The organism is Intrasporangium sp. (genome assembly GCF_030452765.1).
Classification (GTDB): Bacteria; Actinomycetota; Actinomycetes; order Actinomycetales; family Dermatophilaceae; genus Intrasporangium_A.
Window position 1 is genome coordinate 1 of sequence record NZ_JAKDLO010000011.1, and the last position, 45,274, is coordinate 45,274.

The window sequence follows — 45,274 nt, forward strand, 5'->3', positions numbered from 1 at the left end:
TGCTCGGGGAGAGGATCTCGACGGAAAGAACGGGAGTGGTGGGCAGGTTCTTGTCGGTGCTGCCAGACACCAGCGTTGGAAGCGCCCATCTGTTCGCGTCCCTCTGCCAGACTTCGGACACGCGAGCCGACCGGCTCGCAGCCGCTGAACCCCGAGGAGGACGCCGTGACGCAGACTCCGGCTGCGGTGTCAGCCGACGAGCGGGCGCGTCTTGAGGCTGAGGCGGCGCGTCTGGTGGCTGTCGCCAAGGGCTCCGCGGACCCGGGTGGCGGCTTCGGCTGGCTCGACGAGGCGGCCCGGCTGGTGCCGGGTCGTCCTGTCGAGACGTGGGTCACCTGCCGGATGACGCATGTGTTCGCGTTGGCGGCCCTGCACGGGGACGTCTCGGCGCCCGAGTTCGTCGACCGTGGCGTGGCAGCGCTGACCTCGCTGCTGCGAGACCCGCGGCACGGCGGGTGGTTCTCCACGGCCGGCCCGGACGGTCGGGTCAAGGAGGGCTACGCCCACGCCTTCGTCGTGCTCGCCGCGGCCTCGGCCACCGGTGCCGGCCACCCGGACGGGCCGGGGCTGCTCGAGCAGGCCCTGGGCGTGGTGCTGGAGCGTTTCTGGGACGAGCAGCAGGGCCTGGTCGCCGACGTGTGGGACGCCGACTGGACGGTGCTGGACCCCTACCGGGGGGTCAACGCGAACATGCATACCGTGGAGGCGTTCCTGGCCGCGGCCGAGGTCACCGGTGAGCGGGTCTGGCTCGAGCGGGCGGTGCGCATCCTGGCTCGGGTCGTGGACGGGTTCGCGCGGGAGCACGGCTGGCGGCTGCCGGAGCACTTCGACGAGCGGTGGCGCCCGGTGCTGGGCTACAACATCGAGCAGCCCGCCGACCCGTTCCGTCCTTATGGGGTCACGATCGGGCACCTGTTCGAGTGGTCGCGGCTGGCCCTGCACGCGCGGACCGCGCTCGGGTCCGAGGCTCCCGGGTGGCTGCTGGCCGCCGCGGGCCACCTGTACCGTGCCGGTGTCGAGCACGGCTGGGCCGTGGACGGGGCGCCCGGCTTCGTGTACACGACCGACTTCCAGGACCGGCCGGTGGTGCGTGAACGGATGCACTGGGTGGTGGCCGAGGCGATCGCCGCCGCGTGGACCCTGCTGCGGGACACGGGTGAGAGCGCCTGCGCGGGCGACCTGGACCGGTGGTGGGCATACGCGCGCCGGTACCTGGTCGATGAGCGCGACGGGTCGTGGCGACACGAGCTCGACGCGCAGAACCGTCCCTCGAGCAGGGTGTGGTCCGGCCGGCCGGACGTCTACCACGCCTACCAGGCCACGATCCTGCCGCTGCTACCACCGGCCGCCAGCTTCATCGGCGCGGCCAAGGGCGGCTGGTGAAACACGCCGGGCGGTGTAGCAGGCTGGGCGGCCGCGCCGTCCGGTCGACCTCAGCAGCCCCGACCTGATGTGCGGAACGCGTCCCGCGACGCGAGAACCTCGCGCAGCTCGTGGTCGGCGTCGACGAGCGAGCGGCGCACCGCAGGGGTGAGGTCCTCGCGCCCCAACGTCGCGGCACTGAGTCGGGCCGTCCGCGCGGTGTGGACCTGGGGAAAGGCGAGGGTGACAACCTGGGCGACAGCGTCCTCACCCACCCACGCGGACATGGCCGGAACGTCGGCGAAGTACCGTGCGACATACGGCTCGACGAGCTCGTCGTCAGGCGCGGACCAGAAGCCCCTGGCAAGGTGGTTCATCTCGTAGTTCGACCGACCGTGTCGACCGGTGAGCTGCTCCCACGCCCACACCTTGGCCTGCGGGTCGGGGCGGCTCGCGCGGCACATGAGCGCGTTGAGCGATCCCTGCAGGGTGTCGTCCGTCTCGCGGAAGCGCTCGATGTCCCCGTCCGACAGAGCCCCCCGGCAGGCGAGCTTGCGCACGACGATCCACCTGAAGTCGCCGTCGTCCTCGAGCCCGGCCGGCAGGCCATGTCCGGTGGCCCATCCGCGCAGCAGGTCCTGGTCGTCACTCGTGCCCGCGACGAGCCGCGCGGCAGCCAGCGATGCCGTCGAGCCGGCCTCGGCGGACTCGAGCAGCGACACACCGACCGCGGCGAGCCTGCTGCGGGCCACCGCCCGCTCCCCCCGCGGGAGGAACACCCCGATGACGACCTGCTCGGCGTAGGCGGCCGCCCGGGTCTGGATCGACGAGTTCGGCTCACCGGCCCAGGCCGCTTCGAAGACGTCGAGAACCAGGGATGGTGGCATCGCGGCCGTGTGCACGCCGTCGACGAGCGCGGACCAGAGCACGGCGCGAGCCTGGGCGTCGGGAACCTGGCCGAGCTGGGCGGGCAGCGCGCTGATCGTCGCGTCCGACAGGACGACTCGCGCCCAGGTCAGGTCCGCCGCGTTCGGGACGAGCACCGCGGGCGCAGGTGTCCCGACGAGGCCGTCGAGCGATGTCTGCGCGGTGGTGATCGTCGCCATGACCCGGGCGGTCTGCTCGCCGTCGGTCCATCCCGCGACGTCGAGGGCGTGCGGCCGGTCGGCCGGGAACGCCATCGGTGCCTCGCGGGTCATCCTCGCCGCGACGACGCGGAGGTCCTGCACGCTCAGGTCGACGGCGATCGTGTCGCGGCCGGCGGTGAGCAGCCAGGCCTTGGCCCACGCATCGAGGTCCTTGCCACTACCGAGCTGGATCGCGGCGAGGAAGTCGGCGAGGGTGCCGTTGCCGTACGCGTTGACGGACAGGTACGACCGGACCCCGGCGATGAACCGGTCGTCGCCGGCGTAGGCGATCAGCTGCCGCAGTGCCGCGGCGCCCTTGGCGTAGGAGATGCCGTCGAAGTTCTGCAGCGCGCTCATTGCGTCGAGCGCCTCGACGCCGGCCACGGGGTGGGTCGACGGCGAGCGCTCGGCGCCATACCCCCACACCTTGCGCACGATCGACGAGTCGACCCACGCGTCCGTGTACTCCGTCGCGTCGACGAGGCAGCGGTGCGACATGTACTCGGCGAACGACTCGTTGAGCCAGAGGTCGTCCCACCACTTCATCGTGACGAGGTCGCCGAACCACATATGGGACAGCTCGTGCGCGATGGTGTTGGCGCGGGTGAGCAGCTCGTCGCGCGTGGCCGCACCCCGGTAGATGTACTGGTCGCGCAGGACGACACAGCCCGGGTTCTCCATCGCGCCGGCGTTGAACTCCGGCACGAACACCTGCTCGTAGGCGCCGAACGGGTAGCGGATGTCGAAGAGGCTGTGAAAGTAGTCGAACGACTGCCGCGTCACGGCGAAGATCTCGGTCGCGTGCCGCTCGAGCGGTTTCCTCAGCGACTGGCGGGAGTGAATGCCGAGAGGTATGCCGTCGTGCTCGTCTCGCACGGACGCCCAGGGCCCGGCGCAGACGGTCACGAAGTAGGTCGCGAGCGGCTTCGTCGTCGCGAGCACCCACTCCCCCGGCGCGGTCTCGGTGGCCGCGCCGTTGCCGATGACGGACCACTGTCGGGGCGTGCGCACCGTGACGTCGTAAGGCGCCTTGAGGTCGGGCTGGTCGAAGCAGGCGAAGACGCGCGGGGCGGCAGCGAGGAAGAGGTGTCCGTAGACATAGTCCTGCCCGTCGGCAGGATCGGTGGCCCGGTGCAGCCCCTGCCCGTCGTGGCTGTAGCCCATGACGGCATCGACGACCACCTCGTTCTCGGCGGCGAGAGCCGGCAGGGGCAGCCGGCCGTCGACGACAGTGGCGGGGTCGAGGTCACGGCCGTTGAGGCGGATCGAGGCGACCTCGCGCGCCCTGAGGTCGACCCAGCTGTCGGCACCCGGCGTATCGCACGTGAAGTGGATCTTCGCGACCGAGCCGAAGACCTCGGAGCCGCGGTCGAGATCGAGGTGGACGGCATACGAGACGACGTCGATGAGCGCGGAGCGTTCGTGCGCCTCAGCCAAGGTCAGACTGCGCATGAAGGCGAGCCTGCCAGATGGCTGGACACCGCGGCGTACGAGTAACGCAGGATTGTGGACGACCTCGCCGGCGCTCGGTCGGATCCTCACTCCGGTCGGCCCACCATGCCCTCGAGCCGCGAGATCCGCTGGTCCATCGGCGGGTGAGTGGCGAAGAGCCGGGAGACGTCCTGGGCCCGGAACGGGTTGGCGATCATCATGTGGCTCGCGTTCACGATGTTCTGCTGCGGGGCGAGCGGGGCGCGCTGGACGCCATACTCGAGCTTGCGCAGCGCGGACGCGAGTGCCAGCGGGTCACCCGTCAGCCGTGCGCCGTCCTCGTCCGCGTCGTACTCGCGGGTGCGGCTGATCGCCATCTGGATCATCATCGCCGCGAACGGCGCGAGCAGGCTCATCGCCAGCAGGGCGATCGGGTTGGCGCGGTCCTCGTCGGACCCGCCGCCGAACATGCCGAAGAACATGAGCATCTGCCCTATGGCGGTGATGACCCCGGCGATCGCGGCCGCGACCGAGCTGGTCAGGATGTCGCGGTTGTAGACGTGCATGAGCTCGTGGCCGAGCACCCCCCGCAGCTCTCGCTCGTCAAGCAACTGGAGGATGCCCTCGGTGCAGCAGACCGCGGCGTGCTTCGGGCTGCGCCCGGTCGCAAAGGCGTTCGGCGCCTGGGTCGGCGAGACGTAGAGGCGCGGCATCGGCTTGCCGGCGGCCGTGGACAGCTCGCGGACGATGCGGTACATCGCCGGCGCCTGCGCCTCGGAGACGGGATAGGCGTGCATCGCCCGGATCGCGAGCTTGTCCGAGTTCCAGTAGCCGTAGGCGGTGGTCCCGACGCCGATCAGAGCGAAGAGCCAGATGTAGCGGCCGCCCCCGATCAGCGAGCCGAGACCGAGCAGCAGCACCCAGATGGCGCCGAAGAGGGCAGCGGTCTTCAGCCCGTTGAAGTGATGTCGCATGCCCGTTGAACGTTCGACCAACGCGGCCCGTTCCGCGGCCTTCCTCGGCATCGAGAGTGCAGGCCTTCGCATCGAGAGTGCAGGCCTTCGCATCGAGAGTGCACATCCCGGCATCGAGAGTGCACTTCCCGGCATCGAGAGTGCAGATCTCGTGATCGAGCGTGCGCGTGTCGGCCGTCCCCCCGAAAGTAGGGGTCAGCAGGCGTCGCCTCCGTGGGCTCAGTGCTGCACTGTCGATCCGGAGTACAGCACTGTCGATCCGGAGTGCTGCACTGTCGATCCGGAGTACTGCACTGTCGATCTCAGGTGCCGAACAGACCGAGCAGGAGCTGCGGTTGGATGCTCACGGCGAGCAGGACGAGGACGCTCGCGACGAGCGCAACCGTGATCGCGAGCCGCCGGCCCGCCAGAACGGCACTGGGCCCGGCCTGGCCCGCGGCCGCTGGCTCCACCGGGGCGCTGCCCGTCTCGGCCTCGCTCGGGTTGAGCACCGGGCGCAGCCAACGCAGGTAGACCGCGACCCCGAGGACGGCGTTGCCGGCGGCGACGAGCGCGAGCCAGACCCACCCCTCGACGATGACCGGCCGGAACGCGACGATCTTGCCGACGAGCCCGATGACCCCGGGCGGCAGCCCCGCCAGGGAGGTCAGGGCCAGGGCCAGCGCGCCGGCTCGCCACGGACTACGCAACCACAGGCCCGCGTATGCCGCCATCCCGCGTCCGCGCGCCCCGACCTCCTGCACGGTGCGGGCGACGACGGCGAACGCCACGAGGGTGGCGGCGACATACGTGAGCAGGTAGATGCCGGCGGACCGCTGCCCGAGCGCCGAGATGCTGACGAGCGGCAGGATGACCCAGCCGGCCTGGGCCACCGTCGACCAGGCGAGCAACCGCACCACGTCGTCCTGGCGCAGTGCCATGACGTTGCCGAGCGTCATCGTCACGGCGGAGAGGACCGCGACGGCGAGCAGGCCGGGAGTGCCGAGGCCGCTCAGCGCCTGGACGAGCACGAGCAGCGCAGCCAGCGCACCGATCTTCGAGACGGTGGCCAGGAAGGTCGCGACCGCGGGGGTTGACCCCGCGTAGGCCGTCGGTGTCCATGCGTGGAACGGCACGAGTGAGAGCTTGAACCCGAGCCCGGCCAGGACGAGCACGAGCGAGAGGGACAGCAGCGCGACGGAGGGCGCCGGCGCAGCGGCGGCGACGGTGCCGGCTGGGACCTGCCCGGCCGCGAGCGCCGCGTCGGGGCTGAAGAAGGGGGCGCCGGTCGCGAGGAACCAGAGCGCCGCCCCGACGGCGAGCAGGGCGAAGGAGACGAGCGAGGTGACGAGCAGCTGCATCGCCCCGGCGAGCGCCGCGCGGGTGCCGGTCAGCGCGACGAGGGCGATGACGGGCAGGGTCGCGAGCTCGAGGGCGACCAGCCAGGTGCCGATGTCGCGGCTCGCGGCCACGACGACGGTGCCGGTCAGGGCGGTGAGGAACAGGATCGCCTCGATGGGCTCCCGGGTGCTCTCCGCGGGGCGAGCCCGCGCCACGGGCCAGGCGAGCGCGAGGCACACCGCGGCGGCGAGCCCGGCTCCGAGCTGCAGGCTGCTGCCCAGCGCGCCGGCTCGCCACAGGCACTCCGACGCGGCCATGGCCGAGGTGTACGGCGACGCCTCCCCGGGCGTGTAGGAGAACGACCCTCCGCCCGGCGAGAACCAGCCCGCGCTCAGGCAGAACGTGGTGCGGACCGTACCGGCGCCGGCGGCGACGCCCGGGATGGCGGCACCAGCGGCACCGAGCGACGCGACGGCGGCGACGGCATACGGCAGGCCTCTGAGCCGGGGCACGACGAGGTCCGCGACGAGCACGACGAGCACCCCTGCGAGAGGGATCAGCGCGGGCAGCAGGGTGACGACGTCGATGGCGAGACCGGTCATCGGCGCACCGCCTCGAGCAGCCCGGCCGCGTCGGCGTTCGACAGGTGCAGCAACAGCTGGGGTCCGACACCGAGCACGACGGTGGCGCCGACGAGCGCGACCACGACTGCGCGCCGGGCCCCGCGCAGGTCGCGCACCGGGGATGCAGCCGGGTCGCTGCCCTCCCCCGCCCAGACGATCCGGATGACGCGCACCGCGTAGCCGGCCGCGATGGCCAACCCGACGGCACCGAGAACGACACAGACCCGCAGGAGCGCGACGGGGCGCCCGGGCGCCGGGAACCACGCGGCGTACAGGGCGAGGAACTCCCCCCAGAAGCTGACCAGACCGGGCAGGCCGAGCGCCGCGGCGAACCCGAACACCAAGGGGAGCCCGAATCGGGGAGCCGTGTCGCGCAAGGCCACCCGCGCGACAGCAAGGTCGGCCGACCCCCACTGTTCCTTGAGGTCGCCGACGACGAAGAAGAGCAGCGACGCGACGACGCCGTGGGCGATGTTGCCGAAGAGCGCCGCCTGCAGGCCGGTGTGGCTCCCGGAGGCAAGGGCGAGCACGACGAAACCCATGTGCGCCACGGACGAGTAGGCGACCAGCCGCTTGAGGTCGCGCTCGACGAGACAGGCGAGGCCTCCCCAGACGATCCCGACGACGCCGAGCACGGCGAGCACGGGCGAGAGCGTGGCCACCCCGTCGGGCACGGTGGCGACGGCGAGCCGGACGATGCCGTAGGTGCCCATCTTGAGCAGCACCGCGGCAAGCAGTACCGAGCCCGCCGTCGGGGCGATCGTGTGCGCCGCGGGCAGCCACGTGTGCAGCGGCCAGATCGGCACCTTGATGCCGAGACCGGCCAGGAGCAGCGCGGCGACAGCGAGCTGCACACCGTGGGGCATGCCACTGCCGTGGGCCGCGGCGAGCACCCCGAGGTCGGAGCTGCCCTGGTGGTAGACGAGGAAGAGGATGCCGACGAGCATGAGTGTCGAGCCGAGCACGGTGAAGAAGATGAACCGCCCGGCGGCGTCGGCGCGCACGGCGTCGGTGCGGTGATGGTCGCCGAACCGGCGGATGAGCACCCACATCGGCACGAGGACGACCTCGAAGGCGACGAAGAACAGCAGCGCGTCGCGGGCCAGGAAGGTTCCCAGGGCACCGGCCTCGACGAGCAGGACGCAGCCGAGCAGGGTCGAGCGGGTGCCCCCCTCGGGGGGCGGCCCGTGCAGGGTGTGCAGGACGATGCCGACGGTGAGCAGCACGGTCAGCAGGATGAGCGCGATCGAGATGCCATCCGGTGCCAGGTGCCACCGGATGCCGAGGGCCCGGATCCACATGACGTCGACCTCGAGCCGCAGTGCCGAGACGACGACGGCGAGCCCCGCGGTGGCAACCGAGGCGACGAGCGCGACAGCGCGGTCGGCTCCCGAGACCGGCGGCATCGCGAGCAACAGGATCGCCGCGACGAGCGGCACCAGCACGAGGATCGTCACCGCCATACCGTCACCCCCAGGACCGCGACGACGACGACACCCGCGACGACCCCGATGAGGCCGAGCGAGGGCACCGCCCGGTGGGTCCGCTGCCCCGCCCGGCCCACGGCACGGGTCGTCGCCGCGAAGGCCCGTGGGTAGGCATCGAGCACGTCACGGTCGAGGAAGACGACGAGCCGGGCCGTCGCGACGACGGCCCGGCCGAAGGCGGCGTATGCCGTGTCGGCGCCCAGCCCGGCGACCGCGGCGGCCCGCACGGGCTGCGGCAGCACGTCCGCGGCGTCGCGCTGCCCGCGCCGCGCGACCACCCACACCGCCCAGGCGGCCCCGGCGATCAGCAGCACGGAGACGACTGCGGAGAGCCAGCCGACGTGGATACTCCCGGGCAGGGTGAGCAGGAGCAGTGTCCCGAGCACGCTCCCCGCGGCGAGCGCCGCGACGGAGGCCGTGCGCAGCAACGCCAGCAGCTCGGTGTCCGACCACCAGCCCCGCCAGGGGGCGACCTGCACCGACGGCCGATGCTCGGAAGGCGCCGGCGGCGTCTCGTCGACCAGCTCCGGATCGGGTTCGCCCGCGCTCGTCTGCTCGGGTGGGCGTTCCGTCCCAGCCGCCACGACGGCCCCGTCAGGCGACCAGGCCACACCAGCGAGCCGGCTGTTCGTGACCGAGCCGGCCGGGGCACCGACCCGTTCGACCTCGAGCGCTCCGTTCGCGGGCCGGCGCGCGGGCTGGGGTCCGTTCGCGAGGACGAGCCACGCGCGAGTGCAGTAGGCGGCGGTCAGCAGCACCGTGGCGAACAGGGCCACCACGACGACCCAGGCCCGAAACCCGGCCCCGTCGGCCGCGCCCTCGAGTGCCGCGTCGATGACGGTGTCCTTGGTGAAGAAGCCGACGAGCGGCGGCACCCCGGCCAGCGCGGCGAACCCGATCGCCATCCCCCACCGCAGCACGACGCCGGAGCGCACGTGCCCAGCCATCGGCGCGAGCGCGGTCGAGCCCGCGATCACGGCGAGCCACCCGCCGCCGAGGAAGAGCAGCGCCTTGAAGAACGCGTGCCCGACCAGGTGCCCCATCCCCGGGCCGACGCCGAACGCCGCCGGGGCCGCCGCGAGCGCGGACAGCATGATCGCCACCTGGCTCAGCGTGGAGTAGGCGAGCAGCCGCTTGAGGTCGCTCTGCGCGAAGGCGAGGGCAGCGGCATACACCATCGTGATCGCGGCCAGCACCGCGAGGACGGTGCGGGCCGCGTCGTTGCCGGCATAGAGGCTGAACAGGCGCGCGATGACATAGCTGCCCGCCGCGACCATCGTCGCCGCGTGGATGAGCGCGGACACGGGCGTCGGGCCCTCCATCGCGTCGGGGAGCCAGTCGTGGAACGGCACCAGGCCGGACTTGCCGGCGATCCCGAACACGACGCAGACCAGGCCGAAGGTCAGCAGGCCGGTCCGGCCCGGCTCGGTGAGGACGGCGAACAGGTCGGTGCTGCGGGCGCGGACCGACAACGTGATGAGGCCCACGACCATCGCGATGTCGGCGATGCGGGTGACCATGAAGGCCTTGTATGCCGCCCGCCGGGCCGCCGCTCGCTCGCTGTCGTGGCCGATGAGCAGCCACGAGCACCAGCCCATGATCTCCCAGCCGACGAGGGTCAGGACGAGGTCTGCGGACTGGACGAGCAGGAGCATGCCCGCCGCGAAGAGCGAGACCCCGGCGGCGAACTGGGGGTAGCGGGCATCCTCGCGCAGGTACCAGACGGTGTAGGCCTGGATCGTGAGGACGACGAACGCGACGACGAATCCGATGAGCCCCGACAGCTCGTCGGAGAGCAGGTGCAGCGGCGCGCTGAGGTCACCCAGCGGCAGGGCACCGAAGGTGTCGATGTCGCCGGTGCCCAGCGGTGCGACCCACTGGATCAGGGCCAGCACCGTCGTCGCGACGGCCGCCCCGACCGCGATGCGCTGAGCGGCCGGCCGGGACCGGGCGAGCAGCAGCCCGGCGAGCCCGGCCAGGGCCGGCACGAGCACGACGAGGCGCACGACCCACGTCATGGCTCGCTCACCTCCTCGGCGGCAAGAGCGGCCGGGTCGGTTCGGTCGGTTGGGTCGCGCTCGGTGTGCTCGGGGGCTCCCTTGGTGAGGTCGGGCACGGCCGTGAGGTCGATGTGCCCGAAGCGGCGGAACATCACCAGGATGACCGCGAGTGCGATGCTGATCTCGGCGGCGGCGATCGTGACGACGAAGAGCGTCACGACCGAACCGGCGGCCAACGGCGCGTCCGGCCGGGACCCGGCGGTGACGAGCAGCAGGTTCGCCGCGTTGAGGATGAGCTCGACGCCGATGAGCACGAGGACCGCGTTGCGGCGCGCGATGACGCCGTAGACGCCCAGGCCGGCGAGGACCGCGGCGAGCATGACGGGCCACTGCAGGTGGATCACGACCGGGACCTCCTGGCCAGGACGACCCGCGAGACGGCGAAGGCACCGACCAGCGCGACGAGCAGCAGCACGGAGAGCAGCTCGAACGGCCAGACCCACGTGCCGAAGATGGCCGACGCGATCTGCTGGGTCGTCACGACCGGGGTGTCGAGGTCGACGGACTGCTGACCGATGACCGGTAGGGTGGCGGCGGCGACGAGCGCGGTCGTGGCCGCACCGAGCAGGGCCGCGACGACCCGCTGCCACACCGGTGCGTCGATGTCGGGCTGCGGGCCGATCGGCGCCCGGGTCAGCATGAGGGCGAACAGGACGAGCACGACGATCGCCCCGACGTAGACGAGCAGCTGCACGATCCCGACGAGCTCCTGCCCGAGCACGATGTAGCAGCCGGCGAGCGAGCCGAGGCAGACGAGCAGCCACAGGGCCGCGTGGACGACGTGACGGGTGGAGACGGCGAGCAGCCCGGACAGGGCGGTGATGACGCCGACGACGACGAAGACGATGTCCCGTGTCGTCACACGTCACCGTCCGCGGGCGGGACGGGAGGCGTCTGCTGCGGATCGGCGCGCGGCGGACGGGACGGGCGGCCGGGGCCCGGGGCGCGCTCCCCTCGGACCGGCCGGGCAGGTCGGGCCGGTTTCGCGGCCGCGGTCACCTCGGCCGGGTCGGCGCTGCCGGGGTCGAGAGCAGGCGGGGCCGGGACGGTGGCCATCCACTGGCTGAGCCGCGGCTTCTCGTGGAGCAGGTCGTGGATGTCGAGCTCGGCGTACTCGAACTCGGGGCTCCAGAAGAGCGCGTCGAACGGGCACACCTCCACGCAGATGCCGCAGTACATGCACAGCGAGTAGTCGATGGCGAACCGGTCGAGGACGTTGCGCTGCCGGGCGCGGCCGCCCTCGGTCGTCGGGGGTAGCTCCTCCTTGTGCGAGTCGATGTAGATGCACCAGTCGGGACACTCACGGGCACAGAGCATGCACGAGGTGCAGTTCTCGTCGAGCAGCGCGATGACGCCGCGGCTGCGTGGCGGCAGCTGCGGGCGGACGTCGGGGTACTCCGCCGTGTGCGTGTGGCGGGTCATCGTGCGCGCGGTCGTCGCGAGCCCCTGCACGATCCCGGGGAGTATGCCGCTCAGTCCGCTCCCCCCGCGCCCGCCGTCCGGCTCGCCGCCCTTCACCTTCGAGGGAGCGCCCCCGGGCGGGGAGAGGTCGACGACCGGCCGTTCCAGGTCGTCGGGATCCGGTCTGTCGAGGTTGCCGGTCATCGCATCATCACCACTCCCACCGCTGTGACCGCCAGCTGGAGCAGGGCGATCGGGACGAGCCACACCCAGGCGAGGCGCTGCAGCTGGTCCTCGCGCAGGCGCGGCCACGACACGCGGAACCAGATGACGACGACGGCGAGGACCAGGCCCTTGAGCAGGGTCCAGAGCCACCCGACGGTCGCGGCCCACGGGCCGGCCCAGCCACCGAGGAACAGCACGGCGAACAGGAGCGCCATGACGACGATCCCGGCGTACTCGGCGAGCAGGAAGAACGCGAAGCGCAGGCCGGTGTACTCGGTATAGGGGCCGAAGACGATCTCGGAGTCGGCGACCGGCATGTCGAACGGGACCCGCTGCAGCTCGGCGAGCCCGGCGACGAAGAAGACGAGCGCACCGGGCAGCTGCCAGAGCAGCCACCAGGGGGTCCACGCCTGCGCGATCCCGACGAGCGAGAGCGTGCCGGCGGCGAGGGCGACCGAGGCGACGACCAGGACCATGGGCAGCTCGTAGGACACCAGCTGGGCGGCGGCCCGCATCGCCCCGAGCAGGGAGTACTTGTTCGCCGAGGCCCAACCGGCCATGAGCGTGCCGATGATGCCGACCCCGATGACGGCCAGGACGAGCAGCGCGCTCGCGTCGACCTTCGCGCCGACGACGCCCGGAGCCAGGGGAATCACCGCGAGCGCCACGAGGTAGGGCACGAGCGCGACACCGGGGGCCAGCCGGAAGGCCGACCGGTCGGCACGGGCCGGGACGACGTCCTCCTTCTGCACGAACTTGATCCCGTCGGCGAGCAGCTGGGCCCAGCCGTGGAACCCACCGGCGTACATCGGCCCGAGCCGGCCCTGCATGTGTGCCATCACCTTGTGCTCGGTCTGCCCGACGAGCAGGGGCAGGACGAGGAAGGCGGCGAGGACGGCGACCGCCCGCAGCACGACCTCGAGCCAGGTGAGCCCGCTCATCGCGGGCCCCACTCGGGCGGCGGGACCCCCGGTGCCTGGACCCGGCGCCGCGACGGAGCGCCGCTGCGGAGCCCCTCGCCATGCCCTTCCCCGGGCTCCTTGGCGCCGGGCCAGGGCTTGCTCGCGCGAGCCGCAAGCATGAACGACTTGCGCAGCGGAGTCCCCTCGAACCCGTCCGGGAGCAGCAGCGGGCGCAGACCCAGCCCCGTGCCGTCGTCGAACCCGGCGAAGTCGATCCCGAACATCTCGTGGGTCTCCCGCTCGTGCCAGGCGGCGCCGTGGAAGACCGGGGTCAACGACGCGACCGCTGCCCCGTCCGGGACCCGGGTGCGCAGCAGCACGGAGCGCAGCCGTTCGGGTGCAGTGACGTCGAGCAGGTGGACGACGACGTCGAAGCCGGGCTCGTCCGTCGCGTCGGTCTGATCGACTGCGGTGAGCCAGTCGAAGTACGAGAAGCCTTGCGACACGTGGTCGCCCACGCTCGAGACCCACTCGGCGAGTGGGATCTCGACGGCCTGGGTGACCTTCACCGGGCCACCTGCCCGGCCGGCCCGTGCCTCGCGTCGAGAAGGAGCGGGCGGCTCAGCTCGGCGGCGCTGGGGGTGCGGTGAGCGGCATACTTGCGTCGCAGGGCGGCACCCGAGAGCGACTCGGCGGCGATCTTCTCCTGCAGGCGGATGATCCCTTGCAGCAGAGCCTCCGGGCGCGGCGGGCAGCCGGGCACGTAGACGTCGACGGGGATGATCTGGTCGACGCCCTTCGTCACGCAGTAGGAGTCCCAGTAGGGGCCGCCGGAGTTGGAGCAGGCGCCGAAGGAGATGACGTACTTCGGCTCGGGCATCTGGTCGTAGAGCCGCCGGATCGCCGGCGCCATCTTGTCGGTGACGGTGCCGGAGACGACCATCAGGTCGGCCTGCCGGGGGCCCGGCGCGAACGGGATGACGCCGAGCCGGATGAAGTCGTGGCTGCCCATCGAGGTCGCGATGAACTCGATGGCACAACACGCGAGGCCGAAGTTGAAGACCCACAGGGAGTAGCGCCGCCCCCAGTTGAGCACGACCTTGATCGGGCGCGGGGCGTGCTCGGCGAGCGGGCCGACCCGCGGCATCGGCAGGTCGACGGGCATCACACCCACCTCAGCAGGCCGCGGCGGGCGGCGTGGGCCAGGCCGAGCACGACGACGGCGATGAAGATGCCCATCTCGACGAGGCTCGCGAGGCCGAGGTCTGCATCGCGGATGATCGTCGCCCACGGGTACAGGTAGACCGCGTCGACGGCGAAGATGACATAGAGGAACGCGAAGACGAAGTAGCGCACCTTCGTCTGGGCCCAGCCCTCGCCCACCGGGTCGACTCCGGACTCGTAGGTCGTCAGCTTCGCCGGGACCGGCGCACGCGGCGCGAGCAGGCTCCGGGCGAGCATCGCCGCGGTGACGAGCAGCACACCCGCGCCGAGGACCGCCGCCACGACGATGTACCCGGACATGTTCGTCAGCCTAGCCACCACAGGCCAGGATGCCGCTCAGCCCGGCCGGGATTCCGCGCTGCGGTGGATCAGGGCGAACCGCCGATCACGACGGCACGCGCGGCGCGCCGTCCCACGTGGTGGGGATCTCCCACTCGGTCTGCACCGCACGTTCTACGATGGAAAGGACCCACGAGAACGACGAGGACATCGCCAGCATGAGCACCACAACGGTCAAGCGGCTCGATCGCGTCATCATCCGGTTCGCCGGTGACTCCGGTGATGGTATGCAGCTCACCGGCGACCGGTTCACCTCGCAGACGGCCCTGCTCGGCAACGACCTGTCGACGCTGCCGAACTTCCCCGCCGAGATCCGCGCGCCGCAGGGGACCCTGCCTGGGGTGTCGAGCTTCCAGCTGCATTTCGCCGACCACGCGGTCCTGACGCCCGGCGACGCCCCGGACGTCCTCGTCGCGATGAACCCCGCGGCGCTCATGGCCAACCTGCCCGACCTGCCACGCGGCGCCACCCTCATCGTCAACACCGACGAGTTCACCAAGCGCAACCTGGCCAAGGTCGGCTACCCGACGAACCCGCTCGAGGACGGCACGCTCGAGAGCTACGACGTGCACCCCGTCGCCCTGACGTCCATCACGGTCGAGGCGCTGACCGGGTTCGAGGGCCTGACCCGCAAGGAGAAGGAGCGGGCGAAGAACATGTTCGCCCTCGGGCTGCTCTCCTGGCTCTACACGCGGCCCATGGAGGGCACCGAGCTGTTCCTCAAGGCGAAGTTCGCCGGGCAGCCCGAGATCCTCGCCGCCAACCTCACTGCGCTGCGGGCCGGCTACAACTACGGCGAGACGACCGAGGACTTCGCCAACGCCTACGAGGTCGCGCCCGCCGCGATGCCGGCCGGGACCTACCGCAACATCACCGGCAACGTCGCCCTCGCCCTCGGCCTGGTCACCGCCGCACACAAGGCGGGGCTGCGGCTCTTCCTCGGCTCGTACCCGATCACCCCGGCCTCCGACATCCTGCACACGCTCTCGGGCCTCAAGCGCTACGGCGTGACGACCATGCAGGCCGAGGACGAGATCGCCGGCGTCGGCGCGGCGCTCGGCGCGAGCTTCGGAGGTGCCCTCGGCGTCACCACGACCTCGGGGCCGGGGCTGGCCCTCAAGGCCGAGACGATCGGCCTCGCGGTCTCGCTCGAGCTTCCGCTCGTCGTGTGCGACATCCAGCGGGGCGGACCCTCGACCGGCCTGCCGACCAAGACCGAGCAGGCCGACCTGCTCCAGGCCCTCTTCGGGCGCAACGGCGAGTCGCCCGTGGCTGTGCTCGCCCCGGCGACCCCCGGCGACTGCTTCGACATCGCCCTCGAGGCGGTACGGATCGCGACCACCTACCGCACCCCGGTCATCGTGCTGTCCGACGGCTACCTCGCCAACGGGTCCGAGCCGTGGCAGGTCCCGAGGACGGCCGACCTGCCCGACCTGCGGGTCGAGTTCGCGACCGAGCCCAACGGCGCGAACGCGGACGGCACGCCGGTCTTCCACCCCTACCTACGGGACCCCGAGACCCTGGCCCGACAGTGGGCCGTCCCGGGCACCCCAGGGCTCGAGCACCGCGTCGGCGGCATCGAGAAGGCCGACGTCACCGGCAACATCTCCTACGACCCCGACAACCACGACCACATGGTGCGCCTGCGCCAGGCCAAGATCGACGGCATCCGCGTGCCCGACCTGCAGGTCGAGGACCCGACCGGCGGTGCGCGGCTGCTCGTACTCGGCTGGGGATCGACCTACGGCCCGATCGCCGCCGGCGTCCGGCTGGCCCGAGCACTCGGGACCAAGGTGGCCCAGGCCCACCTGCACCACCTCGCCCCGCTGCCCGCCAACACCGGCGACGTGCTGCGGGCCTACGACCATGTCATCGTCCCCGAGATGAACCTCGGCCAGCTCGCGATGCTGTTGCGCGCGAGGTTCCTCGTCGACATCCAGTCCCACACGGCCGTGCGCGGGCTCCCGTTCCCTGCGACGGAGCTGGCCGACGTCATCGCGCGCGCAGTCAAGGAGTAGGTGCCGTGACCACCGACGAAACCGTCCAGACCACCCCTGTCGGCCCCGGTCCCACGCCCGGCTCGGCCGAGTCCGGCACGGCCAGGGTGCCGCGGCTGGCCGAAGGTGAGTCCCTCGGCAAGAAGGACTTCACCTCCGACCAGGAGGTGCGCTGGTGCCCCGGTTGTGGCGACTACGTCATCCTCGCGGCGATCCAGGGCCTGCTGCCCCAGCTCGGTCTCAAGCGCGAGAACATCGTCTTCATCTCCGGCATCGGCTGCTCGTCCCGCTTCCCGTACTACCTCGACACGTATGGCATGCACTCGATCCACGGCCGTGCTCCGGCGATCGCGACCGGGCTCGCGACGAGCCGCGAGGACCTGTCGGTCTGGGTCATCACCGGCGACGGCGACTCGCTCTCGATCGGGGGCAACCACCTCATCCACGCGATGCGCCGCAACGTCAACCTCAAGATCCTGCTGTTCAACAACGAGATCTACGGCCTGACCAAGGGCCAGTACTCCCCCACCTCGCGCGTCGGGCAGGTGACCAAGTCGACGCCGCTCGGGTCGGTCGACCAGCCGTTCAACCCGGTCTCCCTCGCCCTCGGGGCCGATGCCGGCTTCGTGGCCCGCACCCTCGACAACGACCGCAAGCACCTGACCTCGGTGCTGCAGGCCGCCGCGGACCACCGTGGGTCCGCGCTCATCGAGATTTACCAGAACTGCCCGATCTTCAACGACGGGGCCTTCGAGGTCCTCAAGGACCGGACCTCGGCGCAGGCCCGGATCATCCACCTGGAGGCAGGCCAGGAGGTCACGCTGGGAGACCAGGTGGCCATCTGGGACGAGGTGAGCGGCATACGTCTCGTGCCGCGCGAGCAGGCCGACCCCGCACGCATCGTCGTGCACCACCCCGAGGCGGCCGACCCGTCGACCGCCTACGCGCTCTCGCGGCTCGACACCCCTGACATGACGCACGTGCCGATGGGGATCTTCCGGAACGTGACGCGGCGCACCTACGACGACGCCGTGCGCGAGCAGGTCGCGGCGGCGCAGACAGCTCCGGTGACCGATGCGGACATCGATGCCCTCCTCGCCGGACAGGATCCCTGGACCGTGAGCGCGTGACGTCGGGCCGACCGGCGTCCCCGACCCTGAGTCCCCCACGGGGGGTGCGCGCCAGGTTCGGCGGTGGTCTCTCGGAGACCGGGTGGGGAACCGTCCTCGGCTTCACCGCCTATGGCCTCTGGGGGTTCTTCCCGCTCTACTTCGATGCCCTGACCCCCGCGGGGCCATGGGAGATCCTGTCGCACCGGATCCTGTGGACCCTCGCCTTCTGCGCGCTCGTCCTGCTCGTGACCCGGGACTGGCGCTGGCTCGGGCCGATCTTCCGCGACCGACGGCTGCTCGGTGGCCTTGTCCTCGCTGGGGTGTTCATCGCGACGAACTGGCTCGTCTACGTTGCGGCGGTCCTGTCCGGGCACACGAGTGAGGCGGCGCTCGGCTACTTCCTCAACCCGCTCGTGACGGTCGCGCTCGGGGTCGTCGTGCTCGGTGAACGGCTGCGGGTGCTGCAGTGGGCCGCCGTCGGCATCGGTGTCGTGGCCGGGCTCTTCCTCGCCATAGCCGGCGGGCACGTGCCGTACGTGGCGCTCACCCTCGCCTTCTCGTTCGCGCTCTACGGCCTGATCAAGAAGAAGCTCGGGGCGACCCTGCCCGCGCTGCACGGGTTGACCGTCGAGACCATCGTGCTGGCCCCCGCCGCGGCGGTCATCCTGCTCGTGCTGGGTCGCCAGGGCGACCTGACCTTCGGCGGGTACGGCCCGTTGCACACCTGGCTGCTCGTCGGCGCAGGCGTCGCGACGGCGCTCCCGCTGCTCTGCTTCGCCGCTGCAGCCCGGCGCATCCCGCTCGTGTCGATCGGGCTGATCCAGTTCGTCACGCCGGTGCTGCAGCTGCTCTGCGCCGTGCTGCTGCTCGGCGAGCACATGCCGACCGAGCGCTGGATCGGCTTCGCGATCGTCTGGGTCGCGCTCATCCTGCTGACCGCCGACTCGCTGCTCAGCCTGCGAGGCTCCCGCACCGAGGAGCGCGACATCCCCGTGGATGACTGCCCCCGCTGACGCGCTGCGGCTGCCTGGGTGCGTCCCGGCGCGCCGCCGTTCGGGACGCGCCGCCGTTCGGGACGCGCCGCCGTTCGGGACCCGGTTCATAGCAGAGCCGTTCGGGGCTCCTGGCCCAGCTCGCTCGCGTCACCGCCATCCGGACCTGCACATCACCAGTCAGGTCACGATTCATGTCACCGCGAACGCGGCTGTCACGCACGGCGGCATACCGGTCCGCGACATGACAGGTGACCTGACCTTGCGAGGCGGGCCCATGCTCAGCTTGTCTCGTGATCGGTGGGACGCAGCGCTCTTCGCAGATCGAGTCAGCCCTGCGTCGCTCGGGCCAGCCGGGCTGCAGGCCCTACGATGCCAAGGCGCCGTCGTTGCAGGCGGTTGGGCTCTCTGCGAGAGTGGCGCCGGAGTCACCTGCATCGTCGCAGTGCTCGGCATAGGATCCGGCTCTGGCACGAACTACACCCTGCTCTTCCTCGTCGCCGGCATCGTCGCGGTGCTCGGCGCCGCTGCCATCGTCCCGATCAAGAAGGTGCGCTGACATGACCGACCTGTCCCTGTCCGACATCCCAGGGCTCGTCGCCGAGCTGACCCTCGAGGAGAAGGCCTCGCTCTGCTCGGGATCCGACTTCTGGCACACCCAAGAGGTGCAGCGGCTCGGGATCCCGGCAGTCATGCTCACGGACGGCCCGCACGGGCTGCGCAAGCAGGCCGGCGAGACCGACCACCTGGGCCTGAACGACTCGGTCCCGGCCACCTGCTTCCCCTCCGCGGCCGGGCTCGGCTCGACCTGGGACCGGGACCTGCTCCACCGGGTCGGCGAAGCGCTCGGTGCCGAGACCCTGGCCAACGACGTCGCCGTCCTGCTCGGGCCGGGCATCAACATCAAGCGCAGTCCGCTGTGCGGGCGCAACTTCGAGTACCTCTCCGAGGACCCTTACCTCACCGGTGAGCTGGCCGCACCCCTGGTCACCGGTGTCCAGTCCCACGGCGTCGGCACGTCGCTCAAGCACTTCGCGGCCAACAACCAGGAGACCGACCGCATGCGGGTCTCCGTCGAGGTCGACGAACGCACCCTCCGCGAGATCTACCTTCCGGCGTTCGAGACGGTGGTCACGCGCTCCCACCCCTGGACCGTCATGTGCTCCTACAACAAGATCAACGGCACGTACGCCTCGCAGGACCCATGGCTGCTGACCGAGGTGCTGCGCGACGAGTGGGGCTTCGAGGGCCTGGTCGTCTCCGACTGGGGCGCCGTCGACGACCGGGTCGCCGGCGTGGCTGCCGGGCTCGACCTGGAGATGCCGTCCTCGAGAGGCGTCAACGACGCGAGGATCGTCGAGGCGGTCCGGTCGGGCTCGCTCGACGAGGCGGACCTCGATGCTGCCGTGACCCGGGTGCTGACCCTGGTCGCGCGTTCCCGGCAGGCGGGTTCCGAGCCGGCGTCGTTCGACATCGAGGCCAACCACGCGCTGGCCCACGAGGTGGCCACCCGGACCGCGGTGCTCCTGAAGAACGATGGCGTGCTGCCGCTCGAGGGGGCAACGCTCGAGAGCACGGCCGTGGTCATCGGCGAGATGGCCCGCACGCCGCGCTACCAGGGTGCCGGGTCCTCCCACGTCAACCCGTCCCGGCTCGTCAGCGCGCTCGACGCGCTCGCCGAGCGGGGGCTGCAGGTGCCGTTCGCCCCTGGTTACCGCCTGGCCGAGGCGGCGGACGAGCCCGAGCCGGACCGCTCCGACGAGGACCTGCGGCGCGAGGCGGCCCTGCTGGCCACCGGCCGCACAGCCGTGCTCTTCCTCGGCCTTCCTGCTGCCGACGAGTCAGAGGGCTACGACCGCGAGCACCTGGACCTGCCAGTCAGCCACGTCTCCCTGCTCCGGGCGGTCGCCGAGGTGGCCGACCACGTCGTCGTGCTGCTCTCCAACGGCTCCGCCGTCGCCGTGGCCGACTGGGAAGAGCAGGCGGACGCCATCCTCGAGCTCTGGCTCGGTGGACAGGCCGGTGGCAGCGCCGCCGTGGGCCTGCTGCTCGGCGACGCCGCACCGTCCGGCCACCTCGCCGAGTCCATGCCGGAACGCCTTGCCGACGTGCCCGCCCAGCTCAACTTCCCGGGTGAGGACGGCTCCGTGCACTACGGCGAGCGGATCTTCATCGGCTACCGCGGGCTGGACGCCATAGAGGCGCCGGTCTCCTACCCGTTCGGGCACGGCCTGACCTACACGAGCTTCGACTACACCGAGCTCGACGTCACCGCCGCTCCGGTCACCGCCGAGACGGCCGAGCATGACGTCGTCGTCCGGGTAGCCGCCGTCGTGACGAACACCGGCGGACGCGACGGCGTGGCGGTCCCGCAGCTCTACGTCGGCCGGCCGCACTCGGCGATCGCTCGGGCCCCCCGCGAGCTGCGAGGGTTCGACCGGGTCGAGCTCGCACCGGGGCAGTCCCGTCGAGTCGAGTTCGCCCTGACCCGGCGCGACCTCAGCCACTGGGATGTCGGGACCCACGGCTGGGCGCTCGAGCCGGGCATCCTCGTCGTGTCGGTCGGCTCGTCGTCGCGAGACCTCCCCCTCCGGGCCACCACCCAGCTCGAGGCGCCGGTCCTGCGCCGGCCCCTGAACGACCACTCGACCATCCGCGAATGGATGGAGCACCCCGAGGCCGGGCCCGCGCTCAGCCATGCGATGGGCGACTTCGCGGCCACGTTCGGGCCGGACAGCCCCGACCCGATGACGGCCGCCTTCCTCATGGCGATGCCCGTGGTCAAGGTCCCGCTCATGGGCATGAGCGACGCGATCACGCTCGATGACCTGGACGCGCTGCTGGCCCGCTACGGCAACCGGTGAGTCCGGGGGGCAGCGGGGGCTGCGGGGCAGGGTCCTCATCAGCCGTCATCCGAAGGTTGAAGGGCATGATGGGGGCATGAGCGAACCAGCGGAGACCAGGACCGAACACGACTCGATGGGTGAGGTGCAGGTCCCGGCCTCCGCCCTCTGGGGCGCGCAGACCGCCCGCGCGGTAGAGAACTTCCCGATCAGCGGGCAGGGCGTCCCGCCCGAGGTCGTGCACGCGCTGGCACGCCTCAAGTCAGCCGCCGCGCAGGTCAACGCCGAGCTCGGCGGCCTCGACCGGGAGCGCGCCGACGCGATCAGCGCGGCCGCCGACGAGGTCGCGAAGGGACAGCACGACGAGCACTTCCCGATCGACGTCTTCCAGACGGGTTCGGGCACCTCGACGAACATGAACGTCAACGAGGTGGTCGCCCGGCTCGCGCACCTGCAGAGCGACCTGCAGGTCCACCCGAACGACCACGTCAACATGGGCCAGTCGAGCAACGACACCTTCCCCAGCGCGCTGCGGATCGCCGCGACCCAGGCGGCTCTCGGCGATCTCGTGCCGGCTCTCGAGCATCTCGCTGCGTCCCTGGGCCGCAAGGCGACCGAGTTCGTCGACGTCGTCAAGTCCGGCCGCACCCACCTCATGGACGCCGTGCCGGTGACCGTCGGGCAGGAGCTCGGCGGCTACCAGCGCCAGGTCGAGCTCGGGCGGGCGCGAGTGGCCCGCGCCGCCGAGGCGACGAGCGAGCTGCCGCTCGGCGGGACTGCCGCGGGGACCGGGCTCAACGCGGCTCCGGGTTTCGCAGCCGCGGTCATCGCCAAGGTCGCCGAGGCGAGCGGGATCTCCTTCGTCGAGGCGCAGGACCACTTCGAGGCCCAGTCGGCCCAGGACGCGGTCGTCGAGCTGTCCGGGGCCGTCAAGGTCGTCGCCGTCAGCCTGACGAAGATCTGCAACGACCTGCGGTGGATGTCCTCGGGCCCGCGCACCGGCCTCGGTGAGATCCACCTGCCGGACCTGCAGCCCGGCTCGAGCATCATGCCGGGCAAGGTCAACCCGGTCATCTGTGAGGCGACCCTGATGGCCTGTGCGCAGGTGATCGGCAACGACGTGACGGTCACGACGGCGGGCGCGGCAGGCAACTTCGAGCTGAACGTCATGCTGCCCGTGCTCGCGAAGAACATCCTCGAGTCGATCCGCCTGCTCGCCGCTACGTCGCGGCTGCTCGCCGACCGGTGCGTCGACGGGATCACCGCCGAGGTCGAGCACGCCCGCGAGCTCGCCGAGAGCTCACCGTCGATCGTGACGCCGCTCAACCGCTACATCGGCTACGAGGCGGCGGCTGCCGTCGTCAAGCGAGCCATCAAGGAACGCAAGACGATCCGTGAGGTTGTCCTCGAAGATGGTCACGTCGCCGACGGCAAGCTCACGGAGGCGCAGCTCGACGAGGCGCTCGACGTCCTCGCGATGACCCGCCCGCCCGCGCGCTGAGCAGTCCACTGTGCAGCACCGGGGGCCACCCGCACGGCGCTGGCCCCCGGGTTCCACCGGCCATCGTGGACCGACCCACGAGAAGCGACATCGAACGCAGTTCTCGAGGGATTCCGGCCTGAACCACCACGAGAACTGACGACGAGGGCAGTTGTCGCGGCGCTGTCGCCACGTCGCGGCGCCCGGCCACCCAGAGGGGGAGGGGTCAGCCGACGAGAGGGGAGGGGTCAGCCGACGCGGTCGACGACGCTCATCGGAAGGGCCTGCAGGGCCGCCTTGGCAGAGCTGTCCGGCAGCGGGTCGAGCAGGCGCTGGGCGTCCCGAGCCACGGCAAAGGTCTCCTCGCGGGCCATCACCAGTCCGGGGTGCACCCGCAGCAGGGCGAGCGCCTCCTCGACGGCGGCGTCGTCGCGCGACAGGTCCCGAGCGAGCAGGTCGTGCAGGCGGGCGTCGGCCGGGTCGCGGGAGCCGCGAGCCCGGATCACGGCGAGGGTGTCGACCCCCTCGCGCAGGTCCGTGCCGGGGGTCTTGCCCGACTCCCCCGACTCCGAGGCGATGTCGATGACGTCGTCGGCGAGCTGGAAGGCGATCCCGATCTTCTCGCCGTAGGAGCGCATGATCTCCACGAGCGCGGGTGAGCCGCCGCTGAACATCACCCCGTAGCGCCCTGCGGTCGCGATCAGGGCGCCGGTCTTGTCGGCGAGCACCGACAGGTAGTAGTCCACCGGGTCCACCCCGGGCGGGCAGGGCCGGTCGTCACGGATCTGGCCGGCGCACAGCCGGATGAAGGTGCGTGCCTGGATGAGGACGGCTTCCGCACCGAGGTGCGCGATGATCTCGGAGGCCTTGCCGAACAGCAGGTCGCCGACGAGGATCGCGGTGGAGTTGTCGAACGCGGCGTTGACCGACGGCACGCCCCGGCGCACGTCGGCCTGGTCCATGACGTCGTCGTGGTAGAGCGACGCGAGGTGGGTCAGCTCCACACCGGCGGCTGCCCTGACGACCGCGTCGTTGATGCCGCCCGCGAGCTCGGCGGCAAGGAGGGTCAGCAACGGCCGGAACCGTTTGCCGCCGGCGGCCGCGAGGTGTCCAGACGCTTGGGCGATGAAGGGGTCGTCGTGGTCGACGACCTCCTCGAGGAAGGCGTCCACTCGGCTCAGCCCATCCTCGAGGCGCGCCGTGAGCCCCGGCGTCGCCCCGGGGATGGACAGCATGGGCGGGGTGGTCTGCGTCGTCATGGACACCTCTCGAACACTCGATCAACGCACGAACTGCGACGCACGGTCGGCCAGGTCGAGCAGCGACGCTGGAACGATACCGAGCGCGAGCGTGACGAGTGTGCCGATCGCGATCGAGAACGTCATCGCGGCCGACGGGATCACTACCTCGACCGAGTCGTCGGCCGGCTCGCTGAAGAACATCAACACGATCACACGCGCATAGACGAAGACGGTGATCGCGCTGCAGGCAGCCCCGATGATCACCAACGCGAGACCGGTCGAGCCACCCGCGTGGATCGCGGCGGCGAACACGGCGAACTTGGCGACGAAACCGGAGGTCAACGGGATACCGGCGAAGGCGAGCATGAGGAAGGCCATGGTGCCGGCGACGATGGGGTGCTTCTTGCCGAGCCCGGCCCACTGGGACAGGTGCGTCGCCTCGCCGCCGTCCTGCCGGACGAGCGTGACCAGTGCGAACGCGGCGATGATCGAGAAGCCGTAGGTCACGACGTAGAACAGGACGGAGCTGACGCCGCTGCGGTCGAACGAGAGGACGCCGACGAGAATGAAGCCGGCGTGCGCGATGGACGAGTACGCGAGCAGGCGCTTCATGTCGGTCTGGGCCACGGACAGGACCGAACCGACGATCATGGTCAGCACCGCGACGATGATGACACCGTTCTGCCACTGCCAGGCCGCCGTGTCGAGGCCGACGTAGGCCAACCGGAGGATCGCGCCGAACGCGGCTGCCTTGGTGCACGCCGCCATGAAGCCGGTGACCGGGGACGGAGCGCCCTGGTAGACGTCAGGTGTCCACCCGTGGAACGGCACCGAGTTGACCTTGAACAGCAGCCCGACGAAGACGAGGAACGCGCCGCCCAGGAGCAGCGGGTTGAGCCCGAGCTGGTTCTGCGTGATCGCGGCGCTCAGGTCGGGGAAGTACACGGACCCGGCGTAGCCGTAGAGCAGGGCCGTACCGAAGAGGAAGAACGCCGAGCTGAAGGCGCCGAGGAGGAAGTACTTCAGCGCCGCCTCCTGGGAGAGCAGCCGGCGCCTGCGCGCGAGACCCGAGAGGATGTAGAGCGGCAGGGAGAGCACCTCGAGGGCGACGAACATCCCGATGAGGTCGTTGACCGTGGGGAAGAGCATCATCCCGCCGATGGCGAAGATCGTCAGCGGGAAGACCTCGGAGGTGATGAGGCCCGCGCGTGTCGAGGCGGCCTCGATGGCCGAGCCCGGCGTGGAGGCGCCACTCGGGGTGAACGCGTCCGAACCGACACCGCCGAACCGTTCGGCCATGGTCAGGATGCCGAGGATCCCCAACAGGACGATCGAGCCCTGCATGAACAGGGCGGGTCCGTCGATCGCCAGGGAGAACAGGCGCCGCCCCGTCGCCCCGTCCGCGAAACCCATCGTCAGGCCCTGGTGCCCGGTGGCGATGATGACGCCCACGAAGCCGAGCACGAGCCCGACGACGGCGATGGTCGCCTGGACGGTATGCCGGTGCGTGCGCGGCATGAACGCCTCGACGAGCACCCCGACGAGCGCCGTGCCGAACACGATGAGCAGCGGCAGCACTGCCAGGTAGTCGATGTTCGCCTGCTGGAAGGCGGCCGGAGCCAGGGCGGTCACTTGGTGCTCCCTTCGGCCAGGGTGGCGGGATTGGCCTGGACGTACGACAGCGTCTTGTCAACGGCCGGGTTGATCACGTCGAGGGCCGGCTTCGGGAAGAGTCCGAAGACCACGAAGAAGCCGATGAGCGGAGCCGCTACCCACTTCTCCCGGACCGACCAGTCCTTGATGTGCGACAGCCCCTCCGGCTTGGGGCCGGTCATGACCCGCTTGTACCAAAGCAGGATGTACATGGACGCCAGGATGATCACGAGACACGCGATGACGGTCCCGGCCGGGAAGACCCCGAACGCGCCGACCATGACGAGGAACTCCGAGACGAAGCTCGACAGCCCGGGCAGGGCCAAGGTGGACAGTCCGGCGACGAGGAACGCGCCGGCGATACCGGGGGTGACCCGCTGCCACCCGCCGAAGTCCGGGATCCGCTTGCTGCCGCGCCGCTTGATGAACATCGCGGCGAAGAGGAACAGGCCGGCGGTCGCGAACCCATGGTTCAACATGTAGAGCGCGGCCCCCGCGGTGCTCGTGTTGGTGAGGGCGAAGATTCCCAGCACGATGAACCCGAAGTGGCTGATCGACGTGAACGCGATCAGGCGCATCATGTCCGTCTGCCCGATCGCGAGCAGTGCCCCGTAGATCACCGAGATCACGGCGAGGACGACAACCACGGGGGTAGCCCACGCGTTGGCCTCGGGGAAGAGCTGCAGACAGAACCGGATCATCCCGAACGTGCCGACCTTGTCGAGCACCCCGACGAGCAGGGTGGCCGTCGCCGGAGTCGCCTCGGTGGCCGCGTCGGGCAACCAGGTGTGCACCGGCACCATCGGGGCCTTGATCGCGAACGCGACGAAGAAGCCGAGCCAGAGCAGCCGTTCGGTCGTCGGGTCGATGGACAGGCCGGTCAGCTTCGAGATGAGGAAGCCGTCCGTGCCGCCCGGGCCCTGCAGGTACAGGGCGATCACGGCGACGAGCATGACGAGCCCGCCGGCGAGGCCGAAGAGCAGGAACTTCATCGACGCGTACTGCCTGCGCGGGCCGCCGAACCGCCCGATGAGAAAGTAGATCGGGACCAGCATGGCCTCGAACAGGATGTAGAAGAGGAAGACGTCCGTCGCCGAGAAGACCCCGACCATGAACGGGACGAGCGAGAGGAGCAGGCCGTAGTAGGCCTTGACCCGGCGGCCGCCGTCACCCTCGTCCTCCACGTCGTGCCAGGCGGCGAGCAGGCACACCGGTGTCAGCACGAGCGACATGAGGATCAGGATGAGCGCGATGCCGTCGACCCCGAGCGCGTAGTTCACCCCGAACTGCGGGATCCACGCATGCTGCTCGGCCAGCTGGAACTGCGCCGGCGAGCTCCTGTCGAACTGGGTCGCCGCCACGATGCCCACCGCGAGGGTGACCAGCGAGACGCCGAACGCGAGGCGCTTGGCCTGCTCGGCCGGCCCGGGGAGGACGGCGACGAGCAGCGACCCCACGGCTGGGATGACGATCAGCAGCGTCAGCCACGGAACACTGGACATCTGCGACATCACTGGATCACCCACAATGCTCCGAGGATGGCGACGATGCCGGCAAGCATCGTCAGGGCGTAGGACCGGACGAAACCGTTCTGGACCTTGCGCATCCGAGCCGCCCAGCCGCCGATGAAAGCCGCGAGGCCGCCTGCTGCGCCGTCGATTCCCTCGCCGTCGGCGAAGACGAGCGACCGGGTCAGGTGGATGCCGGGGCGCATGAGGAGGGCCTCGTTGACGTGGTCCTGGTAGAGGTCCAGCCGCGCCGCCTTGGTCAGCTGGTTGCCGGCCGGCGCGGTCAGCGGGACGTCGTCTCGCAGGTAGCGCATCCACGCGAGACCGCCTCCGACGAGCACGAACACGAGGGTCACGGCGATGATCACCGGCACGGGGATCACCGGATGGTGTTCCTCGACGGCTCCGGTGACCGGCTCGAGCCACGTCGAGAACGCACCGGTCGGCCCGAGGATCAGGCCCATGAAGGCCGAGCCGATCGCAAGCACGATCATCGGGATGGTCATCGTGGCCGGCGACTCGTGCGGGTGCACATCCTCGGTCCACCGCCGCTTCCCGTGGAACGTCATGAAGAACAGGCGGGTCATGTAGAAGGCGGTGATCCCGGCGCCGATGAGCGCCGCGAGCCCGAACACCCACGGCCGCCAGCCTTCGCCGACGAAGGCCGACTCGATGATCTTGTCCTTGCTCCAGAAGCCGGCGAACGGCGGGATGCCGATGATCGCCAGCCAGCCGGCGCCGAAGGTCAGCCAGGTGATCTTCATGACCGTGGCCAGGCCCCCGAACCGCCGCATGTCGACCTGGTCGTTCATCGCGTGCATGACCGAGCCGGAGCCGAGGAACATGCCGGCCTTGAAGAAGCCGTGCGTGATCAGGTGGAAGATCGCGAACGCGTAGCCGATCGGGCCGAGCCCGGCGGCGAGCATCATGTAGCCGATCTGCGACATCGTCGAGGCGGCGAGCGCCTTCTTGATGTCGTCCTTGGCGCACCCGACGATCGCCCCGAACAGCAGCGTGATCGCGCCGACGATGGCCACGATGAGCTGAGCAGTCGGAGACGCCTCGAAGATCGTCCCGGAGCGCACGATGAGGTAGACGCCGGCGGTCACCATCGTCGCGGCGTGGATCAGTGCCGAGACCGGGGTCGGGCCGGCCATCGCGTCACCGAGCCAGCTCTGCAGGGGGAACTGCGCCGACTTGCCGCAGGCCGCGAGGAGCAGCATCAGCCCCATGGCTGTCATGAAGCCCTGGTTGGCGCCCTGCAGCCCGGCCACCCCGACGTTGACGTCCGCGAAGTTCACCGAGCCGAAGTGGAAGAACATGATGAACATCGCGACGGACAGGCCGAAGTCACCGACCCGGTTGGCGAAGAACGCCTTGTTGGCGGCGGTCGCATAGGCGGGGTTCATGTTCCAGAACCCGATGAGCAGCCACGAGGCGAGACCGACACCCTCCCAGCCCATGTAGAGGGCGAGGTAGTTGTCGGCGAGCACGAGCAGCAGCATCGAGGCGACGAAGAAGTTGAGGTAGGCGAAGAAGCGCCGCCGGTCGGGGTCGTGCTTCATGTACCCGATCGAGTACACGTGGATGAGCGACCCGACGAAGGTGATGAGCAGGACGAACGCCAACGAGAGGGGGTCGACGAGCAGGTTGACGTCGGCAGTGAACGAGCCGCCGGTCACCCACTCGTAGACGTGCACGCTCCAAGCCCGGTCTTCCGACGGCTGGCCGAACATGACGAAGAAGAGGATGAGCCCGACGACGAAGGATGCCCAGGAGAGCAGGGTCGCCGCGACCGGTCCCCAGCGGTCCGTGCGTCGCCCGCCGAGCAGGAGGACCGCGGTGCCGAGCAGCGGGAAGGCGATGAGTAGCCACGCGTATGACGCGAAGCCCGTCGCCGCGTGCGCCTCGCCGTCGTGCGTGGCGAGCCCGGCGGCATACGTGCTGGCGGAACTGAGCAGGCTCGGGAGAGCAGTTGGCATCCCTGGGGCTCCTTACAGCTTCAGCAGGTTGGCGTCGTCGACCGAAGCCGACCGGCGGGCACGGAAGATCGCCATGATGATGCCGAGCCCGACGACGACCTCGGCGGCGGCGACGACCATGACGAACAGGGCCATGACCTGCCCGTCGAGGTCGCCGTGCATCCGCGAGAAGGTGACGAGCGACAGGTTCGCGGCGTTGAGCATGAGCTCGACGCCCATGAAGACGATGATCGCGTTGCGCCGCACGAGCACGGTGGCGCCGCCGATCGCGAACAGGATCACGGACAGGTAGATGTAGTGGACCGGGCTCATCTGTCGCCTCCCTGCTCGATCTCCCGCTCGATGTGGCGTTCCACGTCGCGGAAGCCGTCCGCCCGGGCGACCTGCTCGCGGGCGACGAGCACCCTCGAGACGGACTTGCGCTCCGGTTGCCCGTCGGGCAGCAGAGCAGGGGTGTCGACGGCGTTGTGCCGAGCGTAGACACCGGGCGCGGGCAGCCCGGCGACGGCCTCGTTCTGCCTGACCCGACGAGCCGCCCATTCCGCCTGCCCCTGCCTGGGCAGGATCCGCTCCCGGTGCGCGAGGACCATCGCCCCGAGCGCAGCCGTGATGAGCAGCGCCGAGGTGAGCTCGAAGATCCAGACGTACTGGCCGAAGATCTTCTCAGCGAGGCCGGTGACGTTGCCGGTCGCGTTGTTGTTCGCGACGAGCCGGTCCATGCCCGCCTGGACGGACGACTGGTCGAAGGAGACCTGGGCGAGCGTGAAGATGAGCAGGCCGGCCAGCCCGACGGAGAAGATGAACGACCACCAGCGCTGGCCCTTGATCGTCTCGACGAGCGAGTCGGCGGAGTCGACCCCGATGAGCATGATGACGAACAGGAAGATCATCATGACCGCGCCGGTGTAGACGAAGATCTGGATGACGCCGAGGAAGTCCGCCTTCTGGATGAGGTAGATCACCCCGAGCGTGACCATGGTCAGCGCCATACCGAGCGCGGCATGGACCGCCTTGCGCGCGAAGATCAGCCCAAGGGCGCCGAAAACGGCGACGGTTGCGAGGATCCAGAAGGCGACGGCTTCAGCAGTACTGGTCACTGGCTCATCTCCTCTTCGATGCGCGCGTCACGGATCTCGACGTAGGCACGCTGCGCGTCCGTCGGTCCGGTGACCTTGCCGCGGTAGTAGTCCTTGTCCTCCATGCCCTCGGCCATCGGGAACGGCGGCTGGAGCATGCCCTCGTGAACCGGCGCGAGCAGCTCGTCCTTGGTGAAGATCAGCTTGGCGCGGTCGTCGTCGGCTAGCTCGTAGAAGTTCGTCATCGTCAGAGCCCGGGTCGGGCACGCCTCGATGCAGTAGCCGCAGAAGATGCAGCGCAGATAGTTGATCTGGTAGACCCGGCCGTAGCGCTCGCCGGGAGAGAAGCGACCCTGGCCGTCCGGGTTGTCGTCGTTGTCGGCACCCTCGACCAGGATGGCGTCAGCCGGGCAGGCCCAGGCGCACAGCTCACAGCCGATGCACTTCTCGAGCCCGTCCGGGTGGCGGTTGAGCTGGTGCCGCCCGTGGAAGCGCGGCGCCGTGGGGCGCGGCTTCTCCGGGTACTCCTCGGTCGCGACCTTGCGGAACATCGTCGAGAACGACACGCCGAAGCCCGCGACGGGGGCGAGCAGGTCGGCCCAGAAGGCCGACGGCCTGCCGAACTCGTTGTCCGAGCCGCTGGGCAGTGCCTTGGCGCTGCCGTCCTGCGGCAGCCCACCGGGGTTGGTCTCGTCAGTCATGGTCATCCTCCTTGACGGCGGTGACGGTCCCGCCCGTCACGACGGACTGGCCGCTCGAGCCGCCCGCGGTGAGAGCCACGCTCGGCTCTCGCAGACGCTGCCCGGGCAGGGGCGGGACGGGGTATCCCCCGGCGAACGGGTCGATCTCCTCGGGCGGAGCGGCCTGTTCGGCCGCGAGACGGGCCTCCCTGCGCCCGTCCCAGACCCAGGCGACGGCCAGGGCGATGACGGCGACGACGGCGATGATGACGAGCGTCGCGGTGTTGAAGCCGAGCGGGCCGATGGAGACCGTACCCTCGCCGAGGAAGCCGAGCTGCGCGCCGCGGATGAAGGCCACGGCGACGACCCACGCGAGGGTGATCGGGATGAGGAACTTCCAGCCGAACCGCATGAACTGGTCGTACCGGGTGCGCGGCAGCGACCCGCGCAGCCACACGTAGCCATAGATGAAGAGCCACATCTTGAGGGTGATCCAGAAGATGCCCCACCAGCCGTGGTTGAACATCCCGTCGTTGATGGCGGAGATGAACGGCGGCGCCTGCCAGCCACCGAGGAACATCGTCGTGGCGAGCGCCGAGACGGTGAACATGTTGATGTACTCGCCGAGGAAGAACATCGCGAACCGCATCGAGGAGTACTCGGTGTGGAAGCCACCGGTCAGCTCGCCCTCGCCCTCGGCGAGGTCGAACGGCAACCGGTTGGTCTCGCCGACCATGGTGATGACGTATACGGCGAAGCTGAAGAACGCCGGCAGGATGTACCACAGGGAGCTCTGGGCCGAGACGATCTGCGAGGTCGACATCGACCCGCTGAAGAGGAAGACGACGACGAGCGACAGGCCCATGGCGATCTCGTAGGAGATGACCTGGGCGGTCGAGCGCAGTCCGCCGATCAGCGGGTAGGTGGACCCGGAGGACCATCCGGCCAGGATGATCCCGTAGACGCCGACGGAGGCGATCGCGAGCACGAGCAGGACCGCCACCGGCACGTCGGTCACCTGCAGCGGGGTGCGGTGGCCGAACATCCAGACCTCGGGCCCGAACGGGATCACCGCGAAGGCGACGAAGGCCATCGTCCCGGCGATGATCGGGGCGAGCATGTAGACGACCTTGTCGGCCTTCTCAGGGGTGATGTCCTCCTTGAGCATGAGCTTGGCACCGTCGGCGAGCGTCTGGAGCAGCCCGAAGGGGCCGTTGCGGTTCGGGCCGGGACGCTGCTGCATCCGCCCGATGACACGCCGCTCGAACCAGATGACGATCAGGGTCGACAGGAGCAGGTAGACGAAGACGACCACGGCCTTGACGAGAGCCAGCCACCACGGCGTGTCGCTGAAGTCCGCGGAAGGGTTCTCCGTCGCGGGCACGGCACTGAGCAGTCCGTATGCCGCTGAGCTGAGTGTCATGCGAGACCACCCTTCGTGACGTTGACGTGGTCGCCGGCCCGCGCACCGAGGTCGCGGTACACGGAGCAGCCCGGGGAGTTGGTGGGCAGCCACACGACACCGTCGACCATGTCGCCCGCGATGACGGCCGGCACGGTGACCGCTCCACCCGGGCCGGTCACCGTGACGGTGTCGTCCTCACCGACCCCGAGCCAGGTGGCCGCTCTGGGCGACACCCGGGCGACCGTGCGCGGCGCGGTGCCCGCGAGGAACGGCTCGCCGTCCTGCATCCGACCCGCATCGAGCAGCGTGGCCCACGTGGCGAGGACGAACTCGCCCGCCCCCGTCGAGACGACCGGGGTGGCCGGGGTGGCTGTGGCAGCGGCGCGCTGCCCGCTCCACGGCCCCAGCGCCTCGAACTGAGCCTGGATCTCGGCCTGTGTGCGGGTCTCGATGAAGTGGCCCATCTCGCTGGCGAGCATGTCGATCGCGCGGTAGTCGCTGACGGCGTTGGAGCTCAAGGCCCGCTCGAACGGTCGGACGCGACCCTCCCAGTCGACGAAGCTGCCCGCCTTGTGGGCGTGCGGTGCCACGGGCAGGACCACGTCGGCGACCGCGGTGACCGCGGACTCGCGCAGCTCGAACGAGACGACGAACGCCCGCTCGAGCGCGGCGGCTGCCTCGGGCAGCGCGAGGTCGAGCGGGTCGACCCCGCCCACGACGAGTGCGTCGAGGGTGCCGTCGGCCGCTGCGGCGATGATGCTTGCGGAGTCGCGCCCGGGGGTCTGCGGCAGCGACCCGCTCTCCCAGACCGCGGCGACCTCGGCACGGGCGGCCGGATCGGTGACCGGGCGGCCACCCGGCAGCAGGTGGCCTATCGCTCCGGCCTCCAGAGCGCCGCGCTCGCCGGCCCGGCGCGGCACCCAGGCGAGCCGGGCACCCTTGGCGGCCGCGAGCCCGGCCGCCGCGGTCAGGGCGCCGGGGGTCTGGGCGAGGCGCTCACCGACCAGGACGATGCCGCCATCGGTGAGGGCCTCGTCGGCCAGACGACCGGTCTTGGACCCGGCCAAGGCCCGTAGCGTCTCCGCCTCGTGTCCTGGAGCGGTCGGCACGAGGGTGCCGCCCATCTTCTTCAGGCCGCGGGAGGTGAACGGTGCGACCGAGAAGACGCGGGTCCCGTGCTTGCGGAACGCCTTGCGCAGCCGCAGGAAGACGATCGGCGACTCGTCCTCGGGCTCGAAGCCGACGAGCAGGACCGCTTTCGCCTGCTCGAGGTCGGCGTAGGAGACACCGGTGCCACCGCCGGTCCCTTCGGCGGCACCCTCCGAGACCCCACGAGCACCCTCTGAGAACCCGGCGGCCTCCGGGACCCCGGTGCCGACGACGTGCCGGGCGAGGAAGTCCGCCTCCTCAGCGGTGTGCGGGCGGGCGCGGAAGTCGACGTCGTTGGTGCCGAGCACGGTCCGGGCGAACTTGCCGTAGGCGTAGGCGTCCTCGGCGCTGACCCGGCCACCGACGAGGACGCCCGCCCGTGAACCTGCGAGCCCCTTGGCGGCCACGGCGAGGGCCTCCGGCCAGCCGACGACGCGCAGGTCACCGTCGTCGCCACGGACCATCGGCAGCTCGATACGGTCGGGCTGGGTGGCGTAGGTGAAGGCCCAGCGGCCCTTGTCGCAGTTCCACTCGGCATTCACCTCGGGGGTGTTCAGGCCCATGCGGCGCAGCACGACCCCGCGTCGGTGGTCGGTGCGGATGCCGCATCCGCTCGCACAGTGCTCGCACACGCTCGAGGTCGACACGAGGTCGAAGGGGCGCGACCGGAAGCGATAGGCCGCCCCGGTCAGGGCGCCCACCGGGCAGATCTGGACGGTGTTGCCGGAGAAGTAGCTGTCGAAGGGCTTCTCCTCGTAGATGCTGACCTGCTGGAGCCCGCCCCGCTCGGCCAGGACGAGGTACGGGTCGCCGGCGATCTCGTCCGCGAAGCGGGTGCACCGGGTGCAGAGGATGCAGCGGTCGCGGTCGAGCAGGATCTGCGCGGAGACGTTGATCGGCTTCGGGTAGGTCCGCTTGACGTCCTCGTAGCGGGAGTCGGGGCGGCCGTTGGACATCGACTGGTTCTGCAGCGGGCACTCGCCGCCCTTGTCGCAGACAGGACAGTCGAGCGGGTGGTTGACCAGGAGGAACTCGATGATGCCGTGCTGCGCCTTGTCGGCGACTGCGGAGGTGTTCTGGGTGTTGACGACCATCCCCTCCGAGGCGACCATCGTGCACGACGCCTGCGGTTTCGGCATCGGCCGGGGGGTGCCCTCCTTGTCGGGCAGTGCGACATCGACCAGGCACTGTCGGCAGGCGCCGATCGGGTCGAGCAGCGGGTGGTCGCAGAAGCGGGGGATCTCGATCCCGATCCGCTCGGCGGCCCGGATGACGAGCGTCCCCTTCGGCACGTTCACGGGCACGCCGTCGATCGTCACGGTGACCTCGTTGGGGCCCTTCGGCACCTGCGCGTCGCCGCCCTCGCTGACCGAGTTGCCGCCGGCCCCGGGTGAGGTGGTGGTGGTCATGTGGTCACCATCCCGCTCGACTCCTTCGTGTCGCTGACCTCGAAGAGGGCAGAGTTCGCCAGTGGGAACAGAACGTCGGCAGGCGTGTGCATCCCCGCCTCGAACTCCTCCCGGAAGTGCTTGATCCCCGACGTGACAGGCATGGTCGCCGCGTCGCCGAGGGCGCAGAACGCCCGGCCGAGGATGTTCTCACACATGTCGAGCAGCTTGTCGACGTCGTCCTGCGACCCCTTGCCGTGCTCGAGGCGCGTCATGACCTGCCGGAGCCAGTAGGTGCCCTCGCGGCATGGAGTGCACTTGCCGCACGACTCGTGCTGGTAGAACTCCGTCCAGCGGGCGACGGCCCGCACGACGGAGACGGTCTCGTCGAAGACCTGCAGGGCCCGGGTGCCGAGCATGGAGCCGGCCGCCGCGACCGAGTCGAAGTCGAGCGGGACGTCGAGGTAGTCCTCGGTCAGGATCGGGGTCGACGACCCGCCGGGCGTCCAGAACTTCAGCCGGTGGCCCTGGCGGATCCCGCCCGCGAGGTCGAGCAGCTCGCGCATCGTGATGCCGAGCGGTGCCTCGAACTGGCCGGGGTGGGCCACGTGGCCGGACAGGCTGAAGATGCCGAAGCCGGTGGACTTCTCCGTGCCCATGCTCTTGAACCAGTCGGCGCCGTGCCGGAGGATGCCGGCCACCGACGCGATCGACTCGACGTTGTTGACCGATGTCGGCCGGGCATACAGGCCTTGCGCACCGGGGAACGGCGGCTTGCTGCGTGGCTGCCCGCGACGGCCCTCGAGCGAGTCGAGCAGCGCGGTCTCCTCGCCGCACTCGTAGGCGCCGGCGCCCGCGTGCACGACGATGTCGAGCGTCGCGCCGCTGCCCAGGACGTCGCGCCCGAGATACCCGGCGGCTCGGGCCTCGGCCACGGCCGACAGGAGCCGACGGTAGACGTGCACGACCTCGCCGCGCAGGTAGATGAACGCCTTCTCGCACCCGATGGCGTACGAGGCGATGGCGGCCCCCTCGACGAGCTCGTGCGGGTTGGCCATCATGAGCGGGATGTCCTTGCACGTGCCCGGCTCCGACTCGTCGGCGTTGACGACGAGATAGCGCGGCCCACCGTCGGGCGGGGACATGAACGACCACTTCAGGCCGGTCGGGAAGCCGGCGCCGCCACGGCCGCGGATGCTCGAGTCCTTGACCTCGGCAAGCACCTCTTCGGGCTTCATCGTCAGGGCCTTGCGCAGGGCGCGGTATCCGTCGTGCCGCTCGTATGTCGCGAGCTTCCACGACTCGGGGACATCCCAGAAGCGGGTGAGGACAGGGGTCAGCGTGTCGGTCACTTGGGCTCCTCCTTGCCAGTGGGGCCAGGCGGCGTGCCGGGTTGGGTCGACCGCATACCCGTGGGCCCGGCCTTGCTCGGGCTGTCGATCGAGGTCTGCTCGGGGTGGACCTGAGGCTGAACGGGAGCACCCGATCCGCCTGCGTCGTCGCCCGGCGCACGCCATCCCTGCTCCTTGGCGATCTGCAGGCCGAGCAGCGAGGCCGGCCCGGCTCCGACGCCCTCGTCGGCACGCCCGTCGTTGAACCCGGCCAGGACCCTGGAGATCTCCTTGAAGGTACAGACGCGATGCGCCCCACGGGTCGGCGCGACGTCCTTGCCAGCCCTCAGGTCGTCGACGAGCCGAGTCGCAGACTCGGGCGTCTGGTTGTCGAAGAACTCCCAGTTCGTCATGACTACGGGGGCGTAGTCGCAGCCTGCGTTGCACTCGATCCGCTCGAGCGTGATCTTGCCGTCCGGTGTCGTCTCGTCGTTGCCGACCCCGAGGTGCTCGGAGAGCCGGTCGAAGATGAGGTCGCCGCCCATGATCGCGCACAGGGTGTTGGTGCAGACCCCGACGGTGTAGTCGCCGTTGGGGTGGCGTTTGTACTGGGTGTAGTAGGTCGCGACCGCGCTGACCTCGGCGGCGGTCAGGTCGAGCAGCTCGGCGCACAGCTTGAGGCCACGACCGGTGACATACCCGTCGACCGACTGGACCAGGTGCAGCAGGGGCAGCAGGGCCGAGCGCTTGCCGGGGTATCGGGCGATCACCACCTCGGCGTCCGCACGCAGCCGCTCGAGGACGTCGGCGGCATACGGCGCCTTGCTCTCGGCGTCGACGTGCAGGTAGGCGGCCTCCTGCGTCATGTGCAGGGACCAGGTCTCTCCGGAACCGTGCCCGCTCATGGTTGCTCCTTTCGGGCGACGACGGTCGCTCCGGTCCTCGCTCGCTGGCGCTCGCTGCGATCCTCACTCCCTGTCGCCCTCACGCCCTCTGTTCGGGCGACGACGGTCGCTCCGGTCCTCGCTCGCTGGCGCTCGCTGCGATCCTCACTCCCTGTCGCCCTCACCGGTCGACTCCTCCCATCACCGGGTCCAGCGACGCGACAGCGACGATGACGTCGGCGACCTGGCCGCCCTCGCACATCGCGGCCACCGCCTGCAGGTTGTTGAAGCTCGGGTCACGGAAATGGGCCCGGTAGGGGCGGGTGCCGCCCTGCGAGACGACGTGGCAGCCCAGCTCGCCCTTGGCGGACTCGACGGCCTGGTACGCCTGTCCCGGCGGGACACGGAAACCCTCGGTGACGAGCTTGAAGTGGTGGATCAGCGCCTCCATCGAGTCGCCCATGATCTCGCGGATGTGGTCGAGGCTGTTGCCGTAGCCGTCCGGACCGAGAGCGAGCTGTGCGGGCCAGCCGATCTTCTTGTCGGCCACCATGACCGGGCCCGGGTTGTCCTGCAGGCGGTCGGCGCACTGGGCGATGATCCGCAGCGACTCGTACATCTCGTCGAAGCGGACCCGCAGCCGCCCGTAGGCGTCGGCACTGGTGCGGGTGATGACGTCGAAGTCGTAGGTCTCGTAGCCACAGTAGGGCGCGCTCTTGCGCAGGTCGTGCGGCAGGCCCGTGGAGCGCAGCACCGGCCCGGTCATCCCGAGGGCCATGCAGCCGGCCAGGTCGAGCACACCGACGCCGACCATGCGGCCCTTGACGATCGGGTTCTCGTTGAGCAGGTCCTCGAGCTCCTTGATGCCCTGACGGATCTGCGGGATCATCTCGCGGATCGCGTCGATCGTGCCCGGCGGCAGGTCGACGACCACCCCACCGGGACGGATGTAGGCGTTGTTCATCCGCAGGCCGGTGACCATCTCGATGATGCGCATCAGCCGCTCGCGCTCCCGGAAGCCGATCGTCATGACGGTCGTGGCGCCCATCTCCATGCCGCCCGTGCCGACCCCGACCAGGTGCGAGCTGATCCGGGTCATCTCCATCATCAGGACGCGGATGACGCTGGCCCGCTCCGGGATGTCGTCGGTGACCCCCAGCAGCTTCTCGATCCCGAGGCAGAAGGCCGCCTCCTGGAACATCGGGGTCAGGTAGTCCATCCGGGTGCAGAACGTCACGCCCTGCGTCCAGGTGCGGAACTCCATGTTCTTCTCGATGCCGGTGTGCAGGTAGCCGATGCCCGCCCGGGCCTCGGTCACCGTCTCGCCGTCGAGCTCCAGGATGAGCCGGAGCACGCCGTGGGTCGACGGGTGCTGTGGCCCCATGTTGACGACGATGCGCTCCTCGTGCAGCGAGGTGGCCTCGTCGACGAGATCGTCCCAGTCGCCGCCCTCGACGTTGAAGACGTGCGCGCCCTCGGCCATCTCCTCGTCGAGCGGGCTGGTCGCGTAGGGGTCGGTGGTGTGGGTGCTCATCAGTTGTACGACCTCCGCTCGTCCGGCGCCGGGACGGTCGCGCCCTTGTACTCGACGGGGATGCCGCCGAGCGGGTAGTCCTTGCGCTGGGGGTGGCCCGGCCAGTCGTCGGGCATCAGGATGCGGGTCAGCGACGGGTGACCGTCGAAGATGATGCCGAACATGTCCCACGTCTCGCGCTCGTGCCAGTCGTTGCTGGGGTATACCGAGACGATGGAGGGGATGTGCGGGTCGGCGTCGGGGCAGCTGACCTCGACGCGGACACGCCTCGAGCCGTGGGTGATCGAGACGAGATGGTAGACGGCGTGCAGCTCCTCGCCGGGCATGTCCAGGTAGTGCACGCCCGACACACCGGCGCAGAACTCGAAGCGCAGTGCCGGGTCGTCCCGCAGCGCCCGGGCGACCGCGAGCAGGTGCTCGCGACGGACGTGCAGGGTCAGCTCGCCTCGGTCCACGACGACCTTCTCGATCGCCTCGTCGAACGACGCGCTGCCGCCGACGAGGGCCCGCTCGAGCTCGTCGGCGACCTCGTCGAAGTACTCGCCGTACGGGCGAGCCGCGGCTCCCGGGAAGAGAATCGGCTTCTCGAGGCCGCCGTAGCCGGAGGTGTCTCCGCCGAGCGAGGGGCCCCACATGCCGCTGCGGACCCCGACGGTCACGGGCTCGCCCGCCTCGCCGGCACGGGCCCGGTCGAGCGCGCCGATGTCGGTGGCGGTCAGGCCGGTGCCGGCCGTGCCCTCCGCCCGCTGGGACGACTCCGGAGGCTTCGGAGTCTTGGGAGGCTGACTGTCACTCACGCTGTGCCTCCCCGCACGACTCCCACCGTGCTCGCCACGAACTGAGTCTCGTACTGCGTCGTCGTCGGCGTCGTCATGCGAGCAACCCCTTCATCTCGTGCGTCGGCGTCGCCCGGAGCGCCGCCTCCTCCGCGGCCCGCGCCGCAGCCTCTCGCTGGACCCCGAGGTGCGAGCTCTGGATCTGCTTGTGCAGCTCGATGATCGAGTTGAGCAGCATCTGCGGGCGCGGCGGGCATCCGGGCAGGTAGATGTCGACCGGGACGATGTGGTCGACGCCCTGGACGATCGCGTAGTTGTTGAACATCCCGCCCGAGCTGGCGCAGACACCCATCGCGATGACCCACTTGGGGTTGGACATCTGGTCGTAGACCTGGCGCAGCACGGGAGCCATCTTCTGGCTGACCCGGCCGGCGACGATCATCAGGTCGGCCTGACGCGGCGTGGCAGAGAATTTCTCCATTCCGAAGCGGGCGATGTCGTAGTCGGGCGTGCCGACGGCCATCATCTCGATGGCGCAGCAGGCCAGGCCGAACGTCGCCGGCCACATCGACGCCTTGCGGACCCAGCCGGCGGCGAGCTCGACGGTCGTGAGCATGAACCCCGCCGGCAGCTTCTCTTCAAGACCCATGGTTTCTCCTTCAGTCCCAGTCCAGTCCGCCGCGGCGCCACACGTAGGCGTAGGCGATGAACACGGTGAGGATGAACAGGACCACCTCGACCAGGGCGAACAGGCCCAGCTTGTTGAACGCCACCGCGAACGGATAGAGGAACACCGACTCGATGTCGAACACGATGAACAGCATCGCGGTCAGGTAGTACTTGATCGGCACGCGTCCGCCGCCGGCAGCCTGTGGCGAGGGCTGGATGCCACACTCGTAGGCCTCGAGCTTGGCGCGGTTGTAGCGCTTCGGCCCGACGACGAGCGAGGTGAACACCGACAGGGCTGCGAATCCGAACCCGAGTGCCAGCATGAACAGCACGGGAACATACGGGGCGGTGCTCATCCTTCGTCACTTCCCTTTCGGTCGGCCATGAGGCGCGGCGCCCCCATCCTAGGGGTGGCCTCGGCGTACGTCTCGACGGGCATGAGCGTGTCTCTCATGCATCCGGTGCGAGCCGCGAGAGCGTGTTGATGATCCGGTCGCTGGCGGCCTTGCCGCCGGGCTCGGAAAGGTTGGCCATGATCTTCAGCAGGAACCTCATCAGTGTCGTGCGGGGCAGCCCGTACTTGGTCGCGAGGCGCATGACCTCGGGCTTGCCGATGAGCGAGGCGAAGTGGCGCCCGAGCGTGTAGTAGCCACCGAGCCCCTGCTTCATCCGGGTGTTGTATGACTCCAGGACACGCTCGCGGCCGGCATCGCTGGTGCGGGCGAACGCCTGAGCGACGATCTCCGCGGCGACCCGGCCCGACTCCATGGCGTAGGCGATGCCCTCGCCGTTGAACGGGTTGACCATGCCGCCGGAGTCGCCGACGAGCAGCAGCCCGTCGGCGTAGTGCGGTTGCCGGTTGAACCCCATCGGCAGCGCCGCGCCGCGGATCGGCTGCGTCATCGTGTCGGCGCCCATCGTCCAGTCGCCCGGCATCGCCGCCACCCAGCGGCGCAGGACGTCCTTGTAGTCGACGTTGCCGAACGCCGTGGACGTGTTCAGGATGCCGAGCCCAACGTTGGACGTGCCGTCGCCGACGCCGAAGATCCAGCCGTAACCGGGTAGCAGGATGTCTCGGCCGGACGGGTCCTTGGCCCACAGCTCGAGCCACGACTCGAGATAGTCGTCGTTCGTCCGCGGACTCGTGTAGTACGTGCGGACCGCGACGCCCATGGGACGGTCGTCGCGCTTCTCGCGGCCCATCGCGAGGGAGAGCCGCGAGCTGTTGCCGTCGGCCGCGATGACGAGCGGCGCCCGGAACTCGCACGTCTGGCCGGTCGGCCGTCCGCGCTCGTCGACGAGCTTGGCAGTGACGCCGACGATCCTGCCGATGGCGTCGGTGACCGACCCGGTGACGTTGCAGCCCTCGACGAGGCGGGCACCGTTCTTGACCGCGTGCTGGGCGAGGATCTCGTCGAAGTCCGCACGAGTCCGCACGAGTCCGTACGGCGGGAAGGCGCTGTTCTCCGGCCAGTCCAACTGCAGCCGCATGCCGGCGCCGATGATGCGCAGACCCTTGTTGCGGACCCAGCCCTCCTCCTCGGGTGTCGGGATGCCGAGGGTGATCAGCTCACGGACCGCACGCGGGGTCAGGCCGTCGCCGCAGACCTTCTCGCGGGGAAAGTGGGTCTTCTCGAGGAGCAGGACGTCGATGCCCGCCATCCCCAGGTATGCCGCGGTCGCCGAGCCCCCGGGGCCCGCGCCGACGACGATGACATCGGCTGTGGTCGAGGCGGCGCCCGACACGCTCATGCTGGTAGCTCCTGGACTCGAGTGACTTTGTGAAGTCCTTCACGAACTATCGGGCCCGAGCCTACCCCCGCGCATCGGGCTGCGTCAGGCAAGGGGACCCTAACCTGCGGGCGGGCGACTCGACACCTCCGGGACGCGAGCGCTCCCGCGTGGGGGTCGTGGGCGGCATACCGACGATCACCCGGGCTTGACGGCGGTGTGGAGCGCGACGATCCCGCCGGAGAGGTTGCGCCACCCGACGCCTGACCAGCCGGCTTGCTCGACCATCGCGCCGAGGGCCGCCTGGTCCGGCCAGGCCCGGATCGACTCCGCGAGATAGACGTACGACTCGGGGTTCGAGGAGGTGCGGCGTGCGATGGATGGCAGCAGGCGCATGAGGTACTCGGTGTAGACCGTCCGGAAGGCGCGGCCGGCCGGCTGGCTGAACTCGCACACGACGAGCCGGCCACCCTGCTTGGTGACGCGCAGGAACTCGCGCAGCGCCGCGTCGGTGTCGTGAACGTTGCGCAGTCCGAAGCTCATCGTGACGACGTCGAAGCTCGCATCGGCGAACGGCAGGGCAAGCGCGTCCGCGGCGGTGAAGGCCAGGTCGGGGCGACGGCGGCGCCCGACCCGCAGCATGCCGAGGGAGAAGTCAGCAGGGACGACCTCGATCTCCTGGTCGGCCCACGGCTCGCTCGACGTGCCGGTACCGGCGGCGATGTCGAGGATGCGCTCACCCCGCTGCGCGGCGACGGTCCTGACGACGGCCCGCCGCCAGCGGCGGTCCTGCCCGAGCGAGAGGACGTCGTTGGTCACGTCGTACTTCTCGGCGACGGTGTCGAACATCGACGCGACGTCGAGCGCCTTCTTGTCGAGGTGGGCACGGGTCATGCGGCCATCCTTGCATCACGCTCGGGGCTCACGTCCGTACGGGGCAACGGCGAGTGCGCCGACTGCAACCGTGGAGGTTTCCGGTTGTTCGGTGCGTCGCAAGGCAGGCTCACGATGGTGCGCATCGTAGAGTTTGGGTCGATGTCCACCCTTCCCACTCCGGCCGCCTTGCCGACCCTCGTCGTGCGGACCGTCGCCATCGACACCGACGAGCCGCTGCTGCACCTGATCCCGGCCGGGCTCCCCGTCGAGCAGTGCGCCTCGTGGGTCCGGCACGGCGAAGGCATCGTCGGCTGGGGCTGCGCGCTGCGCTGCGAGACACGTGGTGCGACCCGGTTCGAGGACGCCCAGGCCTGGTGGGCCTCGGTCGCCGCGCACGCCGTGGTCCGCGACGAGGTCGGCGCGTCCGGGAGCGGGCTCGTGTGCTTCGGGTCCTTCCCGTTCGCGGACGACTCCGCCGAGGCAGCCTGCCTCGTCGTGCCAGAGGTCGTTGTGGGACGCGCCGACGGCCGCACCTTCGTCACCTGGATCACGACCCGCCCCGAGCTGGTCCCGCTCACGACGCCGGTACCGGCCGAGGTGCCTGCGGCCCCGCGGGGCGTCGCCTTCTCCGACGGGGCGCTGTCCCCGACCGACTATGCGGCGGCCGTCGAAGAGGCGGTCGATCGGATCAACACCGGCGAGGTCGACAAGGTCGTGCTCGCGCGTGACCTCGTCGTCACCGCGGCCGACCCGGTCGATCCCCGCTGGCTGCTGCGCCGCCTCGCCGACGGCTACGAGAACACCTGGGTCTTCGCCGTCGACGGCCTCACCGGCGCCACCCCGGAGCTGCTCGTCCGGCGTGACCATGGCCTCGTGACGAGCCGTGTCCTCGCCGGGACGATCCGCCGCACCGGCGACGACGAGCACGACCTCGCCCTCGCGGCCTCCCTGGCCCGGTCGTCGAAGGATCTGGAGGAGCACGAGTACGCGGTCCGATCCGTCGCGGAGGCTCTCGCCCCGCACTGCTCGTCGATGAACGTGCCCGAGTCGCCCTTCGTCCTGCACCTGCCCAACGTCATGCACCTGGCGACCGACCTCGCGGCCGTGGCCGCGAACGGTGCGACCTCCCTGGCGCTCGCGGCGGCGCTGCACCCGTCGGCGGCGGTCGGAGGGACCCCCACGCCCGACGCGGTCCGGATCATCGGCGAGCTCGAGCAGATGGACCGGGGCTGCTACGCGGGCCCGGTCGGCTGGATGGACGCCACGGGAGACGGTGCGTGGGGGATCGCCTTGCGCTGCGGTGCCATCGACGTGGACGACCCGCGCCAGCTGCGCATCTTCGCCGGGTGCGGGATCGTCGCGGGCTCCGACCCGGAGGCCGAGGTCGCCGAGTCCGTCGCGAAGCTCGTGCCGATGCGCGACGCCCTGACAGGCAGTTGACATGAGTGCCCGGCCGACGGCGGCCCGACTCGCCCGGGCCGTGCTCCATGCGCTGTGGCTCGGCGGGGTACGGGAGTTCGCGCTGTCCCCCGGCTCCCGCTCCGCTCCCCTCGCCATCGCCCTGTATGCCGCTGAGCGGGCCGGGGACGTGCGCCTGCACGTGCGCGTCGACGAGCGGTCCGCGGGATTCCTCGCGCTCGGCCTCGCAATCGGGTCCGGGGTTCCGGTGGCTGTGGTGACGACCTCTGGCACGGCCGTGGCCAACCTGCTGCCGGCCGTCATGGAGGCGCAGCACTCCGGCCGGCGGGTCATCGTGCTGAGCGCGGACCGTCCGGAGCGGCTGCGCGGCACCGGGGCGAACCAGACGACCCGGCAGGCGGGGATCTTCGGCTCCTTCGCCCCGTGTCACGACCTGGCCCAGGACGCGTCCGGCTCGGACGTCGCGCAGGCGGTCGCGGCTGCGGTGCGGGCGCCTGGACCGACCCAGCTCAACCTGCAGTTCGACGGCGACCTGTTGCCGCCCAACGCCGAGCCCGACACGTGGTGGACCCGCCCCTCCTCCCCATCGAGTGTGCAGTCCTCCCGATCGAGTGTGCAGTTGTCCCGATCGAGTGTGCAGCTCTCCCGATCGAGTGTGCAGCTCTCCCGATCGAGTGTGCAGCTCTCCCAAGCCGAGCATGATTCCCCCCGCCAAACGTCATACCCCATGGCCGGTGCCGAGCCCCTGACTGCTGGGCCACGCACCGTCGTCGTCGCCGGCGACGACGCCGGCCCGTCGGCACGCCTGCTGGCCGAGGCAGGCAACTGGCCGCTGCTGGCCGCGCCGACGTCCGGGGCCCGCCCCCGCCGGCCGGCACTGAGCCGCCGCTGTCGCAGACGCCCGCGCAGATCCTCACCGGATCGGTGCTGCCGCCGGAGCTGAACATCGGCCGCTGGTTCACAGAGTGGAACTTCGACCTGGCCTGGATCGTCTTCTGCGGATTCGCGCTCTTCTTCTACCTGGCCGGGGTGCGTCGGCTGCACCAGCGGGGCGACAAGTGGCCGATCTATCG

General features: G+C 70.4%; 38 protein-coding genes. 9 read left to right on the forward strand and 29 right to left on the reverse strand.

All coding sequences use genetic code 11. The features are described 5' to 3' along the window. Positions 1–165: 165 nt before the first annotated feature. On the forward strand, positions 166–1,383 hold the full coding sequence (locus L0H79_RS02580; protein WP_301482979.1) for an AGE family epimerase/isomerase: 1,218 nt from the start codon (positions 166–168) through the stop codon (positions 1,381–1,383). A 50-nt stretch (positions 1,384–1,433) separates the two neighbouring features. Here the strand turns inward: L0H79_RS02580 and pepN are convergent, their stop codons facing one another. The 12 genes from pepN to L0H79_RS02640 all read right to left on the reverse strand — a co-directional run bounded on the left by pepN (position 1,434) and on the right by L0H79_RS02640 (position 14,436). Continuing rightward, a complete protein-coding gene (pepN, locus tag L0H79_RS02585) occupies positions 1,434–3,941 on the reverse strand; it encodes an aminopeptidase N (protein WP_301482980.1) in 2,508 nt (835 codons plus the stop codon). An 86-nt stretch (positions 3,942–4,027) separates the two neighbouring features. After that, on the reverse strand, positions 4,028–4,894 hold the full coding sequence (gene htpX, locus L0H79_RS02590; RefSeq protein ID WP_301482981.1) for a zinc metalloprotease HtpX: 867 nt from the start codon (positions 4,892–4,894) through the stop codon (positions 4,028–4,030). 302 nt (positions 4,895–5,196) lie between these two features. After that, positions 5,197–6,816, reverse strand: coding sequence for an NADH-quinone oxidoreductase subunit N (locus L0H79_RS02595; protein ID WP_301482982.1), 1,620 nt, complete (start codon positions 6,814–6,816; stop codon positions 5,197–5,199). Then, the gene (locus L0H79_RS02600; RefSeq protein ID WP_301482983.1) at positions 6,813–8,300 is read right to left on the reverse strand and encodes a NuoM family protein; all 1,488 of its coding nucleotides are present in this window, start codon (positions 8,298–8,300) and stop codon (positions 6,813–6,815) included. The genes L0H79_RS02595 and L0H79_RS02600 overlap by 4 nt, the downstream gene beginning before the upstream one ends. Then, the gene (locus tag L0H79_RS02605; RefSeq protein ID WP_301482984.1) at positions 8,291–10,342 is read right to left on the reverse strand and encodes an NADH-quinone oxidoreductase subunit L; all 2,052 of its coding nucleotides are present in this window, start codon (positions 10,340–10,342) and stop codon (positions 8,291–8,293) included. The genes L0H79_RS02600 and L0H79_RS02605 overlap by 10 nt, the downstream gene beginning before the upstream one ends. Continuing rightward, the gene (gene nuoK / locus L0H79_RS02610) at positions 10,339–10,728 is read right to left on the reverse strand and encodes an NADH-quinone oxidoreductase subunit NuoK (protein ID WP_301482985.1); all 390 of its coding nucleotides are present in this window, start codon (positions 10,726–10,728) and stop codon (positions 10,339–10,341) included. Before nuoK (L0H79_RS02610) ends, L0H79_RS02605 begins: the two co-directional genes overlap by 4 nt. Continuing rightward, a complete protein-coding gene (locus L0H79_RS02615; protein ID WP_301482986.1) occupies positions 10,725–11,246 on the reverse strand; it encodes an NADH-quinone oxidoreductase subunit J in 522 nt (173 codons plus the stop codon). Before L0H79_RS02615 ends, nuoK (L0H79_RS02610) begins: the two co-directional genes overlap by 4 nt. After that, a complete protein-coding gene (locus tag L0H79_RS02620; RefSeq protein ID WP_301482987.1) occupies positions 11,243–11,989 on the reverse strand; it encodes an NADH-quinone oxidoreductase subunit I in 747 nt (248 codons plus the stop codon). Before L0H79_RS02620 ends, L0H79_RS02615 begins: the two co-directional genes overlap by 4 nt. Continuing rightward, positions 11,986–12,951, reverse strand: coding sequence for a complex I subunit 1 family protein (locus tag L0H79_RS02625; protein WP_301482988.1), 966 nt, complete (start codon positions 12,949–12,951; stop codon positions 11,986–11,988). Before L0H79_RS02625 ends, L0H79_RS02620 begins: the two co-directional genes overlap by 4 nt. Continuing rightward, a complete protein-coding gene (locus L0H79_RS02630) occupies positions 12,948–13,481 on the reverse strand; it encodes an NADH-quinone oxidoreductase subunit C (RefSeq protein ID WP_301482989.1) in 534 nt (177 codons plus the stop codon). The genes L0H79_RS02625 and L0H79_RS02630 overlap by 4 nt, the downstream gene beginning before the upstream one ends. Continuing rightward, positions 13,478–14,077, reverse strand: a complete 600-nt coding sequence (locus L0H79_RS02635; protein ID WP_301482990.1) for an NADH-quinone oxidoreductase subunit B — start codon at positions 14,075–14,077, stop codon at positions 13,478–13,480. Before L0H79_RS02635 ends, L0H79_RS02630 begins: the two co-directional genes overlap by 4 nt. Continuing rightward, positions 14,077–14,436 carry an NADH-quinone oxidoreductase subunit A gene (locus L0H79_RS02640; protein WP_301482991.1) on the reverse strand — a complete coding sequence of 120 codons (360 nt, stop codon included), beginning with the start codon at positions 14,434–14,436 and terminating at the stop codon, positions 14,077–14,079. Before L0H79_RS02640 ends, L0H79_RS02635 begins: the two co-directional genes overlap by 1 nt. A 197-nt stretch (positions 14,437–14,633) precedes the next feature. Between L0H79_RS02640 and L0H79_RS02645 the strand changes: the two genes are divergently transcribed. The 6 genes from L0H79_RS02645 (at position 14,634) to L0H79_RS02670 (ending at position 22,920) form a co-directional block, all read left to right on the forward strand. Next, entirely contained in the window at positions 14,634–16,493 is a 1,860-nt protein-coding gene (locus tag L0H79_RS02645; RefSeq protein WP_301482992.1) for a 2-oxoacid:acceptor oxidoreductase subunit alpha, read from the forward strand. An 86-nt stretch (positions 16,494–16,579) separates the two neighbouring features. Then, positions 16,580–17,602, forward strand: coding sequence for a 2-oxoacid:ferredoxin oxidoreductase subunit beta (locus L0H79_RS02650; RefSeq protein ID WP_301483014.1), 1,023 nt, complete (start codon positions 16,580–16,582; stop codon positions 17,600–17,602). A 44-nt stretch (positions 17,603–17,646) separates the two neighbouring features. Then, complete coding sequence (rarD, locus tag L0H79_RS02655) at positions 17,647–18,597, forward strand: EamA family transporter RarD (RefSeq protein WP_301482993.1); 951 nt, start codon at positions 17,647–17,649, stop codon at positions 18,595–18,597. Continuing rightward, positions 18,581–19,135, forward strand: a complete 555-nt coding sequence (locus L0H79_RS02660; protein ID WP_301482994.1) for a hypothetical protein — start codon at positions 18,581–18,583, stop codon at positions 19,133–19,135. The genes rarD and L0H79_RS02660 overlap by 17 nt, the downstream gene beginning before the upstream one ends. 1 nt (position 19,136) lies before the next feature. Next, positions 19,137–21,440: a glycoside hydrolase family 3 N-terminal domain-containing protein gene (locus L0H79_RS02665; RefSeq protein ID WP_301482995.1), complete on the forward strand. Its 2,304-nt coding sequence runs from the start codon at positions 19,137–19,139 to the stop codon at positions 21,438–21,440. A gap of 76 nt (positions 21,441–21,516) precedes the next feature. Then, complete coding sequence (locus L0H79_RS02670) at positions 21,517–22,920, forward strand: aspartate ammonia-lyase (RefSeq protein ID WP_301482996.1); 1,404 nt, start codon at positions 21,517–21,519, stop codon at positions 22,918–22,920. A 227-nt stretch (positions 22,921–23,147) separates the two neighbouring features. Here the strand turns inward: L0H79_RS02670 and L0H79_RS02675 are convergent, their stop codons facing one another. From L0H79_RS02675 to L0H79_RS02755, 17 genes are all read right to left on the reverse strand, one after another. After that, the gene (locus tag L0H79_RS02675; protein ID WP_301482997.1) at positions 23,148–24,158 is read right to left on the reverse strand and encodes a polyprenyl synthetase family protein; all 1,011 of its coding nucleotides are present in this window, start codon (positions 24,156–24,158) and stop codon (positions 23,148–23,150) included. A gap of 21 nt (positions 24,159–24,179) precedes the next feature. Next, the gene (nuoN, locus tag L0H79_RS02680; protein WP_301482998.1) at positions 24,180–25,772 is read right to left on the reverse strand and encodes an NADH-quinone oxidoreductase subunit NuoN; all 1,593 of its coding nucleotides are present in this window, start codon (positions 25,770–25,772) and stop codon (positions 24,180–24,182) included. Then, a complete protein-coding gene (locus tag L0H79_RS02685) occupies positions 25,769–27,295 on the reverse strand; it encodes an NADH-quinone oxidoreductase subunit M (RefSeq protein WP_301482999.1) in 1,527 nt (508 codons plus the stop codon). The genes nuoN and L0H79_RS02685 overlap by 4 nt, the downstream gene beginning before the upstream one ends. A gap of 8 nt (positions 27,296–27,303) precedes the next feature. Further along, entirely contained in the window at positions 27,304–29,283 is a 1,980-nt protein-coding gene (gene nuoL / locus L0H79_RS02690) for an NADH-quinone oxidoreductase subunit L (RefSeq protein ID WP_301483000.1), read from the reverse strand. A 12-nt stretch (positions 29,284–29,295) separates the two neighbouring features. After that, positions 29,296–29,595: an NADH-quinone oxidoreductase subunit NuoK gene (gene nuoK, locus L0H79_RS02695; protein ID WP_301483001.1), complete on the reverse strand. Its 300-nt coding sequence runs from the start codon at positions 29,593–29,595 to the stop codon at positions 29,296–29,298. Then, the gene (locus L0H79_RS02700; protein ID WP_301483002.1) at positions 29,592–30,380 is read right to left on the reverse strand and encodes an NADH-quinone oxidoreductase subunit J; all 789 of its coding nucleotides are present in this window, start codon (positions 30,378–30,380) and stop codon (positions 29,592–29,594) included. Before L0H79_RS02700 ends, nuoK (L0H79_RS02695) begins: the two co-directional genes overlap by 4 nt. Beyond that, positions 30,377–31,060 carry an NADH-quinone oxidoreductase subunit NuoI gene (nuoI, locus tag L0H79_RS02705; protein WP_301483003.1) on the reverse strand — a complete coding sequence of 228 codons (684 nt, stop codon included), beginning with the start codon at positions 31,058–31,060 and terminating at the stop codon, positions 30,377–30,379. Before nuoI ends, L0H79_RS02700 begins: the two co-directional genes overlap by 4 nt. After that, entirely contained in the window at positions 31,053–32,462 is a 1,410-nt protein-coding gene (nuoH, locus tag L0H79_RS02710; protein ID WP_301483004.1) for an NADH-quinone oxidoreductase subunit NuoH, read from the reverse strand. Before nuoH ends, nuoI begins: the two co-directional genes overlap by 8 nt. Beyond that, entirely contained in the window at positions 32,459–35,002 is a 2,544-nt protein-coding gene (locus tag L0H79_RS02715) for an NADH-quinone oxidoreductase subunit G (RefSeq protein ID WP_301483005.1), read from the reverse strand. The genes nuoH and L0H79_RS02715 overlap by 4 nt, the downstream gene beginning before the upstream one ends. Then, positions 34,999–36,333 (reverse strand): NADH-quinone oxidoreductase subunit NuoF, encoded by a 1,335-nt coding sequence (gene nuoF / locus L0H79_RS02720; protein ID WP_301483006.1) that lies wholly within the window; start codon positions 36,331–36,333, stop codon positions 34,999–35,001. The genes L0H79_RS02715 and nuoF overlap by 4 nt, the downstream gene beginning before the upstream one ends. Continuing rightward, positions 36,330–37,178, reverse strand: a complete 849-nt coding sequence (nuoE, locus tag L0H79_RS02725) for an NADH-quinone oxidoreductase subunit NuoE (RefSeq protein WP_301483015.1) — start codon at positions 37,176–37,178, stop codon at positions 36,330–36,332. The genes nuoF and nuoE overlap by 4 nt, the downstream gene beginning before the upstream one ends. A gap of 199 nt (positions 37,179–37,377) precedes the next feature. Further along, the gene (locus tag L0H79_RS02730) at positions 37,378–38,730 is read right to left on the reverse strand and encodes an NADH-quinone oxidoreductase subunit D (RefSeq protein ID WP_301483007.1); all 1,353 of its coding nucleotides are present in this window, start codon (positions 38,728–38,730) and stop codon (positions 37,378–37,380) included. After that, positions 38,730–39,434, reverse strand: coding sequence for an NADH-quinone oxidoreductase subunit C (locus L0H79_RS02735; RefSeq protein ID WP_301483016.1), 705 nt, complete (start codon positions 39,432–39,434; stop codon positions 38,730–38,732). Before L0H79_RS02735 ends, L0H79_RS02730 begins: the two co-directional genes overlap by 1 nt. 166 nt (positions 39,435–39,600) lie before the next feature. Continuing rightward, positions 39,601–40,155, reverse strand: a complete 555-nt coding sequence (locus tag L0H79_RS02740) for an NADH-quinone oxidoreductase subunit B family protein (protein WP_301483008.1) — start codon at positions 40,153–40,155, stop codon at positions 39,601–39,603. Between the two features lie 10 nt (positions 40,156–40,165). Then, entirely contained in the window at positions 40,166–40,531 is a 366-nt protein-coding gene (locus L0H79_RS02745) for an NADH-quinone oxidoreductase subunit A (protein ID WP_301483009.1), read from the reverse strand. 94 nt (positions 40,532–40,625) lie between these two features. Continuing rightward, positions 40,626–41,927: a geranylgeranyl reductase family protein gene (locus L0H79_RS02750; RefSeq protein WP_301483010.1), complete on the reverse strand. Its 1,302-nt coding sequence runs from the start codon at positions 41,925–41,927 to the stop codon at positions 40,626–40,628. A gap of 177 nt (positions 41,928–42,104) precedes the next feature. After that, the gene (locus L0H79_RS02755) at positions 42,105–42,800 is read right to left on the reverse strand and encodes a demethylmenaquinone methyltransferase (protein WP_301483011.1); all 696 of its coding nucleotides are present in this window, start codon (positions 42,798–42,800) and stop codon (positions 42,105–42,107) included. Between the two features lie 141 nt (positions 42,801–42,941). Here L0H79_RS02755 and L0H79_RS02760 point away from each other — a divergent pair, with 141 nt between their 5' ends. Together L0H79_RS02760 and L0H79_RS02765 are read left to right on the forward strand one after the other, a co-directional pair. Next, positions 42,942–44,222: an isochorismate synthase MenF gene (locus L0H79_RS02760; protein ID WP_301483012.1), complete on the forward strand. Its 1,281-nt coding sequence runs from the start codon at positions 42,942–42,944 to the stop codon at positions 44,220–44,222. A gap of 1 nt (position 44,223) precedes the next feature. Beyond that, positions 44,224–45,144, forward strand: a complete 921-nt coding sequence (locus L0H79_RS02765; protein ID WP_301483013.1) for a thiamine pyrophosphate-binding protein — start codon at positions 44,224–44,226, stop codon at positions 45,142–45,144. Positions 45,145–45,274 lie beyond the last annotated feature (130 nt).

Coding starts and splice junctions, on each gene's coding strand:
- L0H79_RS02600 (WP_301482983.1), bottom strand. CDS start 8,300: ATGGCGGTGACGATCCTCGTGCTGGTGCCGCTCGTCGCGGCGATCCTG.
- L0H79_RS02670 (WP_301482996.1), top strand. CDS start 21,517: ATGAGCGAACCAGCGGAGACCAGGACCGAACACGACTCGATGGGTGAG.
- L0H79_RS02740 (WP_301483008.1), bottom strand. CDS start 40,155: ATGGGTCTTGAAGAGAAGCTGCCGGCGGGGTTCATGCTCACGACCGTC.
- nuoK (WP_301483001.1), bottom strand. CDS start 29,595: ATGAGCCCGGTCCACTACATCTACCTGTCCGTGATCCTGTTCGCGATC.
- L0H79_RS02745 (WP_301483009.1), bottom strand. CDS start 40,531: ATGAGCACCGCCCCGTATGTTCCCGTGCTGTTCATGCTGGCACTCGGG.
- L0H79_RS02595 (WP_301482982.1), bottom strand. CDS start 6,816: ATGACCGGTCTCGCCATCGACGTCGTCACCCTGCTGCCCGCGCTGATC.
- L0H79_RS02715 (WP_301483005.1), bottom strand. CDS start 35,002: ATGACCACCACCACCTCACCCGGGGCCGGCGGCAACTCGGTCAGCGAG.
- L0H79_RS02750 (WP_301483010.1), bottom strand. CDS start 41,927: ATGAGCGTGTCGGGCGCCGCCTCGACCACAGCCGATGTCATCGTCGTC.
- nuoL (WP_301483000.1), bottom strand. CDS start 29,283: ATGCCAACTGCTCTCCCGAGCCTGCTCAGTTCCGCCAGCACGTATGCC.
- L0H79_RS02625 (WP_301482988.1), bottom strand. CDS start 12,951: ATGAGCGGGCTCACCTGGCTCGAGGTCGTGCTGCGGGCGGTCGCCGTC.
- L0H79_RS02635 (WP_301482990.1), bottom strand. CDS start 14,077: ATGCCCGTCGACCTGCCGATGCCGCGGGTCGGCCCGCTCGCCGAGCAC.
- L0H79_RS02645 (WP_301482992.1), top strand. CDS start 14,634: ATGAGCACCACAACGGTCAAGCGGCTCGATCGCGTCATCATCCGGTTC.
- L0H79_RS02765 (WP_301483013.1), top strand. CDS start 44,224: ATGAGTGCCCGGCCGACGGCGGCCCGACTCGCCCGGGCCGTGCTCCAT.
- L0H79_RS02730 (WP_301483007.1), bottom strand. CDS start 38,730: ATGAGCACCCACACCACCGACCCCTACGCGACCAGCCCGCTCGACGAG.
- L0H79_RS02675 (WP_301482997.1), bottom strand. CDS start 24,158: ATGACGACGCAGACCACCCCGCCCATGCTGTCCATCCCCGGGGCGACG.
- pepN (WP_301482980.1), bottom strand. CDS start 3,941: ATGCGCAGTCTGACCTTGGCTGAGGCGCACGAACGCTCCGCGCTCATC.
- L0H79_RS02665 (WP_301482995.1), top strand. CDS start 19,137: ATGACCGACCTGTCCCTGTCCGACATCCCAGGGCTCGTCGCCGAGCTG.
- nuoI (WP_301483003.1), bottom strand. CDS start 31,060: ATGACTGACGAGACCAACCCCGGTGGGCTGCCGCAGGACGGCAGCGCC.
- L0H79_RS02640 (WP_301482991.1), bottom strand. CDS start 14,436: ATGTCCGGGTACATCGTCGTGGCGGCGGTCCTCGGCGCGGGTGTGCTG.
- L0H79_RS02760 (WP_301483012.1), top strand. CDS start 42,942: ATGTCCACCCTTCCCACTCCGGCCGCCTTGCCGACCCTCGTCGTGCGG.
- L0H79_RS02605 (WP_301482984.1), bottom strand. CDS start 10,342: ATGACGTGGGTCGTGCGCCTCGTCGTGCTCGTGCCGGCCCTGGCCGGG.
- L0H79_RS02620 (WP_301482987.1), bottom strand. CDS start 11,989: ATGACCGGCAACCTCGACAGACCGGATCCCGACGACCTGGAACGGCCG.
- nuoH (WP_301483004.1), bottom strand. CDS start 32,462: ATGACACTCAGCTCAGCGGCATACGGACTGCTCAGTGCCGTGCCCGCG.
- htpX (WP_301482981.1), bottom strand. CDS start 4,894: ATGCGACATCACTTCAACGGGCTGAAGACCGCTGCCCTCTTCGGCGCC.
- nuoE (WP_301483015.1), bottom strand. CDS start 37,178: ATGACGCAGGAGGCCGCCTACCTGCACGTCGACGCCGAGAGCAAGGCG.
- L0H79_RS02755 (WP_301483011.1), bottom strand. CDS start 42,800: ATGACCCGTGCCCACCTCGACAAGAAGGCGCTCGACGTCGCGTCGATG.
- L0H79_RS02685 (WP_301482999.1), bottom strand. CDS start 27,295: ATGTCCAGTGTTCCGTGGCTGACGCTGCTGATCGTCATCCCAGCCGTG.
- L0H79_RS02660 (WP_301482994.1), top strand. CDS start 18,581: ATGACTGCCCCCGCTGACGCGCTGCGGCTGCCTGGGTGCGTCCCGGCG.